Annotated in this window: 36 protein-coding genes (1 of these 36 running past the window's edge); 13 read left to right on the top strand and 23 right to left on the bottom strand. The window is 39.9% G+C overall.

Annotated elements, in window-relative coordinates; translation table 11 throughout:
* Positions 1-292 precede the first annotated feature (292 nt).
* The 9 genes from groL to EAX61_RS09175 form a co-directional block, all read right to left on the bottom strand.
* A complete protein-coding gene (groL, locus tag EAX61_RS09215) occupies positions 293-1,924 on the bottom strand; it encodes a chaperonin GroEL (protein WP_121917393.1) in 1,632 nt (543 codons plus the stop codon).
* A gap of 200 nt (positions 1,925-2,124) precedes the next feature.
* On the bottom strand, positions 2,125-2,400 hold the full coding sequence (locus EAX61_RS09210) for a co-chaperone GroES (RefSeq protein WP_121917392.1): 276 nt from the start codon (positions 2,398-2,400) through the stop codon (positions 2,125-2,127).
* A 171-nt stretch (positions 2,401-2,571) separates the two neighbouring features.
* Positions 2,572-4,668: a peptidylprolyl isomerase gene (locus tag EAX61_RS09205; protein ID WP_121917391.1), complete on the bottom strand. Its 2,097-nt coding sequence runs from the start codon at positions 4,666-4,668 to the stop codon at positions 2,572-2,574.
* A gap of 88 nt (positions 4,669-4,756) precedes the next feature.
* Positions 4,757-6,055, bottom strand: coding sequence for a hemolysin family protein (locus EAX61_RS09200; RefSeq protein ID WP_121917390.1), 1,299 nt, complete (start codon positions 6,053-6,055; stop codon positions 4,757-4,759).
* Positions 6,055-6,222, bottom strand: coding sequence for a hypothetical protein (locus tag EAX61_RS09195; protein WP_236642017.1), 168 nt, complete (start codon positions 6,220-6,222; stop codon positions 6,055-6,057). Before EAX61_RS09195 ends, EAX61_RS09200 begins: the two co-directional genes overlap by 1 nt.
* Before the next feature lie 13 nt (positions 6,223-6,235).
* The gene (gene lptC / locus EAX61_RS09190; protein ID WP_121917388.1) at positions 6,236-6,820 is read right to left on the bottom strand and encodes an LPS export ABC transporter periplasmic protein LptC; all 585 of its coding nucleotides are present in this window, start codon (positions 6,818-6,820) and stop codon (positions 6,236-6,238) included.
* Positions 6,820-8,196, bottom strand: a complete 1,377-nt coding sequence (locus tag EAX61_RS09185) for a tetratricopeptide repeat protein (protein ID WP_121917387.1) — start codon at positions 8,194-8,196, stop codon at positions 6,820-6,822. Before EAX61_RS09185 ends, lptC begins: the two co-directional genes overlap by 1 nt.
* A gap of 20 nt (positions 8,197-8,216) precedes the next feature.
* Positions 8,217-9,464 carry a BamG family beta-barrel-assembly machinery protein gene (gene bamG, locus EAX61_RS09180; protein WP_121917386.1) on the bottom strand — a complete coding sequence of 416 codons (1,248 nt, stop codon included), beginning with the start codon at positions 9,462-9,464 and terminating at the stop codon, positions 8,217-8,219.
* A complete protein-coding gene (locus tag EAX61_RS09175) occupies positions 9,457-10,182 on the bottom strand; it encodes a type III pantothenate kinase (RefSeq protein WP_121917385.1) in 726 nt (241 codons plus the stop codon). The genes bamG and EAX61_RS09175 overlap by 8 nt, the downstream gene beginning before the upstream one ends.
* Positions 10,183-10,458: 276 nt before the next feature.
* Here EAX61_RS09175 and EAX61_RS16690 point away from each other — a divergent pair, with 276 nt between their 5' ends.
* The 4 genes from EAX61_RS16690 to EAX61_RS09160 all read left to right on the top strand — a co-directional run bounded on the left by EAX61_RS16690 (position 10,459) and on the right by EAX61_RS09160 (position 14,923).
* Positions 10,459-10,584 (top strand): hypothetical protein, encoded by a 126-nt coding sequence (locus EAX61_RS16690; RefSeq protein ID WP_283806741.1) that lies wholly within the window; start codon positions 10,459-10,461, stop codon positions 10,582-10,584.
* Positions 10,535-11,050 (top strand): hypothetical protein, encoded by a 516-nt coding sequence (locus tag EAX61_RS09170; RefSeq protein ID WP_161555215.1) that lies wholly within the window; start codon positions 10,535-10,537, stop codon positions 11,048-11,050. Before EAX61_RS16690 ends, EAX61_RS09170 begins: the two co-directional genes overlap by 50 nt.
* A gap of 148 nt (positions 11,051-11,198) precedes the next feature.
* Positions 11,199-14,048, top strand: a complete 2,850-nt coding sequence (polA, locus tag EAX61_RS09165; RefSeq protein WP_121917383.1) for a DNA polymerase I — start codon at positions 11,199-11,201, stop codon at positions 14,046-14,048.
* Between the two features lie 53 nt (positions 14,049-14,101).
* Positions 14,102-14,923, top strand: a complete 822-nt coding sequence (locus EAX61_RS09160; RefSeq protein ID WP_121917382.1) for a TerC family protein — start codon at positions 14,102-14,104, stop codon at positions 14,921-14,923.
* 79 nt (positions 14,924-15,002) lie between these two features.
* Here EAX61_RS09160 and EAX61_RS09155 read toward each other — a convergent pair whose 3' ends face one another.
* Both EAX61_RS09155 and EAX61_RS09150 read right to left on the bottom strand, forming a co-directional pair.
* Positions 15,003-15,476, bottom strand: a complete 474-nt coding sequence (locus EAX61_RS09155; RefSeq protein ID WP_121917381.1) for a lipocalin-like domain-containing protein — start codon at positions 15,474-15,476, stop codon at positions 15,003-15,005.
* A 141-nt stretch (positions 15,477-15,617) separates the two neighbouring features.
* Complete coding sequence (locus tag EAX61_RS09150) at positions 15,618-18,305, bottom strand: DUF5916 domain-containing protein (RefSeq protein WP_201739440.1); 2,688 nt, start codon at positions 18,303-18,305, stop codon at positions 15,618-15,620.
* Positions 18,306-18,698: 393 nt separating this feature from the next.
* Here EAX61_RS09150 and rplM point away from each other — a divergent pair, with 393 nt between their 5' ends.
* The 8 genes from rplM to EAX61_RS09110 all read left to right on the top strand — a co-directional run bounded on the left by rplM (position 18,699) and on the right by EAX61_RS09110 (position 27,939).
* A complete protein-coding gene (gene rplM, locus EAX61_RS09145; RefSeq protein ID WP_121917379.1) occupies positions 18,699-19,154 on the top strand; it encodes a 50S ribosomal protein L13 in 456 nt (151 codons plus the stop codon).
* Positions 19,154-19,540 (top strand): 30S ribosomal protein S9, encoded by a 387-nt coding sequence (gene rpsI / locus EAX61_RS09140; RefSeq protein WP_121917378.1) that lies wholly within the window; start codon positions 19,154-19,156, stop codon positions 19,538-19,540. The genes rplM and rpsI overlap by 1 nt, the downstream gene beginning before the upstream one ends.
* 266 nt (positions 19,541-19,806) lie before the next feature.
* Positions 19,807-20,643 (top strand): 30S ribosomal protein S2, encoded by an 837-nt coding sequence (rpsB, locus tag EAX61_RS09135; protein ID WP_121917377.1) that lies wholly within the window; start codon positions 19,807-19,809, stop codon positions 20,641-20,643.
* 151 nt (positions 20,644-20,794) lie between these two features.
* Positions 20,795-21,760 (top strand): translation elongation factor Ts, encoded by a 966-nt coding sequence (gene tsf, locus EAX61_RS09130; RefSeq protein ID WP_121917376.1) that lies wholly within the window; start codon positions 20,795-20,797, stop codon positions 21,758-21,760.
* 192 nt (positions 21,761-21,952) lie between these two features.
* Entirely contained in the window at positions 21,953-22,660 is a 708-nt protein-coding gene (gene pyrH / locus EAX61_RS09125) for a UMP kinase (RefSeq protein ID WP_121917375.1), read from the top strand.
* Positions 22,661-22,717: 57 nt separating this feature from the next.
* A complete protein-coding gene (frr, locus tag EAX61_RS09120) occupies positions 22,718-23,275 on the top strand; it encodes a ribosome recycling factor (protein WP_121917374.1) in 558 nt (185 codons plus the stop codon).
* 77 nt (positions 23,276-23,352) lie between these two features.
* The gene (locus EAX61_RS09115; RefSeq protein ID WP_201739439.1) at positions 23,353-25,473 is read left to right on the top strand and encodes a DUF5686 family protein; all 2,121 of its coding nucleotides are present in this window, start codon (positions 23,353-23,355) and stop codon (positions 25,471-25,473) included.
* Between the two features lie 66 nt (positions 25,474-25,539).
* On the top strand, positions 25,540-27,939 hold the full coding sequence (locus EAX61_RS09110; RefSeq protein ID WP_121917373.1) for an efflux RND transporter permease subunit: 2,400 nt from the start codon (positions 25,540-25,542) through the stop codon (positions 27,937-27,939).
* A gap of 186 nt (positions 27,940-28,125) precedes the next feature.
* Here EAX61_RS09110 and queG read toward each other — a convergent pair whose 3' ends face one another.
* The 11 genes from queG to EAX61_RS09055 all read right to left on the bottom strand — a co-directional run bounded on the left by queG (position 28,126) and on the right by EAX61_RS09055 (position 43,590).
* Entirely contained in the window at positions 28,126-29,049 is a 924-nt protein-coding gene (gene queG, locus EAX61_RS09105; RefSeq protein ID WP_121917402.1) for a tRNA epoxyqueuosine(34) reductase QueG, read from the bottom strand.
* Positions 29,049-30,380, bottom strand: a complete 1,332-nt coding sequence (locus EAX61_RS09100) for a cytochrome P450 (RefSeq protein ID WP_121917372.1) — start codon at positions 30,378-30,380, stop codon at positions 29,049-29,051. Before EAX61_RS09100 ends, queG begins: the two co-directional genes overlap by 1 nt.
* 21 nt (positions 30,381-30,401) lie before the next feature.
* Entirely contained in the window at positions 30,402-31,424 is a 1,023-nt protein-coding gene (gene ruvB / locus EAX61_RS09095; protein WP_121917371.1) for a Holliday junction branch migration DNA helicase RuvB, read from the bottom strand.
* A 184-nt stretch (positions 31,425-31,608) separates the two neighbouring features.
* Positions 31,609-33,438: a cytochrome c oxidase subunit I gene (locus EAX61_RS09090; protein ID WP_121917370.1), complete on the bottom strand. Its 1,830-nt coding sequence runs from the start codon at positions 33,436-33,438 to the stop codon at positions 31,609-31,611.
* Positions 33,439-33,469: 31 nt separating this feature from the next.
* The gene (locus EAX61_RS09085; protein ID WP_121917369.1) at positions 33,470-34,558 is read right to left on the bottom strand and encodes a cytochrome c oxidase subunit II; all 1,089 of its coding nucleotides are present in this window, start codon (positions 34,556-34,558) and stop codon (positions 33,470-33,472) included.
* A 28-nt stretch (positions 34,559-34,586) separates the two neighbouring features.
* Positions 34,587-36,017: a quinol:cytochrome C oxidoreductase gene (locus tag EAX61_RS09080; RefSeq protein ID WP_121917368.1), complete on the bottom strand. Its 1,431-nt coding sequence runs from the start codon at positions 36,015-36,017 to the stop codon at positions 34,587-34,589.
* Between the two features lie 35 nt (positions 36,018-36,052).
* Positions 36,053-36,784, bottom strand: a complete 732-nt coding sequence (locus tag EAX61_RS09075) for a c-type cytochrome (RefSeq protein ID WP_121917367.1) — start codon at positions 36,782-36,784, stop codon at positions 36,053-36,055.
* 1 nt (position 36,785) lies between these two features.
* Positions 36,786-37,319 (bottom strand): DUF3341 domain-containing protein, encoded by a 534-nt coding sequence (locus tag EAX61_RS09070; RefSeq protein WP_121917366.1) that lies wholly within the window; start codon positions 37,317-37,319, stop codon positions 36,786-36,788.
* 1 nt (position 37,320) lies between these two features.
* Entirely contained in the window at positions 37,321-39,090 is a 1,770-nt protein-coding gene (gene nrfD, locus EAX61_RS09065) for an NrfD/PsrC family molybdoenzyme membrane anchor subunit (protein WP_121917365.1), read from the bottom strand.
* Positions 39,091-39,121: 31 nt separating this feature from the next.
* A complete protein-coding gene (locus EAX61_RS09060; protein ID WP_121917364.1) occupies positions 39,122-42,202 on the bottom strand; it encodes a TAT-variant-translocated molybdopterin oxidoreductase in 3,081 nt (1,026 codons plus the stop codon).
* Positions 42,203-42,300: 98 nt separating this feature from the next.
* Entirely contained in the window at positions 42,301-43,590 is a 1,290-nt protein-coding gene (locus EAX61_RS09055) for a c-type cytochrome (RefSeq protein ID WP_121917363.1), read from the bottom strand.
* 219 nt (positions 43,591-43,809) lie between these two features.
* Here EAX61_RS09055 and EAX61_RS09050 point away from each other — a divergent pair, with 219 nt between their 5' ends.
* The gene (locus EAX61_RS09050) at positions 43,810-44,193 is read left to right on the top strand and encodes an SPOR domain-containing protein (RefSeq protein WP_121917362.1); all 384 of its coding nucleotides are present in this window, start codon (positions 43,810-43,812) and stop codon (positions 44,191-44,193) included.
* Positions 44,194-44,469: 276 nt separating this feature from the next.
* Here EAX61_RS09050 and infB read toward each other — a convergent pair whose 3' ends face one another.
* On the bottom strand, positions 44,470-46,506 hold the 3' portion of the coding sequence (infB, locus tag EAX61_RS09045; protein WP_121917361.1) for a translation initiation factor IF-2. The gene runs 687 nt beyond the window's last position; the window shows 2,037 of its 2,724 coding nt (coding positions 688-2,724); the start codon falls outside the window, past its right edge — the gene reads right to left on this strand; its stop codon occupies positions 44,470-44,472.

Here is a 46,506-nt window from a genome sequence, read left to right as displayed (position 1 = left end):
TTAGGTAATATATCTCCTAAAGAATACATGCCCAGATTTGATGAAGAATTTAAATTCTTCATCAAATCTGACCTAAATAATAATTATTTGTCGAATTTTAAGGTGTCCTAATTAGGGGAAGCCTACACCGTAAAGATAAAATTTAAAACAACGACACTAAGGAGAACCTTTTAGTTTCTTCTCTTTATTGTAAAGCGGCACAAAAAAAGAGACTGTCCCAAAGAACAGCCTCTCAATAATTACTGAGCCCCAGAAAAGAAGCTCAAAAAATGCCTGTCGCGCTGCGACCGACCTACATCATTCCGGGCATTCCGCCTCCGCCCATTGGGGGCATTGCCGGAGCGTCTTCTTTAATATCTGTAAGGGCACACTCTGTAGTAAGGATCATTCCAGATACAGAGGCTGCGTTTTCCAGCGCTACACGAGTTACTTTTTTAGGATCGATAATACCTGCTTTGAGCATATCTGTGTATTCTCCGTTCTTAGCATTGTAACCAAAGTCTTTTTTACCCTCCATTACCTTAGCAATCACTACAGATCCTTCTCCGCCAGCGTTAGACACAATGGTACGTAATGGAGCTTCTATAGCACGGTTTACAATTTGTATTCCCGTTGCCTCGTCTGCATTTTCGGTTTTGATTTTGTCCAATACTTTCTTTGCACGTACAAGAGCAACACCTCCACCGGCTACGATACCTTCTTCTACTGCGGCACGTGTTGCGTGTAGTGCATCGTCAACTCGGTCTTTCTTTTCTTTCATCTCTACTTCAGAGGCAGCACCTACGTAAAGTACGGCAACCCCACCTGCAAGCTTCGCAAGACGTTCTTGTAATTTCTCGCGGTCATAGTCTGACGTCGTAGTCTCTATTTGAGATTTAATCTGTCCCACACGCGCCTTAATAGCAGTTTTATCTCCCGCTCCGTTTACAACTGTTGTATTGTCTTTATCTATCGTTACGGTCTCTGCAGTACCTAACATATCGATAGTAGCGTTTTCAAGTGTAAAGCCACGTTCTTCAGAAATTACTGTTCCTCCTGTTAAGATGGCAATGTCCTCGAGCATTGCTTTACGACGATCTCCAAAACCTGGAGCTTTTACCGCTGCAATTTTAAGAGCACCACGTAGTTTATTTACCACAAGTGTTGCGAGCGCTTCTCCATCTACATCTTCGGCGATGATAAGGAGTGGTTTTCCAGTTTGAGCAACAGGCTCAAGTACTGGCAACAAATCTTTCATATTAGACACCTTCTTATCAAAAAGGAGTATATATGGGTTCTCTAACTCAGCATTCATCTTCTCGCTGTTTGTAACAAAGTAAGGTGAAAGGTAACCACGGTCAAACTGCATTCCTTCTACAACATCTACATACGTTTCTGTTCCTTTTGCCTCTTCTACAGTAATCACTCCCTCTTTTCCTACCTTGCCAAAAGCCTTAGCGATAAGATCACCTATCACATCGTCATTATTTGCAGAGATAGAAGCCACCTGCTTTATCTTATCTGACGAGTTTCCTACTTTAGAAGTCTGCTTCTCAAGATCAGCCACGATAGCCTCTACGGCCTTATCGATACCTCTTTTAAGGTCCATTGGATTTGCGCCTGCAGCTACGTTTTTAAGTCCTTCGGCAACGATGGCTTGTGCCAGTACAGTTGCTGTAGTCGTTCCATCTCCTGCAAGGTCATTAGTCTTAGAAGCAACTTCTTTTACCATCTGAGCGCCCATATTCTCTAGAGCGTCTTCAAGTTCAATTTCTTTTGCTACTGTTACACCGTCTTTTGTTACTTGTGGTGCACCAAATGATTTTGAAATAATCACATTACGCCCTTTAGGCCCTAATGTTACTTTTACCGCGTTTGCGAGTGCATCTACTCCTCTTTTAATACCGTCGCGTGCTGCGATGTCAAATTTTATATCTTTTGCCATTTTTATATTTTTTTGTCATTTCCGCTAAGGCGGAAATCTCGTAATTAATAATTCAATCCATTCCAGTCAAAGTAGGAACATCATACTATTTTATATGTATACGCTTTCGCGAAAGCGTAAACTCAAAATTCCAATTCCTTAAAGTATTGAGATTTGGAATTTGAGATTTGATGGTTATTGCGATTGTCTAAAGTCTCGCTTTATACGATTGCAAGAATATCATCCTCGCGCATAATCATATAATCTGCACCGTCTAGTTTTAATTCTGTACCTCCGTACTTTCCGTAAATTACGATGTCACCTACTTTTACGGTCATTTTGTGGTCTTTTTTACCTGCGCCTACAGCGACAACTTTCCCTTTTTGTTGTTTTTCCTGAGCGCTGTCTGGGATATAGAGTCCAGAAGCCGTTTGAGTTTCCGCCGGAAGTGGTTCGATTACGACGCGGTCTGCAAGTGGTTTAATGTTTAAAGCCATTTTTTGATTCGTATTTATAGTTATTAGAATAATTGTTGATATAAATCGTAAAGATTTACGCGAGCGTAAAAGACAGAAATTGTGCCACGACGTGCAGTCTGCCAAAATAGCATAAACACAAAAAAGCCGATTCTTACGAATCGGCTCTTTAACTTTTATCTTGCAAAGTTCTTAGTAAAAAGTAGCTCTTTTATCTTCTACATCTGCACCTTTTTTAAGCGCAGCAACGACTTTATTGTTTACTGCCGTCCTTGCCTTTGCAGCTTGCTGTGCCGCATAAGATGCGTAATTACCTAGATCTGCAGCCTCTGTCATTTTGGTCACTTTTACAAGGTAGACACCACGATCTCCTTCTATGAGTTTAGAAGTCTGCCCCTCTTTTAGTCCAAAAGCCGCTCCAACTACTTTAGCCTCCTTACCTGCTCCAGCAATTGTTGGATTTGCCATATTTAAGGCTGTAGCTGTTTTTATGGCCTGACCCTGACTACTCGCAACCTCATTTAAGTCAGTGCTGTCTATACGCGACTTGATTAATGCTGCTTTCTTTTTATTACGGATGATAGGAGTCACCTGTGCCGAAGCATCTTCAGGACTCATTAGTCCTTCTTTAGTGCGCTTTGTCACCTGAACTACAATATATCCATCATTTATTTGAAAACGTTTTACATCTCCAACTTTAGTATCTTCTTCAAAAGCCCATTGCACAACATCTCTTTGTGCTCCGATACCAGGAAGAAGTTCATTTAATGGCTTGATGCTGTTTACAGGAAGTGCAGTATATCCTTTTTCTTTTGCAACTTCAGCAAAGTCTCCTTCGCGTGCAGCAATTTCAAAAGTTTGTGTGGTACTGTACACTTCTCCTATTGTTTTTTCTGATGGCACAAGTTCCTTTGCGATAGTAGCAACCTTAATTGCCTTCTTTTTTTCTGTTTGTTCCAGTACTTCGATCACGTGGTATCCGTAATTGGTCTCGACAGTTCCTACAGCTCCTACCTCTTTCTCAAAAGAAAAATCATTAAAAGGTGCTACCATCCTACCTTGAGGAAACATCTCGTATACCCCTCCTTTATCCTTACTTCCAGGATCTGTAGAAAATTGTGCGGCAAGGTCTGAGAATTTACTCGGTGTTCTTCGTACTACCTGCTCTAGACTATCTGCAAGTTTCTTTGCTTCAGCTTTAGGTAATGCATCTGGACCTTGTGTAGATATAAGAATGTGTCTTACACTCGAAGAGTCAGGAATCATTGTAGCGGCAACAACCTTATCTAAATACATAAAGTTATTTAATTTATAAGGCCCATAAACAGCTCCTACCTCCATTGAAAGTAACGTATCACGTTCTACCTGCTTGAGAATTGCAGCAGACATCCAACGACCTGAGTACTGGGTCTCAGAATTCTCGTTTACAAAATCTGCAATTTTGTCTTCTGAAATTTCTGCAAGACCCTGATCTCCATAAACTTTACCTGTATCAAGGTTTACGTCCTCTGTAATAAGACGCGTAAGTCCAGCCTTTACAGCGTTTTCATCTTCTAAAGTTGCCTTTTCTTCAAACTTTACATAACGAATACTACGCGTAGCTTCTGTATCAAATTCATCTTTGTGCTCTTTTATATAAGCAGCAATATCTTCTTTTGAAACATTTACTTCATCATCTGGTATAGTAGAGTAAGGCACCTGGACATACTGAATGTCTACGGTGTTTCCGTCTAGTTTGTATGCAACCTCTCCGTCTTTAAGAGTAGCTCCAACGCCAGCCTTAACTAGGTTAGTATAGATATTTTTCTTCTCATCCTCAATTGCCTGTTGCTCAAAAGCAACCCAAGCAGCATATGCCTCAGTATTTTTTACACTTGCAATGTACTCTTGCATTTTTCCTGGACTAAAGAAACCTTCTTCATCTTGGAACTGAGGATTGTTTTCTAAACGCTGCTTTAAAAGTTCTTGAAGACGCTCATCGCTCACTTCAATTCCTAATTTTTCATACTGTTCTTGAAGAACTGCAGCCTCTACCTCGCGATCCCAAACCGTATTAACAGCTCTCAAAGTAGACCCGTTAGGCCCAAGTGCTCTAGATTGCTGCTCAACCTTTCTTCCAAAATCTTCTCTGGTAATTTCAGTACCATTTACTGAACCTACAGTATTTTGCTTTCCGTTAAGACTATCACTATTTGTCAACACACCTGAAAAGATGAATGCAAAAAGTGCTAATGCGATGATAACGATTAGGAAAATTCCCTTGCTACGTATTTTACTTAATATTGCCATTGTATTTATATTGTTCTAGAATAGTGGGCGAAAATACCATTTTCTCGCATAATAAAAAATAGAAAAAAGATAAAAAGAAGGGAGTGGGTTAATCCTCAATAAGGCGCACTTCTACTAGCTCTGGCTTTGTACTTGAAGTTTCTAAAATTCGAAATCTGAGTGTCTCGATTTCTATCTCGTCTCCTACCTTAGGGATGTCTTCTGTGTGACTCACAATAAGCCCTCCTAATGTCTCGTAGTTTTCACTTTCGGGAAAGTTTATTTTATAGTTCTCATTGAGGTAATCTACCTCTAGTCGCGCAGAAAAAACATACGTTCCATCTCCTTGTACAATTTCTGTAAGTGCCACACTATCGTGTTCATCTTCAATTTCTCCAAAAAGCTCTTCTACAATATCTTCTACGGTCATCATACCGCTCGTACCACCGTATTCATCTATTACTACGGCAATACTTTTACGCTTCTTAGTGAGCACATTAAGCACATCTTTTATTAACATTGTTTCTGGCACATAAACTACGGGCATCAAAACGCTGCTTATTGTTTTTGGTTTTTTAAAAAGCGCAAAAGAGTGTACATACCCTACAATATCATCTATGGTATCTTTATATACTAGGATTTTAGAAAGTCCAGTATCTACAAATTTTTCATTCAGAGCGCTGGGTAGGGTTCGCTCTTCTACCGCAATGATTTCTGTCCTAGGGATCATTACTTCACGCGATTTTACTTCAGAAAATTCTAGGGCGTTCTGAAAAATTTGAATTTCTGTATCTACCTCTTCGTGTTCGGACACAGACTCCATTTGTTCTGAAATGTAGTTTCCGAGTTCTACTTTTGTAAAAGCTAACTGAACCTCATCTCCGTCTGTCTTAAAAAGATATTTTAAGATAAAATCCGAAATCCAAATGATAAATGAGCTTATGACACCAAAAACTAGATAAAAGAAATAAGCAGGCACCGCAAAAATCTTAAGTAACTTGTTTGCGTAGATTTGGAAGAAAACCTTAGGCAAAAATTCTGCTGTAAGTAAAATGACTATTGTTGAAATTATTGTTTGAGAAAGCAATGCAAATTTTGTGACAATGGTGTTGAGCCACATCATATTTTCGCCGAAAGGCATACCCTCCAACCACCCTTGCAGGAGCGCTCCCATAAAATACCCGTAAACAACTAGAGCAATATTGTTACCTAAAAGCATTGTGGCGATAAAACGTGACGGTTTTGCCGTGAGTCGCGTTAGAACTTGAGCTAGTAAGTTGTTTTGCTTCTTTTCTAACTCAATATGAATTTTATTAGAAGAAATATAGGCTATCTCCATCCCCGAAAAGAAAGCAGATAGAATTAGTGTAGTTATAATTACAATAATCTGGACGTTCGTATTGTCCATTATTCGTTTTTCTTATATTTTTCAAATTTCTTGCGATAGTGCCTTCTAAAGAAAAACATCCCTGTGGCAAACACACAAAAAAAAGCAAATAAATAGGCTCGCTCCCTATTAACACCCCATTCTGAGTAAGCCTCAATTCCAGCTAGAATGGCTATAATAGGATACATATATTCAAATATCTTACTGAATCGTGTCATTTGTAGTTTCTTCTTTTAGGTATTGCTTCCCAATATTATTTAAAGATACAAAATTTGTAAAGTCTTCGTTAGAATCAAAGAGGTCTCCTTTGTTTCTAGATCCGTCTTTTGTAATTAAAGTATATGGTTTATCTGTAAATACCCAATTACCCGTTTGATCCCAATATAATTGCTCTGCCATTAATGTAGCTGAGTCACTTGTAACCAACTTGACATTTTTACGTAAGTCTACAAGCCCCGTACTAGTAAAACGTTTTGCATAGTCAGAGGTGATGTGACTTTCTTTACCATCCTGCTCGTAAAATATTAAATCAATGCCTTCTGGAAACTCCTCATAAGGAAAATCCTCGTTTGAGAAATCTATACGTAGCGGTGTTTTAAAATGAGCTGCGACTTTACCAGAATCAATATATTTTCCATTGATTCCTGTTCCTACAGATGCAGGACCTTCCATTTTAATACTGAGACGTTTTACATCGTCACCTTTACCAGCACAACCTATAAAGAACAAAGTCACAGCAATTGCTGTGACTAAGTTTTGAATTATATTTTTGTTTTTATTAACCATTAAAGGTTTGGCACTTGAATCGTACGTCCTATCCAGCAGCTCAACTTAACAGATTTTCCGCCCATTCCAGCGCTAAATATATCTGACTTTGATGGTGCTTTACCTCTATAGTTTGCTGCTGTAGCATTAGCATTTCCAGCAAGTCTTGGGTCTACACGTCCTGCACGCTCTGCAGTATCTGCAGCTAGCCAGTAGGTTGCTCTTTTTTCAAAAGTTGTTGTACCACAGTTATTTGCACTTTGCGCATACATTGCTGCAATTCTCAAATAACAGATACCTTTTCCTGGGTTAAGCTCAAGTACTTGCGTGTACAATGTTCTTGCTTGACCATAACTTCCTGCTCTTCTCGTACTTTCTGCTTTCTGGTATAACAGATCTGCTTTTTGTTTTCCAGTACTTAAAGATAATGCCTCCTCGAAATACTTGTTCTCACAAGACTTGTCTCCCGACTTAGCACAAAGGATCATTAAATATTTTGCAGAGTCTGCAGAAGGATTAAGAGCGTGTAATTGCTCAACCAATTTCTTGAATAATGGATCATCAGTACACTCTTTACTTAACATACGGCTAGCCGCTTTGTTAATCCATTCCTTATCATTTTTATTTTCTTCAAAACCTTTGTTATATAAAGGGATTAAGTTTTCACAATCTGCAAGTGAACCTAATGTACCATCTACACTACCTGCAAAGATTCCAAAGGCCTTCAGGTTAGTCTCATAAGCTTTTTTAAGTCTACCTTCTTTTGCTGTAAGTTTTGTACCTGCTTCTTCTTTTTCAATAAGCTTTTGAAGCTTAGCATCAAGCTGAGTTCCTTCTTCACTCAATTTATCTTGTACGTCATCGTACAGATCAAAAATATCTTGTAGCTCGTACTGCCCCTCTTTGTAAAGGTCTACTGCTAGTTTGAAATAAGTGTAAATACTTTTAGAACTTTTAATAGACTCTCTGTCTTCTTTCCAAGCTTTTTCAAATTGCTTGAATTCGTCCATAGTACTACCAATCTTATAGTCATACATTGTCTGAGCGATATCTGCTATGTTTTCTCCGTGCGGTGTCTTAGCAGGAAAATATTGCTCTCTTAATTCATAGTTATGTATTAGGTCTTTTGCAAAAGCAACACTCTCTGCACCACTAGCATCACTTGCCTGCTGCTTAAACATCTTTTCTCCATACTGATAAATAGCAAGGGAAGCATTAGGGCAATCTTTTACTAATTTGTCGTAATGAGGCTTTGCTGCCGTCCAATTTTTCACTTTAGCTGCTTCAGAGAAAAGCGAAAGCGTTGTTCTACATTCTTCACTTACTTGTGCTTGCGTAGTCTGCGTAAACATCCCAGCAACCAGAACAAATAATAAAGTGGTTAATTTAGTTTTCATCGTCTTTAGGTTTTATGCTGTTAATTAAATTTTGTTTTCTGAAACCAAATATCGTTGAGAGAAAAACTCAAAAAGAAATTAAAAAAGGTTTCTTCTACTAGTCCGGCATTTGTTGTGCCGCGCTGTCCATATTCTATTCCTAGGTTAGCATTACTAAAAAGTCGTCCAGCTGGTAACCCTAATCCAAAAGATATGCCAAACTCGTTTATATCCTCATTATCTATGATAGTACCGCTCTCCTCATAACGCAATCCAGCCCTATATGTGATACGCTGAAGGTAACTCGTAACACTATTATATTTAGGAACATAAAATCCTCCTAAGCGGAACTGAGATGCATCTTCAAAGGTTACATTATCTATCTCAAAACTTCTGTTTGTAAAGTCGCTAGAACTTTTTCTAGTGTATTCCCCGCCTAAAAACCATTTATTTTTCTGCCCAACTCCCAATCCTAAAGTTACTGAGGATGGAAAATTAAAATCTGTATCTGCTACATCAATTTCTCTTTCATCTACAGGATTTGTTTGACCTTCATCATTAAAGTTAACTGACGCAATACTTCTCGTATTATCAGAAGAGATCGTTGTTCCCGGCGTATATCCGACGGAGGCTGAAAGTGTTAAATCATTAGAAATAAGCCGCTCATACTGAGCACCAAAGTCTAGCGTCAAACCACTTAGGTCTGATCTATTGCGCTCTAACGTACCGAGCTCAACATTCTCTTGAGTTCGCAAAGATTCATTCTGGATGTTTCCAAAATTATAATTTGCAGAGCCTCCAACTGTTAATCCTTTAAACACTTCATAACCCGCACTCAAATAAACTCTGTTAAGTCCTCCTCTACCAGAAAAACGATTTACAGTCTCATCTACATCACCATTTATCCTGTAGCCCACAGAAGTAAATGGCATAAGTCCAAAACCAACACCCAACTTTTTAGTGAGTGGAAACCCAAAGGCAAAATAATCTATACTTGTTGCAGATGCATTATCCTCTAAAGTATTATCCTTAGAAGTAAGTTCGGTATGTGAAGCGCCAAAAGTAAAGGTCACAAAACGCAATCTTCCTAATGCCGCTGGATTTACAACATTTAGGTGCAAACTATCACTAAACGTACTGAGACCTCCCATAGATCTATTCTCAGATGTCCCTCTAAATTGCTGGTTCCCTATCCCGTAAAAGGAGTATGGCGAAGCAGTTCCCCCATCTTGACTAAATCCTGAGACCGTCACAAGCAACACTACTGCTATCAAAAATTGTTTAATCATTCGAAATATTTAAAATATAATTAAGCCCTTCCAGCAAAAAATTTGAGTGCGCAAAGATGCTATTTTTTAATCGTTCTGACAAAATTTGGGCGTCCCCACCCGTTAAAATAACGTGAACATGTCCATATTCTTCTTTATATTGAGCAATTACCCCGTTTATTTCCTGCACTACACCGTTTACAACTCCTGAGTGCATGGAGCTTTCGGTAGATGTACCGATAAAACTCTTAGGCACCCTAGTCTCTAGCAATGGTAAGTTTGCCGTAAGCGAGTGCAAAGATGTGTATCGCAATCTTATCCCAGGAGAAATGGCCCCTCCTTTATATACGCCCCTAGATGTTATAAAATCATAAGTGATACAGGTCCCAGCGTCTATAATTAATCCATTTTTGCCTGGGTACGCTTTCGCGAAAGCGGAAATCAAACCAATCCTGTCTACCCCAAGAGTTTCTGGAGTATCATATTCATTTATAAAGGGAACAGAAGTTTTATGATTAAGTATAATAGTAGGAAATCTATTTTGAACTGACCGGCATTGCAACTCCGTAAGACGTCCAACGGAAGAAATAATTGCCTTTGTTACAGGATAGCTCTTAACGAGATCTATCACACCTTGTGTAAAATGCTCAAGTACAACTTCACGTTTCTCTTTGAGAGTAGCTTCTTTAAAAATAGCAAGTTTGACTTTGGTATTACCTACGTCTATGATAAGTTGCATAATAAACCGATTGCGGTCAAAAATACAAATTGCACCACACCACGATGTTAACGGAATGGTAAAAGACTTTAAAGTGAAGAAATTATTATGATATCAACATAATTTTTGGGTTGTGCACATAATAATGATGGAACAGGATATATGATTACTTTTTTTGCTAGCTTTGTTAACAATAGTTGGCAAGTCCCTGATAACCTAACCAGTTATCTTACTCATACTTACAATTTTAAGGGAGATATTTGAGTTAATAAATATTAACCCTAAAAATTTTTAATTATGAGAAAAGCAATTTTCGCAGCCGTATGTGCTGTAACGATTCTTGCAGTAAGTGCCTCTGTAAATGCTGCCCCAAATGAAACCAAAATCGACAAAAAGAACTATCAAGTCCCACCAAACGGATAGAAGGTCACGTTTAATTTTTGGAGGAGTGATTGCCATTTTACTGGCAATCACTCCTTTTTTATTTTACCTGTACAAGTACGCACCACAAGAATCTAGCGTCTGGGAAACTCCTTTTTTTAAAATAAACGGTGGAGGCTTTGTAAATGTGCAAGCTTTTGTACACGCCGTGGTAACTAAACTTACATTTATATTGATCACAATGTTATGGTTTATTTCATCTCGAGATTGGTGGAAATGGGCTATTCTGATCCCTCTTGTGATGTTTCTATTCCAATTTTTTGGTGTAATTAATTTCCAGCAGGATTATGTAGACGATTTCGATTTCTGGTACGCTCTTCCAGTAATCACACCAGTTATAATTGTTCTCATCTGGATAAGTCACGAGCTCAACCGCGTAGTGGGTGACCTGGACCTTAAGGACGAGATAGAAGATGAGCTCAAACAATATGATGAGGAGAGGTTCTGAATACTATTACTTCGTTTTTAAGATTTAGTATTTATCAACACGCCTATCATTTGTCCATAGGTCTTCTTACATTTGGTTTTTAGCATTGTTCGCTTTTATTGAGACAAGCTCAGGATAAATCGCAAAAGCGAGTAAAAAACTTCCATCTGTGACTAACACTACCGAAAATACCCAGAAAAGACTCTTCCTACTAGATGCATACGCGCTCATTTTTAGAGGCTACTATGCGCTTATAAAAAACCCCAGAATTACCAGTTCGGGAATGGATGTGAGTGCCATAATGGGGTTTACAAATAGTCTTTTTGACGTTATAAAAAGAGAGCGACCTGACCATCTTGCCGTGGCCTTTGATAAAGGAGGAAGCTCTGCTAGAGTCGAAGCTTTTGAGGATTACAAAGCAAACAGAGACGAGACTCCAGAAGCGATACGCATAGCGATACCTCATATACAGGAAATTCTTAAGGCAATGCACATCCCCATCATAGAGCGAGAAGGTGTCGAAGCAGACGACCTGATAGGCACGCTCTCAAAACAAGCCGAAGAAGAAGGCTTTAAGGTTTATATGGTGACTCCAGATAAAGACTATGCGCAGCTCGTTTCTGAAAACATCTTTATGTACAAACCCGCGCGTATGGGTAATGGTATTGAGATCTGGGGAATTCCAGAAGTTCAAAAACGCTTTGAAGTTGACAGCCCACTACAAGTAATAGACTACCTAGGGATGATGGGTGACGCCTCAGATAATATCCCTGGACTTCCAGGGGTTGGAGATAAAACGGCAAAAAAATTCATCAAGGAATTTGGCTCAATGGAAGGCTTGCTTGAGAATACAGACAAGCTCAAAGGCAAGATGAAGGAAAAGGTCATTGCAAATGCTGAGCTAGGCCTACTTTCTAAACAACTCGCCACTATAATGCTGGATTGTGACGTGAAGTTTAATGCAAAAGATTACGAACTCTCTGAGCCCGATGCAGAGGCAGTTGCCAAAAAATTTGACGAGCTGGAATTCCGCCGTATGAAGGATCAGTTTGTAAAGATATTTTCTGGCGAGGCAGACCAAGGAACGCAGGTATCCTCTACACCTTCGGCTAAAAAAGCTGCGACGAGTAATGCCGGTGCTGGACAGTTTTCACTCTTCGGAGGTGATGACGGAGCAACTGCAGCTACCGTGGCAGATGCGTCTACCCGTAAGACTATAAAAGATACCCAGCACTTTTATCAGAAGGTAGATAGTCCGCTATCGCGAAAGCTTTTTCTTCAAAATATAATGCAACAACCTTCTGTCTGTTTTGACACCGAAACAACAGGACTAGACCCGCTCGTGGCAGAACTTGTGGGTATCGCATTTTCTTGGGAAGCAGGTAAAGGATTTTATATCCCTTTTCCAGAATCTAAAGATGAAGCTCAAGAATTAATAGAAGAGTTACGACCATTTTTTGAATCGGCAGATATTGAGAAGATTGGACAGAACCTCAAATATGACATCAAGGTACTCGCCAAATACAATATAAAAGTCAAAGGAAAACTCTTTGACACTATGCTCGCGCATTACCTCATCAATCCAGATATGCGTCATAATATGGACGTGCTGGCCGAAACCTACCTTAACTATACGCCCGTTTCTATTACGGACCTCATCGGAAAAAAAGGAAAGAACCAGAAGTCGATGCGCGATGTTCCCATCGAGGAGCAAACAGAATATGCCGTGGAGGATGCAGATATTACCCTGCAGCTCAAGCAGCACTTTGAAAAGGAGCTAGAAGAAGCAGGGACTCGTAAGTTATTTGATGAGATAGAAATACCACTTTTGCGAGTACTAGCTGCTATGGAAGTTGAAGGTATCAATCTTGATGTGGATTTCTTAAATAGCCTTTCTGGAGATTTAAATTCCGATATCGAGCGACTGACTTCGGAAATTTTTGCGGAAGCAGGAGAAGAATTCAATATAGGTTCACCCAAGCAATTGGGGGAAATCCTTTTTGATAAAATGAAGCTGGTAGACAAACCTAAAAAAACTAAAACGGGTCAATACTCCACTGCAGAGGATGTGCTCTCCTATCTCGCTAAGGATCACCCCATCATCCAGAAAGTTTTAGACTATCGTGGTCTCTCAAAATTAAAATCGACTTACGTAGATGCTTTACCCGAACAAGTCGCTGCAGATGGTCGTGTGCACACAGATTATATGCAAACCGTAGCAGCAACAGGACGCTTAAGTTCAAACAACCCAAACCTACAGAATATCCCCATACGTACAGAACGCGGTCGCCAGGTGCGAAAAGCATTTGTCCCACGAGATGAAAACCACACCTTACTCGCAGCAGATTACTCGCAGATAGAACTGAGAATCATTGCAGCCTTGAGTGAGGAAGACACGATGATAAAAGCATTTACAGATGGAGAAGATATTCACGCATCTACCGCTTCACGAGTTTTTAACGTCCCACTAGAGGAAGTAACCCGTGAGCAACGTAGTAATGCAAAAACCGTAAACTTTGGGATTATATATGGAGTATCAGCGTTTGGGTTATCTAATCAAACAGATTTATCTCGAAGCGAAGCAAAAGAACTCATAGACACCTATTATAAAACCTACCCAAAACTGCGTAATTATATGAGTGAGCAAGTGGAGCTTGCTCGTGAGAATGGATATGTAAAAACAGTTTTAGATCGTCGCCGTTATCTCAATGGCATCAACTCAGGCAACGCAGTAGTACGAGGCGCAGCAGAGCGTAACGCGGTAAACGCACCCATACAAGGAAGCGCTGCAGACATTATTAAGATCGCGATGATCAATATTTTTGAGAAACTAGAAAATAGCGATTACAAAACAAAGATGCTACTACAAGTACACGATGAACTTGTTTTTGACGTACCTAATGATGAATTAGACACAATGAAGAAACTCATCAAGTCCGAAATGGAAGCTGCCTACAAAATGACCGTACCACTAGATGTCGAGGTCGGACTAGGGCAGAACTGGCTAGAAGCACATTAAGTAAGTTTTCAATCATTGAGAAAATTTAAAAAACACGAATTAATCAGAACAATATGGAAGGACTTTTTACCATTGAGAGTTTATTTACGCTATTTATGCTCATTTTACTTCAGGTCGTATTGGGCTTTGACAACCTATTATATATCTCTCTTGAGTCTAAAAAAGCACCAGAGGACAAGCAGAGCTATGTACGTAAACTTGGCGTTGGTCTAGCTATCGTATTGCGTATTGTACTCCTCTTTGCCTTGATGTCTCTCATACAGTATTTTCAAGATCCATTTGCTTCTTTACACGATAATAGCGTGATTGAATTTTCCTTTAATATTCATAGTGTGATCGTATTAGGAGGAGGTGTTTTTATCATTTACACGGCCATTAAAGAAATATGGCATATGATGTTGATGAAAGAGCACGCAGAGATCGAGCCTTCTAAGGCCTCCATAGGAAAGATTATTACTTGGATTGTGATTATGAACCTTGTTTTTTCTTTTGACTCTATTTTAAGCGCTATGGCACTTACAAGCCATATGGAATTTACAGGTCAGATTATCTTAATGTCTATCGCTATAATCGCAGGGGGTGTGATGATGATCGTACTTGCAGACAAGGTTGCAAATTTCCTCAAGAAGAACAAGATGTATGAAGTATTAGGGTTATTCATCCTGCTCATAGTTGGTATTATGTTACTCTCTGAGGGTGGACATCTCGCACACTTGACTCTTTTTGGGAATCCTGTCACGCCTATGAGCAAAACAACTTTTTACTTTGTGATTATCGTTCTTGTACTCATAGATATTGTTCAGGGAAGATATCAAAAGAATTTACTGAAGCAGAAAGCAGTAGCTGATAAAATCGTGGAAAAGGTGAAGGAATAACGCTTTCGCGAAAGCGTAAAAAACAAAAAACCCGAGTAGGCCACTTAAGCTTACTCGGGTTTTCACATTTTACAAAATATTATTGACGGGTAAAAGTAAACCGTCCTGATACCATAGTATCGTTTGCAGCCGCTTCATCGTCAAAAGAGAAGGTGTTCCCATCTAAATCTATTTCAGCACTATCCGTTTCACCCTCTGAAACAGTCGTGAGTACATCACCATCTAGAGACCAAGTACCATCTAATGAAGTAGGATTACCACATACAATGAAAAATGTTCCACTATTGACATCTATCTCAACATCAAATCCATCCGTTGTTGAAGTAAATGAACCATCTCCTCTAAAAGTAATGGCTGCATCAAAACAAGGTAATTCTTCAAGAACATCTGTAGACGGCTCTCCATCTCCATTAAGATCTTGAGGAGCGGCAAGTGTGTAAGCCGTTAATTCCCAACTTCCTTCAAGTCCAGCATTTGCTTGAGATGCATCATCATCACTACCACAAGACCCTAATAAAAACACCACACAAAGTGCCATAAATACATTTTTCATAATTATTTTTTTGGTTACGCCGCAAACATAACAGTATATGATAAAACTAAAGGCAGAAATTTAGTGTTTTTAAGAAAAGAGATTAGCATCTAGTAAAAAACCACAAAAAAATTTAACCGCAATGCACTCACAAAGAGATTCCTACAACACAAATCGATACGCCCACTTTATTACAAACGTATTCCGAATTTGTTGACCTAATATCTGAGAGTCTGCAGCGTTAAATAGACTTTCGTCCGAGGTTCCTAGCCCTTCGATACCTTGTGACCAAACCAAAAACAACTCGGAGCCAGGAATGTATTCCCAACGCGCCACAAGATTAGAACGGAACTGTACAAAATTAAAATCCGGATTCCCAAAGGAATAATCTGTCATTCCATCCCTATTTTCATCTATCGCAAATCCTCCATCTACCGCGCTTATTTGATCATCTCCATAAAAAGCTACACGCTTATTAAGATCCTCATTAGTACTATCAGTAACATAATTAAAGTTTGAGTATGTTCCCTTTGCGATAAAGGGTTGCGCATAATACTGTATTGTTAGGTTAGGATTAATATTATAATTCACCCTCAAAGTTGCACTTAAGGTTTCCTGATCTATTTCTCCTGTAATGTAACGCGTCCCAAATTGGGCTGGAGCATAAGCCTGCTGAGATACATATTGTGTTCGATTGGGATTTACTTGATAATTTGTAGAAAGGTTAAGACTTAAAGCATCCAGCGGCTGGTAATTGAACCGAAGTTCATACTGGATAAAAGAGAAATTGTTCTGTTTTGCCTGCGAATTTACGTAAACACCAACTGCACTAAATTTCTTACGCTGATCTGTACCTACCGCTGCAAAATAAAAATTCTCCTCATTAAATCTCCAGCGAGGCCCGCCTCTTAAAAACGAGTTAATAAGGATACGGGGTTTATGTGCACCACCTATCTCAGTAAACCAGTTATTTTTCCAATTGATCTCTGCTCTTCCTTCATACTGAATACGGTTATAATTTCCTTGAAAATCAAACTCTGTAAATTGTTCTACACCTACACTTGCCTGACGGTACCAGGAAGTAGAATTGTTCCAAAATCGCCTGATACTTGAGAACTGCCTGATTTGGTCTGCCTGTCTCAAGAACCCAATATCATTGAGCTCTAGTTCTGGAGTCCTAAAATTCCCGCCTAGATTATATTGCCATTTTCCGCGCCCGCGACCTATCTCAAAATTACCGCCCATACCTGTAAGATCTGTACGTGTCTCATCTACTTCTAGATGATCTGCATCTACACGTTGAAAAAGGTGTGTAATGTTAGTTTGAGTAGTAGCGATGGCTTCTGGACTTCCATTTACACGACTCAAGATACCGCGACCCTCTACGTAGTATTTACGGTCCCGCCAGTTATGACGAAAGTCTAGTCCACCCGTATAAGCCTGAGTATGCAGGAAGGAAACCTCTGGCTCCATATTGCGATGGGTTGCAGTAAAAATCCCGCCTACAAAAGAGTTACGGTCGTTAAAGTCTTTTTGAACACGACCTACGAAGTAGTTTGTAAGAGGCTCTACGAGTTCTTTTCGAGAAGTCCCAAGCTCTTCTATAGCCCCCAATGGCTCCGTCACTTCTTCTCGGGTATCTAATTCGATCTCGGCAAACTCCTTTGCGGTGACGCTCTCTAAAACGCCTATGGTCCATCCATCTTTTGTCTTTCCGCTAAATTTTGCTGCACCCAGAATAGTACTATTATTAGGAAAGTCTTCAAATTCTCCTTGACTGCCATTTGTAGTTGTAAAGCCCTGTGGCGTGCGACCTATTCGTCTTGGGAAAAACACATTATCTGCCCCACCACCTACTCTAAAATCAAAGACACTTTTATTCTCTACGAAAAATGGACGTCGCTCCTGAAAGAAGATTTCAAAACCGTCTAGCGCGATTGCACCTGGATCGGCATCTACCTGACCGAAATCTGGATTTACTGTAAGATCTAATGTTAGATCATTTGTTATTCCAATTTTTGCGTCCAGGCCTGCATTTGCCATAAGATCATCCCCATCCCTAAACGGGTTTCCGGGCTGGGCTTCAAAGGTGTCATACTGCCCCAAAATATAGGGTTGAATTTCAAGTTGTTTCTGCGGTTCTATTCCTTTTATGCCACGCAGCTCACCAAACTCACTCACCCATCCTGGAGGATTTGCCGGTAATCGCTGCCAGGTAGAGCGTTCCTCATTTGCAAAGTAGCGCCGTGTAGATTGTATACCCCACAACTGCTCCTGCTCTGCACTAAACCGCAACTGACTAAAAGGGATACGTATTTCTGCTGTCCAGCCTTCATCATCCTCAGCGGTAGCGAGATACCAGATAGGGTTCCAACTGGTGTCAAAATTGCCATTTTCAGAAATAAACTCATCTCCTTTTACCCCAGATGCAGATGCCGTAAAAGAAAATCCCGTACGATCATCATTGTAACTGTCTACATTAAATTCTACCCAGTCGCCCGGAAAATCATCCCGCCGCCCCAGTCTTTTTTCTAGTTTTGTCTTATCCGACTCATAGCATTTGAAAGCGACGTAAAGGTTCTTATCGTCATAGGTGATTTTCATCTTAGTTTGCTGTGTAGGTGGTGTACCTACGTCTGGTTCAAACTCTGTATAGTCAGAGGTCCACGGTACAATATCCCAGGCGGGGTCTGTGAGGCTTCCGTCTATTTTTGGGGCATCACCAGCGATTCTCTCGGTGGTATATACACGTCGCTGGATGGTGATGGTGGTGTCTTGCGCTTTCGCGAAAGTGGTAACAGCAAACAATAACAAAAGGATTACTGATTGTTTTTGATGGATGAATGGCATAATAGTTCGTTTTAATCAGTAAGCCCGTAAAAGTTGTTTACTGATTCCCTTACCCGCGATGATGAGTCGTTTTGATTAGGAATTAGATTGTTTGGTTTTATAAAGAGACTTATTTTTTTGGGAGATGTGACAGCGATAAAGCCCTTTAAGATTTTTTTAACTTTTGATTAAATAACTGACGTCTGTTGTGGGAACATTTTTTTGCTTTTGCGAAAGCGTAACATTCAAAATTATAACCCCTTCTATTAGTCCTTTATATATACCCTATTTTTTACACCTTAAAACACACGTAAAATATTATCCCTAGGGTATTTGCGCAGTAAAGAATTAATCGTACTTTTGCAGACCCGTTTTTAGACGGGAAATGGAATGTTTAATTAAAATTTATTTAGTGTGGATACATTAAGTTACAAAACAGTATCAGCAAACGCCGCTACCGCAAACAAGGAGTGGGTTTTGATAGATGCTGACGGACAAACGCTAGGTCGTATGTCTTCTATCGTAGCTAAGTTCCTACGCGGTAAGTACAAAACGAACTTTACCCCTCACGCTGATTGTGGTGATAACGTAGTTGTTATCAATGCAGACAAAATCAACTTGACAGGAAAGAAGTGGACGGAAAAATCATATATCCGTCACACAGGCTATCCAGGTGGACAACGTAGTCTTACAGCAACAGAGCTTTACGAGAAAGACCCAACGCGTCTAGTAGAAAATGCAGTAAAAGGAATGCTTCCTAAAAACAAATTAGGTGCAGCATTGTTTCGCAATTTAAAAGTTTATGTTGGTGCAGAGCACGGACAAGAGGCGCAAAAGCCTAAAGTAATTAACCTTAACGACATAAAGTAATGGAGACAATACACACCATAGGTCGTCGTAAGACTGCAGTAGCACGTGTTTACGTTTCTGAAGGAAAAGGAAACATTACCGTAAACAAGAAAGATCTTGCAAACTACTTCCCTACAGGAACGTTACAGTACAAAGTAAACCAGCCGTTAGTACTTACGGAAAACGATGGAAACTTTGACATTAAAGTAAACGTTTACGGAGGGGGAATTACTGGTCAGGCAGAAGCTATACGCCTAGCTCTATCTAGAGCAATGTGCGAGGTAGACGCTGAGAACCGCGCAATCCTTAAGCCAGAAGGCTTAATGACGAGAGATCCAAGAATGGTAGAGCGTAAGAAATTCGGACAGAAAAAAGCCCGTAAGAAATTTCAATTCTCTAAGCGTTAATACTGAACTTGTTTCAGTATCTCTACTTCGATTTTTATACGTGGTATTTACCATTATTGAAATCAAGAAGTTATCGGGACGTAGTGTCCCAACAAGAAAATTAATATTAATTGAAATGTTGTCGTTGCTTGGTTCGCTTTTGCGATTTATCCTGAGTACATCTCACGGAAAGCGTAAAACAGAATCAAGGTTAGTTTAGCATCTAAACCCCGTCGAGCACGGAGTTGCTAATTTTAATTTCCAACGGAACGTAAACTATTACAAAAATGGCAAACAACATCGAAATAAAAGACTTGCTTGATGCAGGGGTTCACTTTGGACACCTCACAAGAAGATGGGATCCTAATATGGCACCGTATATCTATATGGAGCGCAATGGGATACACATCATAAATCTTTACAAAACTGCTGCTAAGATCGAAGAGACCTCTGAGGCGCTCAAGAAGATAGCAGCATCTGGTAGAAAAATACTTTTTGTAGCTACCAAAAAACAAGCAAAAGAAATCGTAGCAGACAAAGCTGAAAAAGCAAATATGCCGTACATCACGGAGAGATGGCCTGGTGGAATGCTTACAAACTTTGTAACCATACGTAAAGCGATTAAGAAAATGCAAACCATAGACCGTATGAAACAAGATGGTCGTTTTGATACACTTTCTAAGAAAGAAAAACTACAGACAGACCGTTTGCGTGCGAAGCTGGATAAGAACTTAGGTTCTATTGCAGATATGACACGTCTTCCAGGAGCACTTTTTGTAGTAGATATCAAGCGTGAGCATATCGCGATTAAAGAAGCTCAAAAATTAAACATTCCAATTTTTGCAATGGTAGATACTAACTCTGACCCGCGTCAGGTAGACTACCTTATCCCTGCAAATGATGATGCTTCTAAATCTATCGACAAAATCGTAGGTTACGTTTCTGACGCAATCATAGAGGGTCTTTCTGAGCGTAAAGCTGGAAAAGATGCTCAAAATGAAGGTGACGACTCTAAAGACGCTAAGGCTAAAGCTCCTAAGAAAAAGGCAGCTCCAAAGGCTGAGAAAGCTCCAAAAGCTGAGCCAGCTAAAGCAAAAGTAGCAGCCAGCGAAGAAGAAGAGTAACAACAAATTGATAATACTTAAAAGTCGTCTCACTCTTTTCTTAGCAGAAACGACGAGACGACTTTTTTAATGTTTAACTAATAATAAGATTTCTGCCGTAGATTATCCTGAGCGATAGTCCAAGGGACGGAAATAACAACAAATATTTATTATGGCAAATATTACCGCTGCAGACGTAAAAAAACTAAGAGAAGCCACAGGTGCTGGAATGATGGATTGTAAAAAAGCCCTCGTTGAAGCCGGAGGGGATTTTGACAAAGCAGTAACTGTTCTTCGTAAGAAAGGACAAAAAGTCGCAGAAAAAAGGGCCGACAGGGACTCATCAGAGGGTGTTGTTGTTGCAAAAATAAATGCAGACAATACTCGTGGTGTTGTTGTATCTCTAAACTGTGAGACAGACTTCGTAACAAAAAATGATTCTTTTGTTGAGCTTGCAAACAAGATGGGCGATATCGCTCTTTCTGTAAATTCTAAAGATGAAATGCTCGCGGCAAACTTTGACGGAATGACCGTGGCAGATAAACTAATCGAGCAAACTGGTGTAATAGGTGAAAAAATTGAAATCGGTGGCTACGAAACGTTAGAAGCTCCTTTTGTAGGTTCTTACGTACACGGTAACAAAATAGGCGCTTTAGTAGGTCTAGACAAAGCTACTGATAATGCTGAGGAGGTTGCAAAGAGTGTTTCTATGCAAGTAGCTTCTATGGGAGCATCTACACTTTCTTACAAAGATTTTGACGCAGACTTCGTAGCTTCAGAAACTGAAGCACGTATCGCCGCTATCGAAAAAGAGAATATTGAGCTAGGTCGCCTTGGGAAGACACTTAAGAATGTACCTCAATACATCTCTATGTCGCAACTTACTCCAGAAGTAATGGCACAAGCAGAGGCAGATATCAAAGCAGAGCTTAAAGCCGAAGGGAAGCCAGAGCAAATCTGGGACAAAATTGTTCCTGGTAAAGTAGAGCGTTTTGTGGCAGATAACACAACAATGGATCATGAGAAAGCATTGCTAGATCAACGTTTTATTATGGATGACAGTCAGAATGTAGCACAATATGTTGCTTCTAAGGGTGATGCTAGCGTAGTAGGATTTAAAAGAGTTTCTTTAGCGTAAGCTAGATCTCTTATTCGTACAGAAATCCCTCTTGCTTTTGTGAGAGGGATTTTTTTTGCTTAAAAAATGATGGATGTATGATTTCTTAGGCTTTCGCGAAAGCGTAATCACCCCAAACCCCTCCATATTTATAAATCACAATCTACCATACAAAACGGATAAGTTCTATATTTGCACAATCCTTATAAACTTATGCAATACAAAAGAATTCTTCTTAAACTTTCTGGTGAAGCCTTGATGGGCGAGCGCCAGTATGGAATAGACCCTAAACGTCTTTCAGAATATGCTGCCGAAATAAAGGCGGTCATTAATACAGGCATTGAAGTTGCCATTGTCATAGGTGGCGGAAACATCTTCAGAGGTGTCTCCGGTGCTAGTGTTGGGATGGATCGTGTGCAAAGTGACCATATGGGAATGCTGGCAACCGTAATTAATGGACTCGCATTGCAAAACGCCTTAGAGGATGCAGGTATCCCCACAAGATTGCAAACTGCGATTAAAATAGACGAGGTTGCAGAACCATTCATACGTCGCAGAGCGATGCGCCACCTTGAGAAAGGACGTGTTGTTATTTTTGGCGGAGGTACAGGAAACCCATACTTTACAACAGACTCTGCCGCAGTACTAAGAGCTATTGAAATAGAAGCAGATGTAATTCTCAAAGGTACTCGTGTAGATGGTATTTATACTGCAGATCCAGAAAAGGACAAGGAGGCTATAAAGTATGACAATATCACCTTTGACGATGTACTGCGCAAAGGACTCAAGGTTATGGACACCACAGCTTTTACACTTAGTCAAGAAAATGAGCTTCCTATTATCGTTTTTGATATGAATAAACCTGGAAATCTACTCAAAGTAGTTTCTGGAGAAAAAATTGGAACTACGGTTCAATTATAAAAGCGTTTTAAAAAAGGCTCAATTTTTGTAAACTTGTATTAGAAAATAAGCATTCTCATGAACGAAGACATAAAATTTATACTCGATAGCACAAAGGAAACGATGGATAATGCTATCACACACCTTGCAAAACGTTTACAGACCATACGCGCAGGAAAAGCAAGCCCGTCAATGTTACAAGGGGTAATGGTAGATTATTACGGAAGCCCCACTCCACTTAGTCAGGTCGCTAATGTTCTTACTCCAGATGGACGTACAATTTCGGTACAACCGTGGGAAAAATCATTGATACCTGAAATTGAGAAAGCCATCATAAACTCAAACTTAGGTTTTAACCCAATGAACAATGGCGAGAGTATTATTATCAATGTACCGCCACTTACAGAAGAACGTCGTAGAGAACTTGTAAAACAGGCAAAGGCAGAGGCTGAAGATTCTAAAGTTGGTGTGCGTAACGATCGCAAAAACGCAAACAACGAAATTAAGAAACTAGAAGATGCATCTGAAGATGAAAAAGCAAATGCAGAGGTAGATGTTCAAAAACTTACAGACGTACACATTAAGCGCATAGATGAGGCACTTGAAGTTAAAGAAGCAGAGATAATGACGATATAATTTAACAGCGTTAAACAATTACAAAAAGCGACCCCACAAGGTCGCTTTTTTGATACATTTACGAGATATTTTATCCTATGCGTTCCATTCTTATATTGCTCCTTCTTACCTCATTTTTTTTACGGGCACAAGAAACTCCACAGTCTGCGCTTAAAATTATAGAGCAAGCTATTGAGAATGCACCGTCTAATGATGTAAGAGAAAAATTAAAAACATTCTCATTTACATCTTATGAAAAAACAGTAGTAACAGATAGCTTAGGAACGAGCGCACATAATTTCTTTTCAGAAAAGGTAAGTAAGGTATACTTTACTCAAAAAAATAGTTTCTCAGAAGAAATCATAGGGTACCAGCTAGCTGGTTTTGAGGAACCTCGTTACGAAGTATTTGCTGTAAACCTGCAGTCCCGATCATTTTACGATGACGACTATGTCATATTTAATACGCGTTATGCCGGAATCCTTTCCAAAAGGGGGGTGCGTAACTACAACTATACCCTAGAAGAGGTAAATGAGCAGGGAGATTACGTAGTTCATTTTTCCCCAAAAAAACCAAAAACGATTCCTGGACTTACAGGAAAAATGATATTGGACAAAACATCTTACGCTATCAAGGGCGTAAGTGTCGGAATAAAAGATGACCTAAATATTATTTTACATCAAGAATATAAATACATTAAAGACGCTCAGGTATATATACCTTTAAACCGAGATTTATTTATAGACAAGGGTAATAGTGACCGCAAGCTTTCCTTTTTTGGAGGGCGCATTGCTATTGGAGCTTTACAGAATGAAGTGATGGAAGAGATGGTTACTAAAAAATACTTGGTATCCAGCACGAGAATAAGCGATTTTGAATTTGACAAGCCATCTGAAGAAAGACTCGCTTCATACGCTATAACTTTTACTAATGGGGCAAACAAGCAGCCCGAAAGCTTTTGGAAAACATACAGACCAGAGCAGCTTACCTCTAAAGACAGAAGGTCGTTCTCCGAACTAGAGAAAATAGTAAATGCCGAAAATATAGAGCGTCGATTGGGAACCATAAATGATTTTTCTGTAGGTTACTTTAGTGTAAACGCTTTTGATTTTGACCTAACGTATCCTGTGAAGTTCAATAATTTTGAAGGACTACGACTAGGAATGGGAGGCGTCACAAATGCTGGATTCTCAAAACGTTTTAGGCTGGAAGGTTATGGCGCTTATGGTTTTAAAGACAAGGAATTTAAATTTGGCGCTGGTGGAGGCTATTTGTTTTTTCCTGAGAAAGATGGATGGTTGAGCCTTACTTATAATCAAGATCTTGAAGAAGTAGGAAACTTTGCATACCTCACAGACAGACGTGTGTACTCCCTCTTTGAGCCAAGACTTGTTAACATTAACCTTTTTTATAAGCATAGGACCACTAGAACAAATTTTGAATACCGTCTTACACCTAAGATTCTCACAGAATTTCAGGTAGCCCATAGGCGCATAGCACAAACCACGCCCTACACCTATCTTAAAAATGGTACAGATCCATTTTCAGACTATAAGATCACAGAAGCGACCTTTGGCTTTAGATGGAGTCCTTCTAGTAAATTTATGAATACTGTAGACGGTATTTCAGAGGTATATGATGGTTACCCTAAAGTTTCTGCTCAAGTTTCTCAAGGTTTTGATGGTGTAGGAGGAGATTTTAATTTTACAAAAGTGGGAGCAAAATTATTTTATCGCCTAGACCGTTTAAATAAAAGCGCTACAGAAATCCTGCTTGAAGGGAACGCCGCATTTGGAGATTTACCCATCACGCATTTATTTCATGCGTATCCCAACGCTCCAACCAAGGAAACAATAATGCAACGATTTTCGGTCGCTGGTGTAAACAGCTTTGAGACCATGTTTTTTGGGGAGTTTTTCTCGGACCGTTTATTTACCGCACAAGTCAAACATAGATTACGTCCGTTTAATTTTGGAAAAAAATTCAAACCTGAAATGGTTTTTATCACGCGGTTTGCCTTAGGCGACATACAAAGACCCGAAGATCATATTGATATCAACTTCGATTCGTTAAGTCAGGGTTACACAGAATCTGGTTTTGAAATTAATAAATTGCTCTTTGGCTTCGGAACGAGTTTGACCTATCGTTATGGCGCATATCATCTTCCCAATTGGGAGGATAATATCGCATTTAAGTTCACCTTTAACCTGCAACTATAGAAACTAAGGAGCGGGCAACCTGAAACCTCTTAAATCTGTTACCTTTGCACTTTTGAGCAACAGGTTATGGTAAAAATTCTCACTACTGGATTTTGGGCGAGTGTCGCAAGGCTTATTTTGCGCAACAGACCCTTTGTTCTTATTCTTGTAGCGGCAATTACCATTTTTCTTTCGATGCAATGGAAGCATATGCGCTTCACCTATACAGAAGCAAATCTGTTACCCGACGACCACGAAGTAAATTTAGAATACAATAATTTCCTAGATAAATTTGGTGAAGAAGGTAATCTCATAGTTCTGGGGATTCAAAATGACAGCCTCTTTACCCCAAATATTCTTAATGCTTGGAATAGCCTTTCGGCGAAAATTAATACATATCCAGAAGTAACACTTTCCATTTCTTTAAAAGATTTAAAATTACTTCGCAAAGAAGAAGACCCACAGCGTTTTGAACTGGACAGTTTTATCCCAGGAACGGTAACCACCACCGAAGAAGCAGAAAATTACAGAAAGCAGCTTTTTAACGACTTGCCATTTTACGAAAATCTAATTTACAACAAGCAAACCGGTACGGTGCGCTCTGCCATTTATCTAGATAAAGAAATCATAAATACATCTGCACGCCGAGACTTTATCATTGAGGATCTTATTCCGTTAATTGACACCTTTGAAAAGGAAAACGGCATCAAGGTGCGTACAAGCGGAATGCCCTACATCAGAACCCTGAATGCACAAAATATAATTGATGAGATAGGATTGTTTGTTCTTGCTGCGTTACTAGTGACATCGCTTATTTTCTTTTTCTTTTTTAGGTCTTATCGTGCTACGTTTATCTCCATGATTACGGTGATCATAGGTGTAATGTGGGCCTTTGGTGTTTTAGGTTTACTACGATATGAAATTACAGTTCTAACAGCTCTTATCCCGCCCCTTATCATTGTTATTGGGATTCCCAACTGCATTTTCTTGATTAACAAATATCAACAGGAATATAAAAATCACGGAAATCAAGTAAAAGCATTGCAACGAGTTATTGCCAAAGTCGGAAACGCCACGCTAATGACTAATGTCACAACTGCATCTGGATTTGCCACTTTTATTTTAACTGAAAGCTCGCTTCTCAAAGAATTTGGTATCGTCGCAAGTATTAATATTATAGGTATATTTTTATTATCCCTGCTCATCATCCCAGTCATTTATAGCTATATGTCTCCTCCTAAAGAGAAGCATTTAAAACATCTAGGTAAAAGGTGGATAGAGTCATTTGTAAACTGGATGGAATCTACTGTGCGCAATCACCGTATAGGCATCTATATTTCTAGTGTAATACTGCTTGCTTTGAGCATTATAGGAATTTACCAAATTAAAGTGTCGGGCAGCTTAATAGAAGATATGCCTAAAAAAACTGCCTTTTTTAAAGATATACGCTTCTTTGAGCAAGAGTTTGACGGTATTATGCCTTTAGAAATACTTATAGACACTAAGCGCAAAAAAGGAGTTATGAAGCTCGCCACTCTAAAAAAAATGGATGAGTTAAGTACGGTTATCGAGGAGCAACCTGAACTATCTAAACCTGTTTCTGTCGTAAATCTCGTGAAGTATGCGAAGCAAGCATACTACAATGGAGCTCCCAAATATTATCAGCTCCCCACCAGTAACGAACGTGCTTTTATACTTCCATATACTAATAGTTTTTCTGGAGAGGCAAATCTTATGGGGGCCTACGTAGATAGTACTGGGCAATATGCTAGGATAACCACCTTTATGAAAGACATAGGCACAGACCGTATGGAAATGGCCGAAGAAAACCTACGCAGGAAAATAGCAACCCTGTTTCCCGAAGACCGTTACGAAGTAACACTCACAGGTAAGGCTCTTGTTTTCCAAAAAGGAACGAATTATCTCGTCTGGAATTTAATCATAAGCCTCTCTCTAGCTGTATTGCTCATAGCGCTATTTATGGCCTGGATGTTTAAGTCGTTAAGAATGATACTCGTATCCCTTATTCCCAATCTATTACCGCTTTTGATAACCGCAGGCATGATGGGCTTTTTAGGTATCCCCATAAAACCCTCTACCATTTTAGTTTTTAGTATAGCATTTGGGATTTCTGTAGATGACACCATACACTTTCTTGCAAAATACAGGCAAGAACTTCGTGCCTCAAAATGGAAAATTAAACGCTCTGTATATGCATCACTCCGAGAAACAGGTGTAAGTATGTTTTACACCTCTATCGTATTATTTTTCGGTTTCTCGGTATTTATGATAAGTAGTTTTGGCGGTACGGTCGCCTTGGGAGGTCTTGTGAGTGCCACGCTTTTGTTTGCTATGCTGGCAAACTTACTACTACTACCAGCATTGTTGTTATCGCTGGAAAAAAGCATCGCAAATAAGAAAACTTTTAAGGAACCAGCTCTTAAAATCATTGAGAGCGATGATGATGAATTTACCAAGGATGCTTAAAAAAAATTCCGCCAGAAATCTGACGGAATCTCTATTAAAACAAGTCCCCCTAACTACTTGCTTTAGCCTTACAAACACTAAATGATTACATGCTTAATTCTGGGTCTAAAGTAAGAAGGTTCTTACGAAAATGAAATACCCAATAATGGGTATATTTTGCTTTAAATACGCTTTCGCGAAAGCGATCTACCCTTTAAGAAAAGAAATATTACGCCGCAGTCCAGAATACTTTGTCCGTTTTACAGCAGATTTTTGGAAGATTTCAGAAAACACCTCTTGCGTTATCTCTTCCCAATCCCCTTTAGACATTTCTAACAATTGTGGGTGTGGATTAAACAGAGGTTCACTATGCGACTTGCTGAAACGATTCCAGGGACAAACATCCTGACAGACATCGCAACCAAAAGCCCAATCGTCCATCAAACCCCTTGCAGCTTCTGGGATTGCATTTTTAAGTTCAATGGTGTAATAACTGATGCATTTACTACCATCTACTTTATAAGGCTCATATATGGCCTGTGTGGGACATGCATCTATGCAGGCAGTACAGCTCCCACAATGATCAGTAACAGGCAAGTCATACTCTAGATCGAGGTCTACAATAAGCTCTGCTATAAAGTAAAAAGAACCTGTCTTTTTAGAGAGCACGTTGCTGTGTTTCCCCATCCAGCCTAGCCCAGATTTTACTGCCCAGGCCTTGTCGAGAACAGGAGCACTATCTACAAAAGCACGACCGTATACTTGTCCTATTTCTGTTTCTAGCGTGTGTAAAAACTCCTTAAGTTTATCTTTAATTACAAAGTGATAATCCCTGCCGTAAGCATATTTTGAAATTTTGTAGGTGTCGTCTCGCTGTAATTCATTTGGATAATAGTTGAGCAATAGTGATATCACACTTTTAGAATCTTCGACAAGCTTTGTGGGATCGAGACGCTTGTCAAAATAGTTCTCCATATAATGCATCTCCCCGTTCCGGTTTTCGGAAAGCCATTTTTCTAGACGCGGTGCTTCTTCCTCCAGAAAACCAGCCTTAGAGATACCACAGGACATAAAGCCAAGACGCTGGGCTTCGGCTTTAATGAGCGCTGTGTGTTTTGATTTGTTCTCGATCACGACCTTGGAATAAACACTAAGGTAGCATTTTTAGGCTTGAGCGTGATGAGCGGTTTTATTTCTATTGGAGTTGTTTTTTGCTCAATTTTATACATACTCACTATCTCGCGTACTGCAATAATCATCTCAGACATCGCAAAATTGTTACCGATACACATACGTGGGCCAGCCCCAAAAGGAAAGTATGCTGGATGCTTCATTCCCGCATTATCTGCAAAACGGTCTGGATCAAAATTTTCTGGGTTTTCCCAATAATCCTTGTGCTTGTGAATCTCAATAACAGAAAATAACAAGCTTGAGCCTTTAGGAATTCTCATTCCGCTGGCTTCATCTTCGGTGTAGTTTACACGGTCTATAAAATATGCTGGTGGGTAGAGTCGCATTGTTTCCTCAATGACCTGTTTTGTATATCCCGAAGCTTTAATGTCTTCCATTACTGAAGAGGGTTCCGCTTTTGCGAAAGCGTACTCAGCATACATTTTTTCCTGAACCTCAGGATGTCTTGCCAGTAGTTCCATCGTAAATGTCAAAGCGTTTGAAGTGGTTTCGTGTCCAGCCGTAAATAGGATAAGAATCTCATCTATGAGTTGCTCCTCATCCATTTCATTACCGTCTTCGTAGCGAGCATCCAGTAACATATCGAGCAAGTCACCCTCACGCTGCCCGCTATCTCTACGTTCTTTTACCAACGATTTGAGTATATCTCGTGCTTCTTGCGTGAGTTTAAGATGTTTTGTGATAGGACCGCCATATTTGAAATATAAAGCCTTAAATGGCTGTCTTAATTCGCGCACGAGCATTGTCTGTGCAGCTTCTGTGATATACTGCAATCTATTTAGAACAGATCGATCTATATGACTGGAAAACAATGCTTTTACTACAGTCTGAAAAGCCAAATCATTGAGAACAGGAAAAATATCAAACGGTTTATTGGGCTCAATAGCGGTCAATTCCAGCTTGATCGCCTCCTTAACTTTGTCAAGCAGCAGTTCAAGCTGTTTCTTGTGAAAAGCTGGCTGGATAAGCTTGCGCTGCTTTTTCCACAACTGGCCCTCTGCAGTAAGCAATCCTTGCCCAACATACTTTTTAAGATCTCTGGTCTGGATTTCTGACTTGTGATAATTACGTTGATTTTTCTGCAATGCGTGTATCGCAAACTGAGGATCTCGAGAAAAAACTACCGTCTTACCAAAACCTAACCTCAATCGAAACGTATCCCCTTTTGCCTCAAAATTCTGCCTATGAAAGGGTAAAGGATTTTTGAGAATACTGCTCGCATGAACAAGAAACTGAAATATAGAAACACTTGGAATTTCCTGCTGCACCATCGTTTAAATGTGTCTTTTAAATTAAAACAAACCACCCTGTACGGGGCCTTTAGTCACTCCTAGGTGTTTATAAGCTGCCTCTGTCACTTCTCTACCTCTAGGGGTTCGCATAATAAATCCTTGCTGGATTAGAAAGGGCTCATAAACTTCTTCTATTGTCTCTGCACTTTCTGAAACGGCAGTAGCTAATGTGGTTAGACCTACCGGTCCCCCTTTGAACTTCTCGATAATTGTTTTAAGTATCTTATTATCCATTTCATCTAGACCGTGTGCATCTACATTAAGAGCTTCTAAACTGAATTTTGCAATTTCTACATCTATGGATCCATTACCTTTAATCTGAGCAAAATCTCTCACTCTACGTAAAAGCGCATTTGCAATACGTGGTGTTCCTCGACTGCGGCCCGCAATTTCTATCGCTGCTTCAAAAGAAATAGGCACACGCAATATTTGAGCACTACGCTGGACAATTGTGGTAAGTAGTTCTGTCTTATAATATGAAAGCCTCGAAGCAATCCCAAAACGCGCACGCATAGGTGCAGTAAGAAGTCCCGAACGTGTTGTTGCACCTACTAATGTAAACGGACTCAGGTCTATCTGCACAGTACGAGCGTTAGGCCCTGTCTCAATCATAATATCGATACGATAATCCTCCATTGCAGAATATAAATACTCCTCTACAATAGGACTCAAGCGATGAATTTCGTCTATAAACAATACATCACGTTCATCAAGATTTGTAAGTAAGCCAGCTAAGTCTCCTGGCTTGTCTAAAACTGGACCCGAAGTAATTTTAATGTTTACACCTAGCTCATTAGCCAGAATATTAGCGAGTGTTGTCTTTCCAAGTCCCGGCGGCCCGTGAAAGAGCGTATGGTCTAGCGCTTCTCCACGCATATTTGCTGCTTGAACAAAAATCTGTAGGTTTTCTAGAACTTGGTCCTGACCCGTAAAGTCCTCAAAGGATAAAGGACGCAAAGCCCGCTCAATATCCATTTCCTCACTGGAGTATTCCTTACTTGTCGGGTCTAGATTTTCGTTCATTTGATATTCTATTCGTGTTACAATCTGATTAGATAGAGTACTTCACAAAGATACAAATCTTGAGAGCAGAAAAATGAAGTCGATAGGTATGCTTTCGCGAAAGCGGAAACAAAAAACCCATCCGTTACCGAATGGGTTTTAAAATGAAATTATATACATCAAAACAATTGCTATAAACGCAATTTTAATGATGCATCTCTTCTTCGTTTTCTTGAAGTGGTATATGTTGTGGTACAAAATCCTGACCAGGAATTACATAGTCAGATTCATCCTTATTCAATTTACTGTAATCATAAGGCCAACGGTGTACGTGAGGGATTGCTCCAGCCCAGTTTCCGTGAATATGCTTGTGCTCAGTAGTCCACTCTAAGGTATTAGATTTCCAAGGATTCTTTTCCCCAACCTTTCCGTAAAAAATAGAACTCACAAAGTTATATAAGAATACAAGCTGAGCAGATGCGGTAATAAAGGCAAATATCGTGATTGCGACATTTACATCTGCAAGATCATCAAAATAAGGGAACGCCGTATTTGTGTAATAACGTCTAGGTAATCCTGCCATTCCTATAAAGTGCATCGGGAAGAAGATTCCATAAGCCCCAATTACAGTTACCCAAAAGTGAACATATCCTAAGTTCTTATTCATCATTTTCCCCTCGAACATTTTTGGGAACCAATGGTATACACCCGCAAATAGCCCATATAGTGCAGATATACCCATCACTAAGTGAAAGTGAGCCACTACGAAATACGTATCATGTACATTAATATCAAGTGTACTATCTCCAAGAATAATTCCCGTAAGACCTCCAGAGATAAATGTAGATACTAAACCTATTGAGAATAACATTGCAGGATTAAACTGGAGATTACCTTTCCATAGCGTTGTGATATAATTAAATGCTTTTACAGCAGATGGAATTGCGATTAAAAGCGTAGTAAACGTAAATACAGATCCCAAGAATGGATTCATTCCAGAAATAAACATATGATGTCCCCATACAATTGTAGACAAGAATGCAATAGCAAGTATAGAGGCTACCATCGCGCGATATCCAAAAATTGGTTTACGTGCATTTGTAGATATAATTTCTGATGTAATTCCAAGTGCTGGGAGTAATACAATATAAACCTCAGGGTGACCTAAAAACCAAAACAGGTGCTCAAACAATACTGGAGAACCTCCAGAGTTATGCAACACCTCGCCACCGATATAAATGTCTGATAGGAAAAATGAAGTACCGAAACTTCTATCCATAATTAACATTAACGCTGCAGAAAGTAATACTGGGAAAGATACAACTCCAATAATAGCAGTTACAAAGAATGCCCAAATTGTTAGTGGAAGTCTCGTCATAGACATTCCTTTAGTGCGCAAGTTTATAACGGTTACTATATAATTTAGTGATCCTAAAAGTGAAGATGCAATGAATATTGCCATAGACACTAACCAAAGAGTCATTCCCATTCCAGAAGCAGGAATACTATCTGGCAAAGCACTTAATGGAGGATAAATGGTCCATCCTGCCGCTGCTGGCCCAGACTCCACAAACAGAGACAGCACCATAATAACAGAAGAAACAAAGAATAGCCAATAGGATACCATGTTTAGGAATCCAGATGCCATATCACGTGCGCCTATCTGCAACGGTATAAGCAGGTTACTAAAAGTTCCTGATAACCCGGCAGTAAGAACAAAAAATACCATAATAGTACCGTGTATGGTCACAAGGGCTAAGTAAATATTCGGGTCCATAACACCATCTTTACCCCAATCACCCAACAATACCTCATAAACGGTAAAGTTATGATCAGGCCAAGCAAGTTGTAGTCTGAATAACAATGACATTGCTATACCGATAATACCCATAATTAAACCAGTAATTAGGTACTGCTTAGATATCATTTTATGATCCGTACTAAAGATGTACTTCTCAATAAATGTTGGCTCGTGATGATGATGTCCGTGATCTTCGTCGTGAGCGTGATCTATGTTTGCTGCGTGTGCTGACATAATCTTAATACTTTAATTAATTTTTCTTTTTCTATTCCTGAGTTGCTTCCGCAATCGTCTGTGCAAACGTCTTTTGTTCTGCCATCCAAGCGTCGTATTCTTCTTGGGTTTCTACAACAATTTTCATTTGCATATTGTAATGGGAAGCACCACAAATTTTATTACATAGCAAGTAATAGTCAAATTCATCATAAGCATCTAAAGGACCGTCACCAGCAGCAATAGATTGCTTATTTTTTTCTTTTCTAATTTCTTTGATGTTGTACATCTTATCCTGCATATACTCCGTTTCTCTAATTTCTTCTGTGGTTACAGAAGGAGTAAATGAGAATTGAGTTATCATTCCAGGAACAACATTCATTTGTGCACGAAAGTGAGGCATATAGGCAGAGTGCAGAACATCTTGAGAACGAAGCTTAAAGATGACTTGTCGTCCTACAGGAAGGTGCAACTCAGTTGTCACGACATCATCCATAGCGTCAGAATCAGAAGCATCTATACCTACAGTATTTGCTCCTTCGATAAAGCGAACATTGGCATTACCTAATGTTCTGTCTTCACCAGCGTAGCGAGCTTCCCATACAAAGCGTTTTGCATAAAGCTCAACAACAATAGCATCCTCTTCCTCTTCAAAATTCATAATATCAGACCACGTAAAAAGACCATAGATAATGAGGCCCGCAAGAACAATTACTGGAATAATGGTCCAGATAAATTCAAGCTTATCGTTATCTGCATAAAACAAAGCCCTATTACCCTTCTTTCCTTGGTATTTGTAGGCAAAGTAGTGCAGTAAAGCTTGAGTTATAACTTGCACAAACATAATTAGTGCAAGAGAAATGAACATTAAATAGTCATAATCTGTTCCGTGCTCTGATGATGCTTCTGGCAAATAAAACTTACTGTAGTTCCAGAAACAATATATTGTAATCCCGTAAAGGAATACCATAAACATTACAAATAACTTCCCGTTTACACGATTGTCTTTGTCATTTGCTACTTGTGCAGTTTCACTATTGACATTCTTGTTTTTAAGCTGAGACAGCTTAAAAATCTTTGACATTTGCCAAAGTGTGACTACAAAAAGAATTACTACGATGAGTGCTAATAAACCTGTCATTGCTTTCTAACTTCTTTAACCTAAATTCTTAATAGTGAAAATGTTTACTCTCTTCTATAAGCGGGTTACGCTTAGGCTCCAATGGACGTTTTGCAAGTGAAGAAAACACTACAAAAATAAAAAGTCCGAAGAAGAACATTAATGATCCTATCTCTACAAATCCAATCGACCACGATTTCCCAACTGTCGCTGGCATTACCATATTAAATAGGTCTAAATAATGACCTAATAATATAACAACTCCAGCCATCATAACGAACCAGTTGATACGCTTGTATTCACTATTCATTAATAGTAGTAGCGGGAATACAAAATTCATTGCTAGCATACCAAAGAATGGTAAGTTATAATCCTCAATTCTAGTGATATAGTATGTTACTTCTTCTGGTATGTTGGAGTACCAGATAAGCATAAATTGTGAAAACCATAAATAAGTCCAGAAAATACTAAAAGCAAACATAAACTTAGCAAGATCATGTATGTGACTGTCGTTTACATTTTCAAGAAGTCCAATAGACTTCAAATAAATGGTAACCATAGCAATTACAGTAATAGCACAAACCATCATTCCTGCAAATACATACCACCCAAATAATGTACTAAACCAATGCGGATCAAGAGACATAATCCAATCCCAAGACATAATAGATTCTGTATAAATAAAGAATACTAAGAATCCAGCCGCAGCCTTAAATGACTTCTTATGCCATCTATTATCTGCTCCTTCGTCTTGATTCTTAGAGAATTTTACTGCAAAAAATCTGTAGATATTCCAACCTGCTATAAAAACAGCTGCACGTATTAATAAACCTGTAACATTTAAGTAACCCGATTTACCCGCAATCAGTTTATCATATTTATCGCCACCTTCTACTAATAAGTCAGGATCCATCCAATGAAACAAATGGTTTAAGTGGAATCCAGACAATGCTAATAAAACAAACATTATAATACTACCTGGTAATAAATACCCCGTAATTCCTTCCATTACTCTTAGAAGTAAGGGAGACCATCCTGCCTGAGCAACGTACTGTACAGCATAAAATGCAAGACAGGCTAACGCTATCATAAAGAAAAAGAAGGCTGCAATATAGATTGCTGACCAAGGCTTGTTTTGATATTGGTGTAATGTATGTTCTAGGTGTTCTTCCTTTGACATAACGTGTCCGCCGTCGGCGTGGTCACCATCGTGCGAATCTGCCAATTGTGAATCTCCGTGCGCAACACCACTTGCGTGGTTACTTTCTCCGTGGATTTCTGTTGAATGACCTTTTTCAGTATGTGTTCCACCATCGACCTCGTGAGCAGTATCACCGTGACCACCACCGTGGGCAGCTTCCATTGCTTCTATATCTGCGGTGCTTTTTGGGAGCATCACATAGTCTACTGCAAATAACACAGCACCTACCACCATAAAAATGATAGCCGAAAGTTTTAAATTTTTAGATAATGTATACATATCTGTGTATTCTCTTTATCAGTTAGTTCGTTGCGTTACTCGTTTCCATCTAAATTAGTTGCAGGATTTTCTTCTCCTGCCTGTTGCATTGCCTCACCTTGATTATCAGATTGTGTATCTTCTAACACCTCAAGATCGTCTGTCATCATCATCGTATTAGGTTCCAGTACAGCACCAACGTCGATAGTGGGTCTAGGCTCTTTTTTATCAAGAGCGTCCTTAAGCGACATAACATAGTGATTTACTTGCCATAACTCCTCTTCAGTCATTTGAGAGGCATAAGAACCCATAGAATTGATACCGTAATACATCACGTGATAGACGCTACCTTCTGTGATTGCACGGCCAGCATCATTGTACGCAGGCACACCAAGAATCTTTTCGCGCTTTGCAAGAGTCCCCTGACCATCTCCTTTATTCCCGTGGCAAATACCACAATAAATATTATAAAGTTCTGTACCCTTTGCAAGATTCTCTTCTGTATAAGGTAGAGGATTTGTTAAGTTCGCTTTCGCGAAAGCATAACCATCTTGATTATCTTCTATTTCGTAAGGTAGCCATCCTCTCATTACTGAGCCCTCTGCAGGCTTCATTGCTTCAGAACCTCCTGTCACTGTCTGGAAAATATCATATTCGCCATACGTGTCATAAGGGACAGATTCATACATATTAGGCATATACTCAAAGCCTGGCTTTCTATCATTGCTATCGCAAGATACAACCGCCAAAAGAACGAGACCTAAAATAAAATTCAAACTATTCTTCATCTTATGCTTCTTCGTTTGCTACTAAATTAATTTCGGTTGCACCTGTCGTTACTAAGAAATCTGCAAGCTCTTGAGCGTTCTGTCCATCGGCGTCGATTTCCATAAGAAAGTGATCATCCGTTGTGCGTAGATCAGGATTTTCGGCCTTTTTGAAAGGCCATAGCTTACTTCTCATATAAAAAGTAATAACCATTAAGTGAGCTGCAAAAAACACCGTAAGCTCGAACATGATAGGCACGAATGCTGGCATATTCTCGATATAGCTAAAACTAGGCTTTCCTCCAATATCTTGAGGCCAGTCTTCAATCATAATGAAATTCATCATTACGATAGCTACGGTTAGTCCTAAACACCCGTACATAAATGCCGTGATAGCGATACGTGTAGGAGCAAGGCCCATTGCCTTATCTAAACCGTGCACAGGAAACGGAGAGTAAATCTCGTTGATGTGCAAGTGCTTTTTCTTCACTTCCTTTACAGCGTTCATAAGAACGTCGTCGTCAGTGTATATTGCGTGTATAACTGAATGTGCCATACTAGTTGTTGTTAAGTGTTGCTGCCTGTCCCGCCCAATCGTCGCGCTCTGCACGTCCTGGGAAAGATCCAGTGATACTATCTAAAAGGTCATAATCTGCTTTTGTCATACGAGCAACTTGTGCAAACGTATAAATACCTAGCTGATTTAATTTCTCCTCCATTTTTGGACCGATGCCGTTCACTTTCTGAAGGTCATCTGCCTTTTGAGTTGCTGCGTCAAACGCCCCTAGAGAATTAATAAGCACATCGTTTCCATGCGTATCCTCAGGGATCATAGGTTCATCCGATACTACTTCAGCTTGAGCTGCTTGATAATGACCATCCAGATTTATCTTTACTGGTCCACCAGAAGTTCTCGGGTCTGCTCCAGAACCTACAAGGCTCTGTCCTGACTCGCGCAACTTCTTGTAACGCTCTCCAGAAGACTTCATAATAGTTTTTACCTCTGCTTGTGCAATCACTGGGAAGGTGCGTGCATATAATAGGAACAACACGAAGAAGAATCCTATAGTTCCAATAAAAATTCCAATATCTACGAACGTAGGCGAGAACATAGACCAAGAAGATGGCAAGTAATCACGGTGTAATGAAGTTACAATAATCACGAAACGCTCAAACCACATTCCAATATTTACAACAATCGAAATAAAGAAAGAGAACATGATACTCCGTCTTAGTTTAGGAAACCACATAAACTGTGGTGAGAAAACATTACAGGTCATCATCGCCCAATAAGACCAAGCATAAGGTCCAGTTGCTCTATTTAAGAATGCATACTGCTCATATTCTACTCCTGAATACCAAGCCATAAAAAGCTCTGTAATATATGCCACACCTACGATAGAACCTGTAATCATGATTACAATATTCATTAACTCGATGTGCTGTATCGTGATGTATGCCTCTAGATTAGAAACTTTACGCATTACAATAAGTAATGTGTTTACCATTGCAAATCCTGAAAATACCGCTCCCGCAACGAAGTACGGAGGGAAAATAGTCGTGTGCCATCCAGGAATAACTGAAGTTGCAAAGTCAAAGGATACAATCGTATGTACAGATAGTACAAGAGGCGTTGCAAGTCCCGCAAGTACCAGTGATACTTCTTCAAATCGTTGCCAGTCCTTTGCACGTCCAGACCACCCAAAGGATAGTAAGCTATATATTTTCTTTTGGAAAGGCTTTACCGCTCTATCGCGTATCATCGCAAAATCAGGAAGCAATCCAGTCCACCAGAATACCAGTGAAACAGATAAATATGTTGATATTGCAAATACGTCCCAAAGAAGCGGTGAGTTAAAGTTTACCCACAAAGAACCAAACTGGTTAGGAATAGGAAGTACCCAATATGCCAACCACGGACGTCCCATATGTATGATCGGGAAGAGACCTGCTTGAACTACTGAGAAAATAGTCATTGCCTCTGCAGAACGGTTAATCGCCATTCTCCATTTCTGACGGAAAAGCAAGAGGACGGCAGAAATCAGAGTTCCCGCGTGACCGATACCTACCCACCATACGAAGTTAGTAATATCCCACGCCCAGTTTACAGTTTTATTAAGACCCCAGCTACCGATACCATTTGTGATCGTATAAATAATACAACCTATTCCCCAAAGGAAAGCAGTAAGAGCGATACCAAAAACAATCCACCAGTGCTTGTTTGCACGTCCCTCCACTGGAGCGACTACATCCAAAGTCACATCGTGATAGGTCTTATCTCCGGTAACGAGTGGTCTTCTTATAGGTGCTTCGTAATGCGCCATAATCCTATATTAATTAGTTCTTTTGATTAGTTGTTTAAGCTTCTTCAGTATTTCTTACAATCGCGTGGTAGAAGACATTAGGCTTCGTACCTACGTGCTCAAGTAAGTGATACATTCTATCATCTTGAGATAGTTTTTTAACTTCACTCTGCTCATCATTTACATCTCCAAAGACAAGTGCCCCAGAGGTACAAGCATTAGAACAAGCAGTTGCAAACTCTCCATCTTTAATTTGACGTCCTTCACGTTTTGCATCAAGGATTGTTTTTTGTGTCATTTGGATACACATAGAACATTTCTCAATAACTCCACGAGAACGTACTGTTACGTCTGGATTTAATACCATACGTCCTAGGTCATTATTCATGTGGTAATCAAACTCATCATTACCATTATACAAGAACCAGTTAAAACGACGTACTTTATATGGACAGTTGTTTGCACAGTAACGTGTACCTACACAACGGTTGTACGCCATATGATTCTGGCCTTGACGGCTATGTGAAGTCGCAGCAACTGGACAAACCGTCTCACAAGGAGCGTGGTTACAGTGCTGACACATTACCGGCTGGAACGCAATTTGAGGATTTGCAGCAGGATCTTCCATTTCTGAAAAACCTCCTAAAGAGCCATTGTCCCCTCCTAGTCCGCTGAAATCATTTTTCTTAGTATCATCCAGTTGGAAAGTATCTTCAGATGAGTAGTATCTATCGATACGCAACCAGTGCATATCACGACTGCGACGAACCTCAGACTTACCCACTACAGGAACATTATTTTCCGAGTGACAAGCAATGACACAAGCACCACAACCTGTACAAGCGTTCATATCAATCGAAAGATTGAAATGGTGCCCGATAGAACGATCAAAGGAATCCCAAAGGTCAACTTCTGGTGAAGTTACTTCGTATTCTATGTGATTCTTAGTCACTTCTGGAACTGGATTCCAATAGTGCTTGTCTTTAGTATTAAATATTTCAAGGGTAGTCTCTCTTACGATATCACCACGACCCATTAATGTATTGTGCAGCTGGATTAATGCAAACTCGTGCACATCCTCATTAGCTTTCTTAACAGATACTTTTTGAGTATTCTTAAAACCCTGCATTAATGGATAAGCATTTACGCCTGTCTGCATGTCTTCTTGAATCGCCTCTTTCTTTCCGTAACCTAGCGCTAAACCTACAGTTCCGTTTGCCTGCCCTGGCTGGACCATAACCGGCACCACAACAGAAACTCCATCTACAGTAACTTCAGCATAGCGACCGTTAAGACCTCCGTTTGCATCGTGGCGAGCCTCTGTAAAGAATGTGCTACGATCTAACCAAAGTCCCAGCTCTTTAGCATCTGCCTCAGACATGGTAAGGTAATTATCCCAAGTTGCTCTTGTGATAGGATCAGGCATCTCTTGTAACCAAGGATTGTTAGCCTGACTTCCGTCACCCATTGATGTTTTAGTATAAAGAGTCAGCTCAAAGTTTCCGTCACCTTGCAAAGTATCTACCGCAAGACCTGCATCAGCTGTTAAAGACGAATCTTCTTGTGATGAAGGTGCCGCTTTCGCGAAAGCGTCAGTATAAACAACACCATCTTGAACTGCCTTATTAAAAGAAGTGACACCTGCCGCCTGCATTGTGCTCTTCATATATTCATAGTACGGCTGATCGCTACCCATCCATTTCAAGAGATTATCTTGAAACTGACGCGTATCAAACAACGGACGAATCGTAGGCTGCATTAAGCTGATTTCTCCTTGCTTAATCTGCACATCTCTCCAAGATTCTAAGTAATGTGGTGCTGGCGCTACGTGCGTCATTTTTACTGCAGTCTCATCCACCTTCATAGAGCAAGCTACAGAAACAGCAACTTTACCAAGTCCAGCGACAAACTCATCAGCATTTGGAAGACTATATGCTGGATTTACACCAGCAGTAATCAAGAGGCCGATTTGACCTGCATTCATATCTTTTACTAACTGAGCAACTTTGCGTGCATCTCCCGAACGTGTAAGTTTAGGGTTAGCCGTGTCCATTACCTCGCTATTTGCATTTAAATCTAGTACGATGCGTTGAGTTGCCACATCCTGAACACCTGTTACCACAACTCCTTTGCTACCAGCTTCGGCAAGTTTCTTTTTTGCAAAAGCTACTGCTGTTTTTATGTTTTCAGGAAGGCCAGAGGCAGAACCACCAGCTAGAGCCTGCACCACAAGTTTTTGCTGTGATGGAGTAGTAGGCACTCTCTTATCTGCATTTGCTCCAGAAAGAGACATATTTGCCTCAAACTGAATGTGGCGAGACATTCTACCATTTTTCGGCACACGACTCTTTCCGTAACCGGAATCATAGCCCCCACCTTGCCAGTCACCTAAAAAGTCTGCACCTACAGAAACTATAACTTCTGCTTTTGAGAAATCATAATCTGCTAGGGCTCGGCGACCATATTTTAATTCAAAAGCGTCTAGGGCATCTTGCTCTCCTACAGCATCGTATGTAATGTGTGAAGCATTTGGGAATTTTGCTGTAAACTCAGCAATCAACTTATCTGTTGTTGGACTCGCAAAAGTCTGCGTGAGCAACACGGCTTTCTTACCTCCATTTAAGGCATTGATTATACCTTGATCTATGTCATCCCAGGATACTTCTTGACCATTTGCTAGTGGAGAAGTTGCACGTTTCATATCATACAAAGAAAGTACAGATGCATGAACACGAGCATTTGCCCCAAAGCCACCCTTCGCAAGGTTATTGTTTTCTACTTTGATAGGACGTCCCTCGCGTGTTTTGATCAAAACACTTGCAAAGTCAAATCCATCTGCCATTGTCGTTGCATAATAATCTGCAACACCTGGAACAATCTGCTCAGGCTGCACAACGTAAGGAATAGATTTTTTTACTGGCCCCTCACAAGCAGCAAGAGATGCAGCAGCAGTAGAAAATCCCACGTATTTCAAAAAATCACGACGCGTAGTCTCTGTAGAATCAAGAGTTTTCTTATCTCCTAAAAACTCGTCCGTCGGAATTTCCTGTACAAACTCATTCTGACTTAGCGCCTCCACTGCCGGATTCCCGTGCAGTTGATCGTCGCTTTTCCAGTATTTCTTGTTTGATGACATATAAATAATAGTTATAATGTTTTTAGCTCCTTTTAAAGATGAACCAGGACTTTTTTTGTTGCACTTTTTATGCTTTCGCAAAAGCAGATGTCACAAAATTAATAGTGACACTTACCACATTCCAGACCTCCCATTTGTGCGGCAGTTAACTGCTCAACACCATATTTCTCAGAAAGCTGTTCGTGTATTTTCTCGTAATAAGGATTTCCTTCAATTTTTACGTTCGTCTCACGGTGACAGTTAATACACCATCCCATCGTAAGTGGAGCGTATTGATACATCACTTCCATCTCCTCTACAGGACCGTGACATTTTTGACATTCGATTCCAGCAACTGTTACGTGCTGTGAGTGATTAAAGTATGCAAAATCTGGAAGGTTGTGAATACGAACCCATTCTACTGGCTGCGTTTCACCCGTGTAGGATTGCGTCGCAGGATCCCAACCTACAGCCTTATAAAGTTTTTGAATCTCACCATCGTAAAATTCTTTACTGTAATCTTCAGTCACACTTGCATAGTCTCCATCTCCAGCTACCTCGGCAATAGATTTATGACAATTCATACAAACATTTAAAGATGGTATGCCAGAGTGCTTAGAAACGCGTGCACTTGAGTGACAGTATTTACACTCAATGGCATTTTCACCCGCGTGAATTCTGTGTGAATAGTGTATAGGTTGTATAGGAGCATATCCTTGCTCTACACCTACAGACATTAAGGCTCCATAAGCAAAATAAGCACTCCCTAAAAGCAATAGTATAGAAGTAACTAAAACTAAAAATTGATTCTGAACAAAAGCTTTCCAGATAGGTGTGCGCTTAGTAGGCTCCTCAACCTCAATTCCTTGTGCAGTTGCAAATTTCTTAAGGGTATTGTTTACTAGGAAAAGTACCGCAACAAGCAGAACAAATACAAGAGCAAGAACACCTAGAATAATGTTGTTTGAAACCCCTCCTCCAACAGCTTCACCTTCAACAATCGTTTTCTCAGGAGGCGCAGGCTGCGGCGTATTTGTATAGGCTAGAATATTATCAATATCTGCATTACTCAATGCAGGAAAAGCATTCATTACTTTCTTACCGTTCTCTTCGTATACTTGCACAGCACGTGCGTCGCCTGATTTAATAAGCGCTTGCGAATTTTTGATCCACTTATATAACCACTCGTAATCTCCATCATATTTTTCGACTACATTGTAGAGCGCAGGACCCGTCATAGGCTTGTACAATTTGTGACAAGCACCACAATTAGACTTAAAGAGCGCCTCACCGGCAACAGCGTCACCAGCAGTATCTTGAGCAAAAAGAGAAGTAGTTAACGTGAGCAGAAATGCTGCACTTAGCGTGATAATTCTATAAAATGAATTACGGCGTTTAACCTGTATCATAGTTTGGATTGAATTAGCTTCAAAAAAAATCTAGTGTCATCCTACCTACCTACTGCTAAGAAGGCGTTAATTACACCAGTAAATTGTATGCAAAAATAATACTTAGAACCCGTTTAACCTTATGTGCAAATCGGCTTAATACTAATTTATAATTCGTCTAAATAAGAAAATAAATTTCTTTTCGTTTGAATAACATACCTTTGTTGAAAATACGTAAATATGACCTTTTTGCCTCGTAAAAAATCCTTTTTAACTTTCATTTTTTTTGTGAGTTTGTTCGCTTTCGCGAAAGCGCAATCTTCCCAAACAACAGTTAACCAAGACCCCCTCATAAATGAATTGATTTCCTTAAAAGCAGAAATGAGTGTGGAAGGAGAACTGAATGATCGGTATAAGATCCAAATTTACTCTGGCAATCTCACTCGCGCAAATAGCCAATTAAAAACTTATCTAAATAAAGTTGGAACTTGGAAATCTACTATCAAATTCCAAACTCCTAACTATAAAGTATGGATAGGGAATTTTAGAAGTAGATTAGAGGCAGACAGAGCTCTAATGAAAATCAAGAAGGTATTTCCTAGTGCCTTTATTTTTAAACCGTAACGGTAGACGGTAGACGGTAGACGGTAGACGGTAGACGGTAGACGGTAGACGGTAGACGAAAAATCAAAAATTCTCGTTGCTCTCCTGCGCGAAAGCACCTTCTTTTATGAAATTTAACAGCAAGGCCTTTTACAAAAAGAATTTCTGTTGGATTAAAAAACAGGACCTATAGTAATAGTCAATAAGGTAGAAATCCTCGAATACTTTTGTAAAAAGTAACAAAAAAAGCTCCCGACCTTAGTCGAGAGCCTTTTACTCTATTGAAATGAGCTTATATTACTTAAGCTTTTTCTTAACTTCTACTTCTTGGTAAGCTTCAATAGTATCACCTATCACAATGTCGTTGTAATTCTTTATTTGCATACCACAGTCGTAACCTTTAGCCACTTCTCTTACATCATCCTTAAAGCGCTTTAATGCTGTTAGTGTGCCTTCGTGCACGACGACACCATCGCGTATGATACGGATTCCTGAGTTTCTATAAATTTTACCTGTTAGCACCATACAACCGGCAATTACACCAACTTTAGATATCTTAAAGGTCTCACGAATCTCTGCTGTTCCTGTAATCTCCTCTTTAATTTCTGGAGATAGCATTCCCTCCATCGCATCCTTAAGATCATTAATCGCTGCGTAGATAATAGAATACGTACGTATATCGATTTCTTCCTTATCTGCAATTTGTCTTGCGTTTCCAGCAGGACGCACATTAAATCCGATGATTATCGCATCAGAAGCAGATGCTAGAAGCACATCACTTTCTGTAATGGCACCAACACCTTTATGTATGATATTTACGGCAATCTCCTCTGTAGAAAGTTTCTGGAAACTATCTGTAAGTGCTTCCACAGAGCCATCCACGTCTCCTTTTAGGATAATGTTAAGTTCTTTAAAGTCACCTAATGCAATACGACGTCCAATTTCGTCAAGTGTTATGTGGCGATGTGTACGAACATTCTGCTCACGTTGCAATTGCGTGCGCTTCGAAGCAATATCTTTTGCTTCGCGCTCATCTTCCATTACATTAAACTTATCACCAGCTTGAGGAGCACCGTCCAATCCTAAAATTGAAACTGGAGTAGAAGGCCCGGCCTTCTTAATTTTCTTACCTCGCTCATCGTGCATCGCTTTAACTTTACCAGAGCACGTACCTGCAAGCATATAGTCCCCTACCGAAAGCGTTCCGGCTTGGACAAGAATTGTAGATACATACCCACGTCCCTTATCAAGGAAGGCCTCTACTACCGTTCCAGTTGCATTCTTATCTGGGTTTGCTTTAAGCTCTAAAAGTTCAGCTTCAAGAAGGACTTTTTCAAGCAATTCCTTAACGCCTTGTCCTGTCTTAGCCGAAATTTCTTGTGATTGAATTTTTCCTCCCCAATCTTCGACCAGAAGGTTCATCTGAGCAAGACCCTCTTTTATTTTCTCTGGGTTTGCCGCTGGCAAATCCACTTTATTTATTGCAAAAACGATAGGTACGCTCGCCGCTTGTGCGTGAGCAATAGCCTCTTTCGTTTGTGGCATGATATCATCATCTGCAGCAACAACAATTACAGCAATATCTGTTACTTGAGCACCACGTGCACGCATCGCTGTAAAGGCTTCGTGACCTGGAGTATCTAAGAAAGCAATCTTCTGACCGTTCTTAAGTTGCACACCATAAGCACCTATGTGCTGCGTTATTCCTCCACTCTCTCCTGCAATCACATTCTCGTTACGCACATAATCCAGTAACGATGTTTTACCGTGATCTACGTGCCCCATTACAGTTACGATAGGAGCGCGTTCCTTTAAATCTTCTGGAGCATCTTCTACATCGAGGATAGAGTCCTCAATATCTGCGGTTACAAACTCAACAGAATATCCAAACTCGTCTGCAACGATAGATAGTGTTTCTGCATCGAGACGCTGGTTCATCGTTACCATCATCCCAAGCGACATACACGCCGAAATGATATTAGTTACGGGAACTTCCATCATTGTAGCAACCTCACTTACGGTAACAAACTCTGTCACCTTAAGTATTTTGCTCTCTAATTCCTGAGCTGCGAGGTCATCGTCAGATTTCTGACGGTGTTGATCACGCTTGTCTCGACGATATTTAGCTCCTTTTCCTTTATTTGATTTCCCTTGAAGTTTTTCAAGAGTCTCACGTATTTGTTTTTGTACTTCTTCTTCTGTAGGCTCGACTTTTGCTACTTGAGCACGTCCTCCTCCTTTACGTCCGCCACGCTGGTTATTGTTGCCTCCACGACCTCCGGTATTAGCACCTCCTCCAGATCCTGGCTTAGTTATACGCTTACGACGTTTCTT

The organism is Dokdonia sinensis, from assembly GCF_003688895.1.
Taxonomy (GTDB): Bacteria; Bacteroidota; Bacteroidia; order Flavobacteriales; family Flavobacteriaceae; genus Dokdonia; species Dokdonia sinensis.
The sequence above is the reverse complement of the archived record's forward strand: the minus strand, read 5'-3'. Positions and strand labels throughout refer to the sequence as shown.

Bases quoted from the DNA above. Each gene is read 5' to 3' on its own strand.
- frr (WP_121917374.1), top strand. From the start codon at position 22,718: ATGAACGAAGACATAAAATTTATACTCGATAGCACAAAGGAAACGATG.
- EAX61_RS09205 (WP_121917391.1), bottom strand. From the start codon at position 4,668: ATGGCAATATTAAGTAAAATACGTAGCAAGGGAATTTTCCTAATCGTT.
- EAX61_RS09085 (WP_121917369.1), bottom strand. From the start codon at position 34,558: ATGACAGGTTTATTAGCACTCATCGTAGTAATTCTTTTTGTAGTCACA.
- EAX61_RS09175 (WP_121917385.1), bottom strand. From the start codon at position 10,182: ATGCAACTTATCATAGACGTAGGTAATACCAAAGTCAAACTTGCTATT.
- EAX61_RS16690 (WP_283806741.1), top strand. From the start codon at position 10,459: ATGAGAAAAGCAATTTTCGCAGCCGTATGTGCTGTAACGATTCTTGCA.
- EAX61_RS09090 (WP_121917370.1), bottom strand. From the start codon at position 33,438: ATGTCAGCACACGCAGCAAACATAGATCACGCTCACGACGAAGATCAC.
- EAX61_RS09170 (WP_161555215.1), top strand. From the start codon at position 10,535: ATGAAACCAAAATCGACAAAAAGAACTATCAAGTCCCACCAAACGGAT.
- EAX61_RS09195 (WP_236642017.1), bottom strand. From the start codon at position 6,222: ATGTATCCTATTATAGCCATTCTAGCTGGAATTGAGGCTTACTCAGAA.
- EAX61_RS09060 (WP_121917364.1), bottom strand. From the start codon at position 42,202: ATGTCATCAAACAAGAAATACTGGAAAAGCGACGATCAACTGCACGGG.
- lptC (WP_121917388.1), bottom strand. From the start codon at position 6,820: ATGGTTAATAAAAACAAAAATATAATTCAAAACTTAGTCACAGCAATT.
- bamG (WP_121917386.1), bottom strand. From the start codon at position 9,464: ATGATTAAACAATTTTTGATAGCAGTAGTGTTGCTTGTGACGGTCTCA.
- rpsB (WP_121917377.1), top strand. From the start codon at position 19,807: ATGGCAAACAACATCGAAATAAAAGACTTGCTTGATGCAGGGGTTCAC.
- EAX61_RS09160 (WP_121917382.1), top strand. From the start codon at position 14,102: ATGGAAGGACTTTTTACCATTGAGAGTTTATTTACGCTATTTATGCTC.
- EAX61_RS09080 (WP_121917368.1), bottom strand. From the start codon at position 36,017: ATGTATACATTATCTAAAAATTTAAAACTTTCGGCTATCATTTTTATG.
- EAX61_RS09155 (WP_121917381.1), bottom strand. From the start codon at position 15,476: ATGAAAAATGTATTTATGGCACTTTGTGTGGTGTTTTTATTAGGGTCT.
- EAX61_RS09210 (WP_121917392.1), bottom strand. From the start codon at position 2,400: ATGGCTTTAAACATTAAACCACTTGCAGACCGCGTCGTAATCGAACCA.
- tsf (WP_121917376.1), top strand. From the start codon at position 20,795: ATGGCAAATATTACCGCTGCAGACGTAAAAAAACTAAGAGAAGCCACA.
- EAX61_RS09075 (WP_121917367.1), bottom strand. From the start codon at position 36,784: ATGAAGAATAGTTTGAATTTTATTTTAGGTCTCGTTCTTTTGGCGGTT.
- EAX61_RS09185 (WP_121917387.1), bottom strand. From the start codon at position 8,196: ATGAAAACTAAATTAACCACTTTATTATTTGTTCTGGTTGCTGGGATG.
- ruvB (WP_121917371.1), bottom strand. From the start codon at position 31,424: ATGAACGAAAATCTAGACCCGACAAGTAAGGAATACTCCAGTGAGGAA.
- EAX61_RS09150 (WP_201739440.1), bottom strand. From the start codon at position 18,305: ATGCCATTCATCCATCAAAAACAATCAGTAATCCTTTTGTTATTGTTT.
- EAX61_RS09055 (WP_121917363.1), bottom strand. From the start codon at position 43,590: ATGATACAGGTTAAACGCCGTAATTCATTTTATAGAATTATCACGCTA.
- rpsI (WP_121917378.1), top strand. From the start codon at position 19,154: ATGGAGACAATACACACCATAGGTCGTCGTAAGACTGCAGTAGCACGT.
- EAX61_RS09115 (WP_201739439.1), top strand. From the start codon at position 23,353: ATGCGTTCCATTCTTATATTGCTCCTTCTTACCTCATTTTTTTTACGG.
- EAX61_RS09070 (WP_121917366.1), bottom strand. From the start codon at position 37,319: ATGGCACATTCAGTTATACACGCAATATACACTGACGACGACGTTCTT.
- pyrH (WP_121917375.1), top strand. From the start codon at position 21,953: ATGCAATACAAAAGAATTCTTCTTAAACTTTCTGGTGAAGCCTTGATG.
- EAX61_RS09200 (WP_121917390.1), bottom strand. From the start codon at position 6,055: ATGGACAATACGAACGTCCAGATTATTGTAATTATAACTACACTAATT.
- EAX61_RS09100 (WP_121917372.1), bottom strand. From the start codon at position 30,380: ATGGTGCAGCAGGAAATTCCAAGTGTTTCTATATTTCAGTTTCTTGTT.
- EAX61_RS09050 (WP_121917362.1), top strand. From the start codon at position 43,810: ATGACCTTTTTGCCTCGTAAAAAATCCTTTTTAACTTTCATTTTTTTT.
- EAX61_RS09110 (WP_121917373.1), top strand. From the start codon at position 25,540: ATGGTAAAAATTCTCACTACTGGATTTTGGGCGAGTGTCGCAAGGCTT.
- groL (WP_121917393.1), bottom strand. From the start codon at position 1,924: ATGGCAAAAGATATAAAATTTGACATCGCAGCACGCGACGGTATTAAA.